The 57,671-nt window shown below is 67.7% G+C and carries 47 protein-coding genes (1 of these 47 running past the window's edge); 21 read left to right on the top strand and 26 right to left on the bottom strand.

Annotated features, from left to right (window positions below; genetic code table 11):
- The 14 genes from rbbA to rpsT form a co-directional block, all read right to left on the bottom strand.
- Window positions 1-1,732, bottom strand: the 5' portion of a protein-coding gene (rbbA, locus tag BUF17_RS04735; protein ID WP_084564030.1) for a ribosome-associated ATPase/putative transporter RbbA. The gene continues 1,037 nt to the left of window position 1, outside the view; the window shows 1,732 of its 2,769 coding nt (coding positions 1-1,732); its start codon is at window positions 1,730-1,732; its stop codon lies off the left edge, out of view.
- Between the two features lie 25 nt (window positions 1,733-1,757).
- Window positions 1,758-2,879 (bottom strand): HlyD family secretion protein, encoded by a 1,122-nt coding sequence (locus tag BUF17_RS04730; RefSeq protein WP_073626173.1) that lies wholly within the window; start codon window positions 2,877-2,879, stop codon window positions 1,758-1,760.
- Window positions 2,876-3,883: a zinc-dependent alcohol dehydrogenase family protein gene (locus tag BUF17_RS04725; RefSeq protein ID WP_073626171.1), complete on the bottom strand. Its 1,008-nt coding sequence runs from the start codon at window positions 3,881-3,883 to the stop codon at window positions 2,876-2,878. Before BUF17_RS04725 ends, BUF17_RS04730 begins: the two co-directional genes overlap by 4 nt.
- A gap of 77 nt (window positions 3,884-3,960) precedes the next feature.
- Entirely contained in the window at window positions 3,961-4,686 is a 726-nt protein-coding gene (locus BUF17_RS04720) for a CBS domain-containing protein (RefSeq protein WP_073626169.1), read from the bottom strand.
- 222 nt (window positions 4,687-4,908) lie between these two features.
- Complete coding sequence (locus BUF17_RS04715) at window positions 4,909-5,985, bottom strand: NAD(P)-dependent alcohol dehydrogenase (protein WP_073626167.1); 1,077 nt, start codon at window positions 5,983-5,985, stop codon at window positions 4,909-4,911.
- A gap of 138 nt (window positions 5,986-6,123) precedes the next feature.
- Complete coding sequence (locus tag BUF17_RS04710; protein ID WP_244530762.1) at window positions 6,124-6,567, bottom strand: hypothetical protein; 444 nt, start codon at window positions 6,565-6,567, stop codon at window positions 6,124-6,126.
- 393 nt (window positions 6,568-6,960) lie between these two features.
- Window positions 6,961-7,686, bottom strand: coding sequence for a helix-turn-helix domain-containing protein (locus BUF17_RS04705; RefSeq protein ID WP_073626165.1), 726 nt, complete (start codon window positions 7,684-7,686; stop codon window positions 6,961-6,963).
- A 194-nt stretch (window positions 7,687-7,880) separates the two neighbouring features.
- Complete coding sequence (gyrB, locus tag BUF17_RS04700; protein ID WP_073626163.1) at window positions 7,881-10,307, bottom strand: DNA topoisomerase (ATP-hydrolyzing) subunit B; 2,427 nt, start codon at window positions 10,305-10,307, stop codon at window positions 7,881-7,883.
- Between the two features lie 272 nt (window positions 10,308-10,579).
- Window positions 10,580-11,203 carry a LysE family translocator gene (locus BUF17_RS04695; RefSeq protein ID WP_073626161.1) on the bottom strand — a complete coding sequence of 208 codons (624 nt, stop codon included), beginning with the start codon at window positions 11,201-11,203 and terminating at the stop codon, window positions 10,580-10,582.
- Between the two features lie 277 nt (window positions 11,204-11,480).
- Window positions 11,481-12,641: a DNA replication/repair protein RecF gene (recF, locus tag BUF17_RS04690; protein ID WP_139282421.1), complete on the bottom strand. Its 1,161-nt coding sequence runs from the start codon at window positions 12,639-12,641 to the stop codon at window positions 11,481-11,483.
- 29 nt (window positions 12,642-12,670) lie between these two features.
- Window positions 12,671-13,789: a DNA polymerase III subunit beta gene (dnaN, locus tag BUF17_RS04685; protein ID WP_073626159.1), complete on the bottom strand. Its 1,119-nt coding sequence runs from the start codon at window positions 13,787-13,789 to the stop codon at window positions 12,671-12,673.
- A 421-nt stretch (window positions 13,790-14,210) separates the two neighbouring features.
- Complete coding sequence (gene dnaA, locus BUF17_RS04680; protein WP_073627089.1) at window positions 14,211-15,836, bottom strand: chromosomal replication initiator protein DnaA; 1,626 nt, start codon at window positions 15,834-15,836, stop codon at window positions 14,211-14,213.
- Between the two features lie 393 nt (window positions 15,837-16,229).
- Complete coding sequence (locus tag BUF17_RS04675; RefSeq protein ID WP_073626157.1) at window positions 16,230-16,676, bottom strand: rhodanese-like domain-containing protein; 447 nt, start codon at window positions 16,674-16,676, stop codon at window positions 16,230-16,232.
- Between the two features lie 988 nt (window positions 16,677-17,664).
- Entirely contained in the window at window positions 17,665-17,931 is a 267-nt protein-coding gene (gene rpsT / locus BUF17_RS04670; protein ID WP_073626155.1) for a 30S ribosomal protein S20, read from the bottom strand.
- Window positions 17,932-18,726: 795 nt separating this feature from the next.
- On the opposite strand from rpsT, the gene rplS reads away from it, so the two are divergent.
- The 4 genes from rplS (at window position 18,727) to BUF17_RS04650 (ending at window position 22,035) form a co-directional block, all read left to right on the top strand.
- The gene (rplS, locus tag BUF17_RS04665; RefSeq protein ID WP_073626153.1) at window positions 18,727-19,119 is read left to right on the top strand and encodes a 50S ribosomal protein L19; all 393 of its coding nucleotides are present in this window, start codon (window positions 18,727-18,729) and stop codon (window positions 19,117-19,119) included.
- 358 nt (window positions 19,120-19,477) lie between these two features.
- The gene (locus tag BUF17_RS04660) at window positions 19,478-20,686 is read left to right on the top strand and encodes a multidrug effflux MFS transporter (RefSeq protein WP_175563612.1); all 1,209 of its coding nucleotides are present in this window, start codon (window positions 19,478-19,480) and stop codon (window positions 20,684-20,686) included.
- A 218-nt stretch (window positions 20,687-20,904) separates the two neighbouring features.
- Window positions 20,905-21,198, top strand: a complete 294-nt coding sequence (gene rpmB, locus BUF17_RS04655) for a 50S ribosomal protein L28 (protein WP_073626149.1) — start codon at window positions 20,905-20,907, stop codon at window positions 21,196-21,198.
- A gap of 237 nt (window positions 21,199-21,435) precedes the next feature.
- Complete coding sequence (locus BUF17_RS04650) at window positions 21,436-22,035, top strand: VUT family protein (RefSeq protein ID WP_073627087.1); 600 nt, start codon at window positions 21,436-21,438, stop codon at window positions 22,033-22,035.
- Here the strand turns inward: BUF17_RS04650 and BUF17_RS04645 are convergent.
- The 4 genes from BUF17_RS04645 to BUF17_RS04630 all read right to left on the bottom strand — a co-directional run bounded on the left by BUF17_RS04645 (window position 21,978) and on the right by BUF17_RS04630 (window position 27,312).
- Window positions 21,978-23,057, bottom strand: a complete 1,080-nt coding sequence (locus BUF17_RS04645; protein ID WP_073626147.1) for an esterase-like activity of phytase family protein — start codon at window positions 23,055-23,057, stop codon at window positions 21,978-21,980. The two genes, BUF17_RS04650 and BUF17_RS04645, sit on opposite strands and share 58 nt — an antisense overlap.
- Before the next feature lie 122 nt (window positions 23,058-23,179).
- Window positions 23,180-25,105, bottom strand: a complete 1,926-nt coding sequence (cobT, locus tag BUF17_RS04640) for a cobaltochelatase subunit CobT (protein ID WP_073626145.1) — start codon at window positions 25,103-25,105, stop codon at window positions 23,180-23,182.
- Window positions 25,106-25,198: 93 nt separating this feature from the next.
- Entirely contained in the window at window positions 25,199-26,221 is a 1,023-nt protein-coding gene (gene cobS, locus BUF17_RS04635) for a cobaltochelatase subunit CobS (RefSeq protein WP_073626142.1), read from the bottom strand.
- A 425-nt stretch (window positions 26,222-26,646) separates the two neighbouring features.
- Window positions 26,647-27,312, bottom strand: coding sequence for a J domain-containing protein (locus BUF17_RS04630; RefSeq protein ID WP_073627085.1), 666 nt, complete (start codon window positions 27,310-27,312; stop codon window positions 26,647-26,649).
- Window positions 27,313-27,697: 385 nt separating this feature from the next.
- On the opposite strand from BUF17_RS04630, the gene leuB reads away from it, so the two are divergent.
- Window positions 27,698-28,807, top strand: coding sequence for a 3-isopropylmalate dehydrogenase (leuB, locus tag BUF17_RS04625; RefSeq protein ID WP_073627083.1), 1,110 nt, complete (start codon window positions 27,698-27,700; stop codon window positions 28,805-28,807).
- 5 nt (window positions 28,808-28,812) lie between these two features.
- On the opposite strand, the gene BUF17_RS04620 is transcribed toward leuB, so the two are convergent.
- From BUF17_RS04620 to rsmI, 4 genes are all read right to left on the bottom strand, one after another.
- Window positions 28,813-29,250 carry a GNAT family N-acetyltransferase gene (locus tag BUF17_RS04620; protein ID WP_073626139.1) on the bottom strand — a complete coding sequence of 146 codons (438 nt, stop codon included), beginning with the start codon at window positions 29,248-29,250 and terminating at the stop codon, window positions 28,813-28,815.
- A 5-nt stretch (window positions 29,251-29,255) separates the two neighbouring features.
- Complete coding sequence (gshB, locus tag BUF17_RS04615; protein ID WP_073626137.1) at window positions 29,256-30,197, bottom strand: glutathione synthase; 942 nt, start codon at window positions 30,195-30,197, stop codon at window positions 29,256-29,258.
- A gap of 155 nt (window positions 30,198-30,352) precedes the next feature.
- Window positions 30,353-30,742, bottom strand: a complete 390-nt coding sequence (locus BUF17_RS04610; protein WP_073626135.1) for a YraN family protein — start codon at window positions 30,740-30,742, stop codon at window positions 30,353-30,355.
- 6 nt (window positions 30,743-30,748) lie between these two features.
- Window positions 30,749-31,681, bottom strand: a complete 933-nt coding sequence (gene rsmI / locus BUF17_RS04605; RefSeq protein WP_073626133.1) for a 16S rRNA (cytidine(1402)-2'-O)-methyltransferase — start codon at window positions 31,679-31,681, stop codon at window positions 30,749-30,751.
- 320 nt (window positions 31,682-32,001) lie between these two features.
- Between rsmI and BUF17_RS04600 the strand changes: the two genes are divergently transcribed.
- The 15 genes from BUF17_RS04600 (at window position 32,002) to BUF17_RS04530 (ending at window position 51,827) form a co-directional block, all read left to right on the top strand.
- Window positions 32,002-33,153, top strand: a complete 1,152-nt coding sequence (locus BUF17_RS04600; protein ID WP_073626131.1) for a penicillin-binding protein activator — start codon at window positions 32,002-32,004, stop codon at window positions 33,151-33,153.
- Between the two features lie 38 nt (window positions 33,154-33,191).
- A complete protein-coding gene (gene coaBC / locus BUF17_RS04595) occupies window positions 33,192-34,427 on the top strand; it encodes a bifunctional phosphopantothenoylcysteine decarboxylase/phosphopantothenate--cysteine ligase CoaBC (protein WP_073626129.1) in 1,236 nt (411 codons plus the stop codon).
- A gap of 83 nt (window positions 34,428-34,510) precedes the next feature.
- Window positions 34,511-34,960: a dUTP diphosphatase gene (dut, locus tag BUF17_RS04590; protein WP_073626127.1), complete on the top strand. Its 450-nt coding sequence runs from the start codon at window positions 34,511-34,513 to the stop codon at window positions 34,958-34,960.
- Between the two features lie 256 nt (window positions 34,961-35,216).
- Window positions 35,217-36,215: a cysteine synthase A gene (cysK, locus tag BUF17_RS04585; RefSeq protein ID WP_073626125.1), complete on the top strand. Its 999-nt coding sequence runs from the start codon at window positions 35,217-35,219 to the stop codon at window positions 36,213-36,215.
- Window positions 36,216-36,241: 26 nt separating this feature from the next.
- Window positions 36,242-37,003 (top strand): HesA/MoeB/ThiF family protein, encoded by a 762-nt coding sequence (locus BUF17_RS04580; RefSeq protein ID WP_073627081.1) that lies wholly within the window; start codon window positions 36,242-36,244, stop codon window positions 37,001-37,003.
- A gap of 86 nt (window positions 37,004-37,089) precedes the next feature.
- Window positions 37,090-38,040, top strand: coding sequence for an alpha/beta fold hydrolase (locus BUF17_RS04575; RefSeq protein WP_244530761.1), 951 nt, complete (start codon window positions 37,090-37,092; stop codon window positions 38,038-38,040).
- A gap of 15 nt (window positions 38,041-38,055) precedes the next feature.
- Entirely contained in the window at window positions 38,056-39,747 is a 1,692-nt protein-coding gene (locus BUF17_RS04570) for an FkbM family methyltransferase (RefSeq protein WP_139282419.1), read from the top strand.
- A gap of 54 nt (window positions 39,748-39,801) precedes the next feature.
- Window positions 39,802-44,805: a glycosyltransferase gene (locus tag BUF17_RS04565; protein ID WP_073626121.1), complete on the top strand. Its 5,004-nt coding sequence runs from the start codon at window positions 39,802-39,804 to the stop codon at window positions 44,803-44,805.
- A gap of 292 nt (window positions 44,806-45,097) precedes the next feature.
- Window positions 45,098-46,159: a CDP-glucose 4,6-dehydratase gene (rfbG, locus tag BUF17_RS04560; RefSeq protein WP_073626119.1), complete on the top strand. Its 1,062-nt coding sequence runs from the start codon at window positions 45,098-45,100 to the stop codon at window positions 46,157-46,159.
- Entirely contained in the window at window positions 46,159-47,094 is a 936-nt protein-coding gene (locus tag BUF17_RS04555; RefSeq protein WP_073626116.1) for an NAD-dependent epimerase/dehydratase family protein, read from the top strand. The genes rfbG and BUF17_RS04555 overlap by 1 nt, the downstream gene beginning before the upstream one ends.
- Complete coding sequence (locus tag BUF17_RS04550; protein ID WP_073626114.1) at window positions 47,091-48,116, top strand: glycosyltransferase family 2 protein; 1,026 nt, start codon at window positions 47,091-47,093, stop codon at window positions 48,114-48,116. The genes BUF17_RS04555 and BUF17_RS04550 overlap by 4 nt, the downstream gene beginning before the upstream one ends.
- Complete coding sequence (rfbF, locus tag BUF17_RS04545; protein ID WP_073626112.1) at window positions 48,113-48,883, top strand: glucose-1-phosphate cytidylyltransferase; 771 nt, start codon at window positions 48,113-48,115, stop codon at window positions 48,881-48,883. Before BUF17_RS04550 ends, rfbF begins: the two co-directional genes overlap by 4 nt.
- 5 nt (window positions 48,884-48,888) lie before the next feature.
- A complete protein-coding gene (locus BUF17_RS04540) occupies window positions 48,889-49,620 on the top strand; it encodes a class I SAM-dependent methyltransferase (protein WP_073626110.1) in 732 nt (243 codons plus the stop codon).
- Complete coding sequence (locus tag BUF17_RS04535; RefSeq protein WP_073626108.1) at window positions 49,617-50,045, top strand: GtrA family protein; 429 nt, start codon at window positions 49,617-49,619, stop codon at window positions 50,043-50,045. The genes BUF17_RS04540 and BUF17_RS04535 overlap by 4 nt, the downstream gene beginning before the upstream one ends.
- 168 nt (window positions 50,046-50,213) lie before the next feature.
- Entirely contained in the window at window positions 50,214-51,827 is a 1,614-nt protein-coding gene (locus BUF17_RS04530) for a hypothetical protein (protein ID WP_073626106.1), read from the top strand.
- 90 nt (window positions 51,828-51,917) lie between these two features.
- On the opposite strand, the gene BUF17_RS04525 is transcribed toward BUF17_RS04530, so the two are convergent.
- The 4 genes from BUF17_RS04525 to gmd form a co-directional block, all read right to left on the bottom strand.
- On the bottom strand, window positions 51,918-53,072 hold the full coding sequence (locus tag BUF17_RS04525) for a glycosyltransferase family 4 protein (RefSeq protein WP_073626104.1): 1,155 nt from the start codon (window positions 53,070-53,072) through the stop codon (window positions 51,918-51,920).
- A 2-nt stretch (window positions 53,073-53,074) separates the two neighbouring features.
- The gene (locus BUF17_RS04520; RefSeq protein ID WP_073626102.1) at window positions 53,075-54,907 is read right to left on the bottom strand and encodes a glycosyltransferase; all 1,833 of its coding nucleotides are present in this window, start codon (window positions 54,905-54,907) and stop codon (window positions 53,075-53,077) included.
- A gap of 132 nt (window positions 54,908-55,039) precedes the next feature.
- Window positions 55,040-56,005, bottom strand: a complete 966-nt coding sequence (gene fcl / locus BUF17_RS04515) for a GDP-L-fucose synthase (protein WP_073626100.1) — start codon at window positions 56,003-56,005, stop codon at window positions 55,040-55,042.
- Between the two features lies 1 nt (window position 56,006).
- The gene (gene gmd / locus BUF17_RS04510) at window positions 56,007-57,089 is read right to left on the bottom strand and encodes a GDP-mannose 4,6-dehydratase (RefSeq protein ID WP_073626098.1); all 1,083 of its coding nucleotides are present in this window, start codon (window positions 57,087-57,089) and stop codon (window positions 56,007-56,009) included.
- 444 nt (window positions 57,090-57,533) lie between these two features.
- Here gmd and BUF17_RS04505 point away from each other — a divergent pair.
- Window positions 57,534-57,671, top strand: a 138-nt coding sequence (locus BUF17_RS04505) for a sugar phosphate nucleotidyltransferase (protein ID WP_139282417.1), incomplete at its 3' end; no start/stop codon positions are given.

The following is a 57,671-nucleotide window of genomic DNA, read 5'->3' as shown; positions in this document are numbered from 1 at the left end:
GGGCGAACGCCATCCGCACGCGGTCGCGGGTCAGTTCCACCGCCTCGCGGCCGGCATAGGCGGCGATCCGAAGCAGCGACAGGTTGGCCGGCGGCGGCGCCTCGGTCGCGGCGGCGGGCGGCGGCGTCGCGGCCGCGGAACGTCCGCCGAGTTCCATGTAGGCGATGAAGGCTTCTTCCAGGCTCGGCGCGTGCTGGGCTTCCTGCAGTTCGGCCGGCGTGCCGGTGGCGATCACCTTGCCGGCATGCATGAACGAGATGCGGTCGCAGCGTGCCGCTTCCGACATGAAGTGGGTGGAGATGAAGATGGTGACGCCGTCGCGCCGCGACAAAAGCTGCAGGTCGTCCCAGAACCGGTCCCGCGCCACCGGGTCGACGCCCGAGGTCGGCTCGTCGAGGATCAGGATCTCCGGCTCGTGCAGGATCGCGACTGCGAGCGAAAGCCGCTGCCGCACGCCGAGCGGCAGGCTGTCGGCCAGCGCATCGATGTCCTCGCCGAGGCCGAAATTCTCCACCAGCAGCTTGATGCGCGCCTCTGCCGCCGCGCCGCGGATGTCGAACAGGCCGGCGTGGAGCTCCAGGTTCTGGCGCACGGTCAGCTCGCCATAGAGCGAGAAGCTCTGCGACATGTAGCCGACACGGCGGCGGGTCTCGATGTCGCCGGCATCGAGCGGGCTGCCGAACAGGAACGCCTCGCCGGAGGTTGCCGGCAGCAGCCCGGTCAGCATCTTCATGGTGGTGGACTTGCCGCAGCCGTTGGAGCCGAGGAAGCCGAAGATCTCGCCCCGCCGGATCGAGAAGCTGACATGGTCGACGGCGACGAAATCCCCGAACCGCCGGGTCAGGCCGCGGGATTCGATCGCCACGGGCGCATCCGCCGGGATGGGCGCGACGGCGGAATCGGTGCGGTCGGGTCCGCGCTTCTCCGCCGGCAGCAGCGAGACGAACGCGCGCTCCAGGCTGTCGCTGCCGGTGCGGGCAAGCAGCTCCGCCGGGGTACCGTCGGCGAGAATGCGGCCTTCGTCCATCATCACGACGCGGGGGAAGCGGATCGCCTCGTCCATGTCGGAGGTCGCGACCACGAGGCCGAGGCCGGGGCGCGCGGCGCGGATGCCGTCGATCAGCTCCCAGAACTGGCGCCGGGACAGCGGGTCCACGCCGGTGGTCGGTTCGTCGAGGATCAGGAGATCGGGGTCGTGCACCAGCGCGCAGCACAGCCCGAGCTTCTGCTTCATGCCGCCGGAAAGCCGGCGCATCAGCCGGTCCGCGAACGGGGTGAGGCCGGTCGCCGCGAGCAGCGGCTCCACCCGCGCGCGGGCGGCCTCGCCCGTCTGGCCGAACAGGCGCGCGAAGAAGGTGATGTTCTCGACGACGCTCAGGTTGGCGTAGAGATTGCGGCCGAGCCCCTGGGGCATGAAGGCGATGCGCGGCTGGACGCGGTTGCGCTCCGCGCGCCGGGCGAGATCGGCGCCGAGCACGGAGACGGTTCCCGTCTGGATGCGCGTCGCCCCCGCGATCAGGCCGAGCAGGGTGGACTTGCCGACGCCGTCCGGCCCGACGATGGCGAGCGAGCCGCCGGCCTCCATCTCCAGCGAGAAGTCGGTGAGGGCGTGCACCGTCTTGTAGGCGTGGGAGACGTTGGCGACCCGGATGCCGCCGCCGTCCGACGGCGGGCCGGCGGGCCGGTCCGCGTCGCGCGCGCTGTCGGGTGGGTCGGCGATTGGCGCTGTCATGGAGGGCCGCTGCGGTCCATGCCGGCTACTGGGCCGGCGCCGGCGCGGGCGCCGGAGCCGGTTCCGAAGCGGGCACCTCCGCCTTCGCGCCGTCCGCGGGCGGCACGGCCAGCACCGCCGGCGGCAGCGTGCGGCTGCCGGGATTGCCCTCCGACGTCGCGGCGGTGTCCTCTGTCAGGTCCGATTGCAGCCAGTCCGGCCACGCCGCCTTCGGATCGAGCCTCACATAGGCGACGCCGGGCACGCCGGTCTTCACCTGTTCGAGGTGCTTCTCGACCAGCGATTGCGGCACGCGGATCTTGACGCGGAACATCATGCGGTTGCGCTCGTCCGCCGTCTCCACCTGCTTCGGCGTGAACTGGGCCTTCGCGCTGACGAACGAGACGTTGCCGGGAATGGCGCGGTCCGGCAGCGGCTCGACCACGATGCGGGCATCGGTGCCGATGGCGAGCGCGCCCGCGGCCGAGGCCGGCAGGAAGATCGTCATGTAGATATTGGAAAGGTCCAGCACCGTCAGCACCTTGCCGCCGGCGCCCACCACCTCGCCGGGCTCGGCGAGGCGGAACAGCACGCGTCCGACCCGGGGGGAGGTCAGAACGCCGTCGGCAAGCTGCTGCTTCAGCTGCGCGACCGTCGCCTCGGCGCTGCGGATCGCGGCCTCGTTGTTGAGCAGCCGGCTTTCGGCGGCGGCGAGCGCCGACTGGGCGGTGTCCCGCACCGATTGCAGGTTGTCGACGCGCTGCTGCGAGACGAAATGCCCGCCGAGCAGCACGAGGTTGCGCTCATATTCGGTCGAGGCGAGCTGCAGCTCGGTTTTGCGCTGGGCGATGACGTGCTCGGTCTCGGCATAGGCCTGCCGCGCCTGCTCGACCTGCGCCTCGGCGGCGGCGAGCTGGGCGGCGAGTTCGCGGGTGTCGAGCTCGGCGAGCACCTGGCCCGGCTGCACCAGATCGCCTTCCTCCACGTTGATGGTGGCGATGCGGGCGGGATATTTCGCCGCGATGTCGATCTCGGTCGCCTCGATGCGGCCGTTGCCGGAGGCGAAGCCCGGCGGCAGCACGCGGCGGTCCATCCAGGTGCGCACGCCGAAGGCGGCCGCGCCCGCGACGATCACCGCCGCCACCAGAATCAGGATGACCTTCTTCATGACTTTGCCGCCTCTGCCGCGCCGGGCACGAGCACGGCGGCGCCCTGGAAGCGGCCGGCGCGCAGGTCGTCGAGGGCGGCGTTCGCCTGTTCCAGCGGATAGATGGTCGTCGTCATCTCGATACCGAACGAAGGCGCCAGCGACAGGAATTCCGTCGCGTCGGCGCGGGTGAGGTTGGCGACGGACACGATCGAGCGCTCCTCCCAGAGGATGCGGTAGGGGAACGACGGGATGTCGCTCATGTGGATGCCGCCGCACACCACGCGGCCGCCCTTGGCGACCGCCTTCAGCGCCAGCGGCACCAGTTCCCCGACCGGGGCGAACAGGATGGCGGCATCGAGCGGCTCCGGCGGCAGGTCCTCCGACGCACCCGCCCACGCCGCGCCGAGCGAGAGCGCGAGCGTCTGCGCTGCGGTGTCCCCGGCGCGGGTGAAGGCATAGACCTCGCGGCCCTGGTGGCGCAGCACCTGGGCCAGGATATGGGCGGCGGCGCCGAAGCCGTAGAGCCCGATCCGCCTGCCGGGGCCGGCGGCCTTCAGCGACCGCCAGCCGATCAGCCCCGCGCACATCAGCGGCGCGGCGGCGACGGGGTCGTCGAAGCCGTCGAGCGGGAAGGAGAACGCCGCGTCGGCGACGACGTGGGTGGCGAAGCCGCCGTCGCGGCCATAGCCGGTGAACACCGGCGTGTCGCACAGGTTTTCGCGGCCGTCGTCGCAATAGGCGCAATGCCCGCAGGTGTGGCCGAGCCAGGGAATGCCGACCCGCCGGCCGGGCGCAAGCCCGTGCACCCCGCGACCGATGGCTTCCACGATGCCGACGATCTCATGGCCGGGAACGAGCGGCAGCGCCGGGTGCGGCAGGTCGCCGTCGACCACGTGCAGGTCGGTCCGGCAGACGGCGCAGGCTTCGACCCGCACGCGGATCTCGCCGTCGCCGGGTTCCGGCACCGGCCGGTGCTCCAGCACGAGCGGCCGGCCCGGGCGTGTCAGGACCATCGCTTCCATCGCCGGGCGTCTCCCTGCTGTTCCGAAAAAGCCGGCCCCGAACCGGGCCGGCTCCGCCGTCGGCCGCGCGCCCGTGCTCAGCGCTCGTAGGGGCTCTTGATGTCCGGCGGCAGCATCACGATGCCCGACATCGGCTCGATCCAGACGAGGTGATCGGTCACCTGGGTCACGCCCGGCACGCCTTCCGCCGCGACGCGCGCCGCGGTGCGGATCCGTTCGTCGAAGATGGTGCCCTGCAGGTCGACCACGCCCTTGGAGACGTTCACCTCGATCACGCCGTCCCGGCCCCAGGGGTGGCTGCCGAGTTCGGCGACCACGGCGGCCTTGATCTCCGCATCGCTGTGGGGGTTCGGCGCCGGCTCGGTGAAGGCGGCGAGCAGGGCGCGCAGCAGGTCGGCGCGGGAGACGATGCCGACGAGCTTGCCGTCTTCCACCACCGGCAGCCGCTTGATGGCGCGGCGGTTCATCACCTCGACCGCGTCGCTCAGCGGCTCGCCCGGCGCGACGGTGTCGACGTCGGTCGTCATCAGGTCGCCGATCTTGATGGCATGGGTGGCGACGTAACGCTCCGCCTCGCGGCCGGGGCCGGCGAGGATGCTGCGCCACCACGGCATCCGCCGCTCGGTGCCGATCTCGGCGCGACGGATCAGGTCGCCTTCGGTGACGATGCCGACGAGCTTGCCGTCGTCCAGCACCGGAAGGCCGCTGATGCGGCTGTCCAGCATCAGCCGCACGGCTTCCGCCACCGTCGTCTCCGGCGTCACCCCGATCACGCCGCGGGTCATGATGTCAGCGACGTTCATCGCCGTTCTCCCTCGTGTCCGCTCGAACGACAACGAGACGCTCAAGCTCTTGGAACTGGTGCGCGGTCTTCCGTCGGAGGGTTCCGCCGCCCGGCCGGAAAACACGCTCGCGTCTTCGTCTCGCCGGAACGCGGGTGGCGACGGTTCGAATCGTCCGCCATCTTCCGCGTTCCCGTCGTCATCATGCGCCAGAACGGCGCCGGTGGCGCGCCGTTCCCCGTCTCACGGCTTGATCGCGACCTTCAGCACGCCGTCGCGCTGGTGCGCGAACAGGTCGTAGGCCGCCTCGATGTCGTCGAGCTTGAACTGGTGGGTGACGAGCGGCTTCAGGTCGACGCGGCCCGATGCCACCACTTCCATCAGCCGCCGCATCCGGTCCTTGCCGCCCGGGCAGAGCGTGGTGACGATGCGGTTGTCGCCGAGGCCGGCGGAGAAGGCGCCGAGCGGAATGGTCAGGTCGGACGAATAGACGCCGAGGCTCGAAAGCGTGCCGCCGGGGCGCAGCACCCTCAAGGCCGCCTCGAACGTCTTCTGGGTGCCGAGCGCCTCGATGGAAACGTCGGCGCCGCGGCCGTCCGTCAGCCGCATGATCTCCTCGACCGGATCGTGGGTCTTGAAATCGACGACGTGGGTGGCGCCGAGCGCGCGGGCGATCTCGATCCGCTTCGGCACGGTGTCGACGCCGATGATGGTGGTCGCCCCCATCAGCTTGGCGCCCGCGACGGCGCAGAGCCCGATCGGGCCGAGCGCGAACACCACCACGGTGTCGCCGATGCGCACGCCGCCCGATTCCGCGCCCGAGAAGCCGGTAGACATGATGTCCGGACACATCAGCACCTGTTCGTCCGTCAGGTGATCCGGCACCGGGCTGAGGTTCACCAGCGCGTCGGGCACCAGCACATATTCCGCCTGGGTGCCGTCGATGGTGTTGCCGAACTTCCAGCCGCCCATGGCCTTGAAGCCGTGGCGGGTGCCGGGGCCGTCCTGCGAGGAGCAGCCGCACAGGCAGGCGAACGAATGGCCGCTCGGGGTGATCGCGCCGGCGATCACGCGCTGGCCTTCCTGGAACCCGGTCACGCCGGAGCCGAGCTTCTCGATGATGCCGACCGGCTCGTGGCCGATGGTCAGGCCCCTCGCGACCGGATACTCGCCCTTCAGGATGTGGACGTCGGTTCCGCAGATCGTGGTGGTGGTGATGCGGATCAGCGCATCCTGCGGCCCGACATCCGGGATCGGCTTCTCGTCGAGCACGATGCGGCCCGGTTCGACGAAGATCGCGGCTTTCATCTTGGCGGTCATGGCAGGCTCCCAGGAATGCGTGTTTTGCGCGGCTCGGCCGCTGTCTCAGGCGCGCCGCGAAACGTCCGCGCGGCGCGGTGGTGCTTCGGTCGGGGCCGGCGTGTTGCCGGCGTCGGTCGGGCGACGTTCGCCCGGCGCTCAGACCGGTTCGACGGCGATCACGCGGAAGGTGTGCATGCCGTCGTGTTCGTGGATCGAGACATATTCCCCGATGAGGAACCGCTCGTCGCCGAAGTGGTAGCCGGCCTCGTCGTCGAGATGCGCGTCGGCGGGGTAGCGGAAGGCCCAGCTTCCCCCCGGCCGGCGAACGAGATGGCCGATGGATTGTTCCCCGTCGCGGTTGCGGACGGCGCGGCATACCTCGCGGTGCGCCGCCCAGAGTTCGGGCGAGATGTGCCCGTTGACGTCGAGCGGCGCGACGAAGGCGTAGGTGTGGGAATTGCTGCCCTCGGGATGGCCCTTCTCCCGGGCGAGATCCAGCCGGATGCGCCGGAACGCCTGCGGCAGCGCCGCCCGCGCGGCGGTGACGCCGTGGGCGGAGGTGGCGGAGATCGGGGAGGGGCTTGCGACGGGTGTGATCATGGCGGCGGCTCCGGGCTGCGGACCTCGGTGGTCCGGAGGGGCGCTGGAGCATCCCGCTCCAGCCTTTGGACCTGGCACCTTCCGAGCGGACGTCCGATCGGAAGAAATCGCTCCAGATTCAAGAGCTTGAGCATATTCCGCGTTCGGATCTTCCCGATCCGAACGGAAACTGCTCCGGCTTCAGGACAGCGGCCCGGAGAGGTGTCCGGCCGCGAACTCCGAACAGACGCAAGGCTGACGAACGCAGGATCGACTGACTTCGAGCACGACACTTGGGGCGCGCCTCGGGGACCTTCCCCCGGGGGATGTCGTGACGCGGGCCGCGAACGCGGGCGCGTCGAGCGGGCCTTCACGCAGAGCGGTGAGAGGCCGAAGCGATGCGGCGGTGGGCTTTCAGCCGTCCAGCCGGCGCAGGGCAGACCGGTTGCGGATCACGATCCGGCGCGGGCTGCGGAAGGCGATGATACCGTTGCCTTCGAGCTGTGTCAGCGTCCGCGAGACCGTCTCGATGGTGAGGCCGAGATAATCGGCCATATCCTGGCGCGACATCGGCAGGTCGACGGCCTCGCCGCTCGCCAGTTCGCCGAGGAAGCTCGCGACGCGCTCCTGGGCGGTCTTGCGCCCGAGCAGCAGCACATGGTCCTGCGAACGCTGCAGGTCGCCCGCGGCCAGCGTCCACAGCGCCTGGGCGATTTCCGGATCGCGGGCGGCCAGCGCCACGACGACGCTGCGCCGCACCAGCCGCAGCGTCACCGGCGTCACGGCCTCGGCGGAGAAGCGGTGGGTGGTGCCGATCTCAAGCCCGAACACGGCACCCGGGCGGTGGAAGGCTTCGATCTGGCGGCGCCCGTCGTCGAGCAGCTTGCACACGCGCACCGTGCCGCTCACGACGAAGTGCACATAATCGGTCGGCTCGCCCTCGCCGTAGATTTCGGAATTCCGCTCGAACGGCACTGTCATCTCCGTGCCGGCGAACAGGTCGAGCAGGGCGGTCGGCAACCCGGCGACGGCGGCGGCCTCTGTTGCAGCCGGCTGCGGGGCGCGGATGGTCGGGAAGGGGGTCAGAACGGCGGTCCGGCGCTGATGGGCAGGGCTGCGCTCGAGGGTGGCGTGCTGCATGGGAATCGCCTCGTTCCGATATGATCGATGTCAAATGGATAGGGCGAAGGCCGGCCGGCCGAAATTCGGTTTGCCTCTTAAGTAAACCTCCTTAGTCCGAAGGGCTGCGGGCGCAAGTCATTGCTTTCAAAAGAAAAAGGGCGGGGAAACCCCCACCCTTCGCGCGTCCGGCCACGTTCGTGTGCGGACGAATTTCAGATATCGAGATTGGCGACCGTCAGCGCGTTGTCCTGGATGAACTCGCGCCGCGGTTCCACCTCGTCGCCCATCAGCTTGGAGAAGATGTCGTCGGCGTCGTCGGCCTCCTTCACCTTCACCTGCAGGAGCGAGCGCACGTTGGGGTCGAGCGTGGTTTCCCAGAGCTGTTCGGCGTTCATCTCGCCGAGGCCTTTGTAGCGCTGCAGGGTGATGCCCTTGCGGCCGGCGGCGAACACCGCGTCGATCAGCGCCACGGGGCCGCGGATCGCCGTCTCGACGTCCTTGCGCTTCAGCGTCGCCGCCTTGCCGTAGACCTCCCGGAGGTGGTCGGCATGGCCGTCGAGCTTGCGAGCGTCGGCGGAGCCGAGCAGGGCGGCGTCGATGGTCGCGACTTCCTTCACCCCGCGCACCACGCGCTCGAACCGCAGCGAGCCGTCGTCTTCGGCGATGCCGGTCCAGCCGCGCTCATATTCCTCCGCCAGGATGTCGAGCCTGCGGGCGATATAGGCCGCCGCCTGCACCGCGCGTTCCCGGTCGTTCAGAAGTTCCGGGCTGAGCGCGCCGGCGATGGCGGCCTGTTCGACCACATCGCGGCGATAGCGCGAATGCAGCCCGTCGAGCAGCAGGCGAATGCGCTGGGCGTGGTCGATCACCGCGCGCAGGTCGACGCCGACGCGGACCTCGCCGTCCGCCAGCGTCAGGCGGGCATCTTCCAGGCCGGTGTCGATGAGGTAGCTCTCGAGGGCCGCCTCGTTCTTCAGGTACTGCTCGGAGCTGCCGCGGCGCACTTTGTAGAGCGGCGGCTGGGCGATGTAGAGGTGGCCGCGTTCCAGCAGTTCCGGCATCTGCCGGTAGAAGAACGTCAGCAGCAGCGTGCGGATGTGGGCGCCGTCGACGTCGGCGTCGGTCATGATGATGATGCGGTGATAGCGCAGCTTGCCGACGTCGAACTCTTCCTTGCCGATGCCGGTGCCGAGCGCGGTGATCAGCGTCCCGATCTGCTCCGACGACAGCATCTTGTCGAAGCGGGCGCGCTCGACGTTCAGGATCTTGCCGCGCAGCGGAAGAATCGCCTGGTTGGCGCGGTTGCGGCCGCCCTTGGCGGAGCCGCCGGCCGAGTCGCCCTCGACGATGAAGAGTTCGGATTTCGCCGGGTCGCGCTCCTGGCAGTCCGCCAGCTTGCCGGGCAGCGAGGCGATGTCGAGCGCGCCCTTGCGGCGGGTCAGCTCGCGCGCCTTGCGGGCCGCCTCGCGGGCGGAGGCCGCCTCCACCACCTTGGCGACGATGGCCTTCGCCTCCTGGGGGTGCTCCTCCAGCCACGCGCCGAGCGTGTCGTTGACGATGCTCTCGACCACCGGCCGGACCTCGGACGACACCAGCTTGTCCTTGGTCTGGGACGAGAATTTCGGGTCCGGCACCTTGACCGACAGCACGCAGGTCAGGCCCTCGCGGCAATCGTCGCCGGTCAGCCCCACCTTCTCCTTCTTGGAGATGCCGGAGCTTTCGGCGTAGCCGGTGATCTGGCGGGTCAGCGCCCCGCGGAAGCCGGCGAGATGGGTGCCGCCGTCACGCTGGGGGATGTTGTTGGTGAAGCAGAGCGTGTTCTCGTGGTAGGAATCGTTCCACTGCAGCGCCACCTCGACTGTGATGCCGTCGCGCTCGCCGCGCATCGTCACCGGGGCCGGGATCAGCGGGTGCTTGGTACGGTCCAGCCAGCGCACGAAGGCTTCGAGGCCACCCTCGTAATGCAGTTCCTCGCGCTTGGGCTCGACCCCGCGCAGGTCCTCCAGGAGGATGCGCACGCCGGAATTCAGGAATGCGAGTTCGCGCAGCCGCCGCTCCAGCGTGGCGAAATCGAATTCGGTCATGGTGAAGGTCTGCGGGCTCGGCAGGAACGTCACCGTCGTGCCGGTGCGCCCTTCCGCGTCGCCGACGACCGCGAGCGGCGCCACGGCGTCGCCGTGGGCGAAGCGCATGGTGTGCGTCTTGCCGCTGCGGTAGATCGTGAGGTCGAGCCAGGTCGACAGCGCGTTCACGACGGAGACGCCGACGCCGTGCAGGCCGCCGGAGACCTTGTAGGAGTTCTGGTCGAACTTTCCGCCGGCATGGAGCTGGGTCATGATGACCTCGGCCGCCGAAACGCCTTCCTCGGGGTGGATGTCGGTCGGGATGCCGCGGCCGTTGTCGGTCACGGTGCACGAGCCGTCGGGATTGAGGGCGACCGTCACGCGGTCGGCATAACCGGCGAGCGCCTCGTCGATGGCGTTGTCCACCACCTCGTAGACCATGTGGTGCAGGCCGGATCCATCGTCGGTATCGCCGATATACATGCCCGGCCGCTTGCGCACGGCGTCGAGCCCCTTCAGCACCTTGATGGATTGTGCGCCGTATTCCTCGGCGCCGGTCGCGGGATTTTCGGTCATTGAGAATCGCTTGTAGGTCGCTCGGAGAGGAACGTCCGCTCCTTATAGGCGGTTGGACGCCGGGTTCAATCTTGCCGCCCAGTCTAGAGCATCGGGCCTGAAAGCGCGACGCGAACACCCGGAAAATCCGATGCCGAAACAAACATTTCGGTGTTTTCGGGCCGCGTCTGGCGAAGGCATGCCGGCAAGCGTGCCGAAGCGCCCTTCATGCGCTGCAAATGCGGTCTTCTCGCGGCATGCCGCCGCGGCGCGGATTCGCGGTTCGCGCGGCGTCAGCGCCACGCGATCGCGGCGGCGGCACCGGCGAGCGCGGTTCCGGCGATGCGGTTGAGCAGCACCCGCGCCCGCGTGTCTGAGAGGGCGGCCCGGGCCTTCAGCGTGAGGGCGATGTAGCCGATGCTGACGAGCGGCAGCACGAGGACGACGACGCCGGTGATCTCGGCGAAGCGCAGCAGATCGAGCTGCGTCAGGTCGATCACGGTGGGCAGGATCGCGAGATAGAACACCATGGTCTTCGGGTTGCCGAGGGTCAGCGCGAGGCCGGAGGCGAACACCCTGAGCGGCCGCTCGCCCGGCCGGGCAGCGACGTCGGCCTCCTCGACGGGGGCGGTCCAGAGCTTCCAGGCGATGAACACCAGATACGCCATGCCGGCATATTTCACCGCCAGGAACAAGAGGTGGAAGGCGTGGGCGAGCGCGCTCAGACCGAACGCCGCGGCGGCGAACCACACGAGATCGCCCGCGAGAATGCCCGCGGTGAACCAGAGCCCCGCCTTCCAGCCGCCGCCGAGCGTGCGGGCGACGAGCGCCGTCATGCCGGGTCCCGGCGAGGCGACGGCGAGGGCGTAGACGAAGGCGAAGCCGGCAAGGGCGGCAAGGCTGAGGCTGGTGTTCATCTCGGGCGTCCTCGATCGGCCGGTGCCGGCCGGCGGCCGTCACTAGGGCCTGGAGCATGGCTCGTCCGGATCGAAGCGATCTTAACGGCATCACCATGCTCAAGCGTCTGCATCCGAAGCGGCACCGCCGATCCGATGATTTCCATCCGACCGAAAGGCTTCGGCGCCGCCTGCCGCGCTTTTCGCATGGCTGCGCGGCGCTGTCACGCGCGGGGAGGGCAGGTCTGGTCACCGCCGGCCGCAACCTTCGCGGGTAACGTCTCCCGGTCGAAGGGGGTTACGCCGGGCGGAGCGGACGGACGCGGCCGTCGTCGACGGCGAAGTGCTGGGCCTCGTCGCCGATCGCCTCGAACAGCGCGGCGTCGGTCCCGGTCATCCAGGCCTGGGTGCCGAGGGCTGCGATGCGGGCGAACAGGCCGGCGCGTCGGCGGGTATCGAGGTGGGCGGCGACCTCGTCCATCAGGAGGAGCGGCGTTCGGCGCGTGAGACGGGCCACGAGGCGCGCATGAGCGAGCACGAGACCGATCAAAAGCGCCTTTTGCTCGCCTGTGGACGCGCGCGAAGCGGGCATTCCCTTCGCGGAATGCACCACCGTGAGGTCGCTGCGGTGGGGGCCGGTGAGCGTCCGCCCGGCCGCCCGGTCGCGGGCGCGCCCCTCGGCGAGGCGGGCGCGGAACGCATCCTCGGCGGCGACCGCGCTCATCTCGCCGACCCAGCCCTCGATCTCGCCCTCGAGCGACAGTTCCGCGGCCGGGAACAGGTCGTCGGCCTCGGGGGCGAGTTCGGCCAGGCAGCCAACGAGTTCGCGGCGCGCGGCCGCGATCGCGGTGCCGAGTTCGGCGATCTGGGTCTCGATGGCGTCGAGCCATCGGCGGTCGGCATTGTAGTCCTCGATGAGGCGGTTTCGCTGGGCGAGCGCCCGCTCATAGGCCGAAACCCGCTGGCCGTGGCCGGCGTCGATCGCCAGCACCAGCCGGTCGAGGAAGCGCCGGCGGTCGCCGGGCGGGCCGGTGAACAGCCCGTCCATCGCCGGGGTGAGCCAGAGAACGCCAAGATGCCGGGCGAGGGCTTCGGAGGAGCGCTCCTCCTCGCCGTCGATCCGGATGCGCCGGCTCCGCGTGGCCGGCCCGCCATCGGCAGGCGCGGGGTCGAGCCCGGTGCCGATTCTTACAGGTCCGTCAGGGCCTTGCACCACGGCCGACACGGTCCAGCCGCCGGTGCCGCCGAGACGGGCGAGCGCTTCGTAGGTCGCCCGCCGCAGGCCGCGCCCGGGAGACAGCAGCGACACGGCCTCGATCAGGTTGGTCTTGCCGGCACCGTTCTCGCCGACGAGCACAACCGGCCGCCGGTCGAGCTTCAGGGAAAGCTGCGCGTAATTGCGGAAGTCGGTCAGCGCGATGGCCGAAAGGAACACCGCCTCGGCGCCGTCGCCGCTCACCTCGGCGCCTTCCGGCCGGGCACCTCGCGTCACACCCGCATCGGCATCAGCACATAGAGCGTGCCGTTGTCGCCGCCGTCCTGGATCAGGGTCGGCGAACCGGGGTCGGCGAAGCGGAACACGGCTTCCCCGGAGGTGATCTGGCTGGCGATGTCGAGCAGGTAGCGGGCGTTGAAGCCGATATCGAGCGGGGTTGCGCTGTACTCGATCACGAGTTCTTCCGTCGCCGAACCGGAATCCGGGTTGTTGACGGCGAGCACCAGCTTCTCCTCGCTGAGGGAGAGCTTCACGGCGCGGCTGCGGTCGCTCGAAATGGTGGAGACGCGGTCGACGGCGGTCGCGAACAGGTCGCGGTCGACCCGCATTTCCTTGTCGTTCGACTGCGGGATGACCCGGCCATAATCGGGGAAGGTGCCGTCGATCAGCTTGGAGGTGAGCACCACCGGGCCGAAGGTCAGGCGGATCTTGGAATCCGACAGCTCGATGGCGACCGTGCTCTCCGGCTCGTCCAGCAGGCGCTGGATCTCGCCGACCGTCTTGCGCGGCACGATGATGCCGGGCATTCCGGCGGCGCCCGCCGGTGCGGCGCGCTCGGCCTGGGCCAGCCGGTGGCCGTCGGTTGCGACCGCGCGCAGCATGGTGCCGTCGCGGCCGTCCACGGTGTGCAGGTAGATGCCGTTCAGATAATAGCGCGTCTCCTCGGTGGAGATCGCGAACTGGGTGCGCTCGATCAGACGCTTGAGGTCCTGCGCCGGCAGGCCGAACGAGTGGGTGAAGCTTCCGGCGGTCAGGTCGGGGAAATCGCCTTCCGGCAGCATCTGCAACGAGAAGCGAGAGCGGCCGGCGCGCACCGCGAGGGTGGAGCCGTCGCCCGAGGTCTCCAGCGAGATTTCCGCGCCGTCGGGCAGCTTGCGCACGATGTCATGCAGGATATGAGCCGGTACGGTGGTGGCGCCGGGCGCCTCCACCATCGCCGGTACGGTCTCGGTGACCTCGAGGTCGAGGTCCGTCGCCTTGAGGCGGAGCTCGCCGCCCTCTGCCCTCAGAAGCACGTTCGACAGGATCGGGATGGTGTTGCGCCGCTCGACCACGCGATGGACGTGGGAGAGCGATTTGAGAAGGTGTGCCCGCTCGAGAGTCGCTCGCATGATCGCAATCCGCTGTCGGTGATGCCGGCCGGACCGGCGGCATAAAGGAAAGGTGTGGCCGGATCGGCCGGCCTGGCTCGGAGGCGCCGGTAGCGGCGAGACCGCCCCGGCGCCGGGGTCCGAAAACTGCCCGCTGGAGCGCGAACTTGCAAGCCCTCGTCGCATGGAACCGGGCGGGAGGACAGGCGCGGGCGGGGTGCGGAGGCAGGAAGGAGAGGGCAGGGCCGCGGGGGCGGCGCGGCCGTCAAAGCAGGTGGAACGGGACGGCCAAGCGCCGATGAAGCGACGCGGGCCGATGAAGCGACGTCAGCCCGAACCGCCACACGGCGAAGCCGGCCTTCATGCAGGAGGCCGGCCCGGCGTGTCCCGCTCCCTCCGGACGGGGCGCAGGCGCTGATCCGGTCCGGCCGCTCTCCCCGGCTCAGTCGTCGAGCAGGCGCTTCAGCGCCTCGATCTCTTCACCGGTGCGCGCGTCGGTGCGAGAGAGTTCCTCGATCTTGCGCACCGCGTGCAGCACGGTGGTGTGGTCGCGTCCGCCGAACTGCCGGCCGATCTCGGGCAGGGAACGCGGCGTCATGGTCTTGGCAAGATACATCGCGATCTGGCGCGGGCGCACGATCGCCTGGGTGCGCCGGGCCGAGATCAGGTCGGCCTTCGACACATTATAGTGCCGCGACACCACACGCTGGATGTCCTCGATGCGCACGCGACGCGCCTCGCGGGCCTTCACGAGATCGCGCAGCGCCGTTTCCGCCATCTCGACGGTGATCGGCGCGCCGGTCAGCTGATTGTGGGCGACGAGGCGGTTCACCGCGCCATCGAGATCGCGACCGTTGGTGACGACGGCGCGGGCGACGAAATCGATGACGGCCTCCGGCACCGAAAGACCGGGATAGGTCTGGGCCTGGATCGCGAAGCGCTGGGCGACGACGGCCCGGCGAAGGTCCGCATCCGGCGAGCCGATCTCGACCGTCAGCCCGCCGCCGAGGCGCGAGCGCACTCGCGGATCGAGCGTGGAGAGCTCGCTCGGCGGGCGGTCGGCCGCGATGACCACCTGCCGGGCGCCGTCGATCAGCACGTTGAGGATATGACAGAATTCCTCCTGAGTGCGGTCACCGTGCAGGAACTGCAGGTCGTCGATCAGGAGCAGGTCGATGCCGCGCAGGTTCTCCTTGAACGCCAGCGCCGCCTGGGCCTGAAGGGCGGCGACGAAGCGGAACACGAAGTGCTCGGCGGTGAGATAGAGCACGCGGCGATGGCCGCCGGCGCCGGCTTCCGCGGCAATGGCCTGGAGCAGGTGGGTCTTGCCGTAGCCGACCGGCGCGTGGATGAACAGCGGATTGAAGGCGGCCACTTCGCCTGCCCGCGCCCCCGCCACCTGGCGGGCGGCGGCGAGCGCGAGAGCGTTCGACCGGCCTTCCACGAAGGTGGCGAGCGTGAAGCGGGGATCGAGCGGCGAGCCGACGAAGCCACCTTCCGCGCCCTCGCTGCTGCGCGGTGCGGTGAACGGGTGGACCTTGGCGGTGGTCTGGCCGCCAGCGGCCGGCGAGGCGGTGCGATGGCTGCGGCTGCGGGCGGAATCGGCCTGCGGGAGCGGCGTCACCGCCGCCGGAGTCGATACGACGCGCGGCGTGGCTGCGGCGTCGCCACGGGCAGCCGGGGCGGCGGCGCGCAGGGCGCTTTCCGGGGCACGGCTGTTGTTGGCGACCGTGGACTGCGCCTCGGGCACCATCCGCACCCGGGCGGCAGACCGCACGGAGATGTCGAGACGGCGCACGTCGGGGCTTTCTTCCTGCCACAGCGCCATCAGCCGGTCGCCGTAATAGGATTGGATCCACTGCTTCAGGAAGCGGGTCGGCACCGACAGGTGGACGATGCCGTTGGCACAGCTCTCGAGGTCGACGCGGGCGAACCACGACGAGAAGACGTCGTCGCCATACTCGGACTTCAGACGGCTGCGCACCCGGCTCCAGCCGGAATCGGTCCGATCTGCGGAGGCGCTGTCGATCCGCGTCGCAACCGAAGCCGTCTGCTGTGCCGTGCTCATCGTCGTCTCCATGTCGTCTCCGTCCGGTCCGAACGGTCTCAATGTCCCGGCGCCGCCCGCGTGATCGGGGCCGCGCCTCTTCAGTGTGCTCGCACGGTGCCGTGGCAGCCTGCCGCCGGACACCGGTCATATCTCGTCCGGCCGGATCACCGGACCGGTCACCGCACCCGAAGGCGCGGCTTGTTGCATTTTTTTGCGCCGCTTTCCAACCCCGGAAGGGGTCGCAGGGCACACACGATCCGCGTCCGGCCGTTTCCGGCCGGTGCTTCACGCTCGAAACACAACGAAAATTCCGTCACCCCGGCGGGGTTAGCAGCGATCGCATTCCGCGCCGCCGTCTCCCGCCACCCGTGTCGCCCGCCAGGCCGGCCGATGCCGGCCCGCCGGCCTCCGTCAACGTTGCGCCCAGGGCAGTCCCTGGGCCTTCCAGCCCGCGACCACGCCGCGGTGGCCGGCGGCATCCGGCGGGCCTTCGAACCCGCCGCTGATATTATAGGCGCGGGTGAAGCCCGCGTGGGTCGCGGCGATGGCCGCGGACTTGCTGCGCACGCCCGAGCGGCACAGGAACAGCACCGGCGCGGTCTTGTCGCTTCCGGATGCCGAGAGCGCCGCCTGCAACGCCTCGATGAAGTCGGCCCGCACGGACATGTCGGGATAGACCTGCCAGTCAAGGAACACCGTCTCCTTGCCGAGCGAGGAGAGGTCGGGCACCCCGACGAAGGACCATTCGGGAAGCGTCCGCACGTCGACGAGCACGGCGCCGCGCTCGGCGCCCAGCATCGTCCATGCGTCGTCCGCACTCAGGTCCCCGGCATAGGTCGCGCCGGCATCAATAGACATCAAAAAACTCCCCGGCCGCGAGAGGCGGTCCGTCAGTTCTTCTTCGCGCTATGGAGTTTACTGCGCCCGCGAAGCCAACGAACGATAGTCGTCAGCGATAAACGTCGTGCGACAGCAACGCATACCCGCAACACACCACCACACCGCTTGCATAGCTCGAGGCAATAAGAACCATTTGCTCACAAGTGGCTGTTGTCATTTCGGGATTTACGCTTGCACAGGTGGGTGACGAGACCCGTCTCATTCGCGGGCAACGTTCCGATGGGCTGAAAATACACAGCCCCCCCGGACGCGGCAACAGGGGCAAAATCGACGTCGCCGCGCCCCCCCGGAAGGAGGGCCGGACGAGGGGCTGAAACGGGTGGCGGCGATGGGGGCAAGGCCTTTCGACTCAACGCATTCTCGCGCTGTTCGGATCTCGTTAAGCGTCGATCTTGAAGCCGGCAAAAAAAGAATCAGGCCACCCCCTTGACTCGGTTCTGCTGGGGATACGCCGGGAAGGCCTGTGGGCACTTGTCGTTAACGTCTTGTTAAGGTTTCGGTTTTCGAGTCACGTCCACAGCCTGATCCTCGGTTGTGATGCCCGGATCCGTTAAGTCTGTGAATGATTGGGGAAAGTCCGAAAACGCAGATTGACCGCCCGCGCACGGGTTGATTCGAGGGGTGCTGACTGGCGGCGATTCAACCGTCGGCTGTTCTTTCGTGCCGGCCTTGGAACCGCGTACGCGGCCTCGATCGGGCGGATCCGGCGCATCGCCCGGGGACGTCCGGAGAGCGCACCCACCCCCGCGTCCGACCGCTTGCGGCCGGGTGCGGCGCAGCCGTTTCCGCCGCCGGCCTCTGCCGTTCTGCTCGGCCCCGGCTGCCGAAACGGCAGCACCAACGCGAATAGCCCGACCTCTCGCGAGGCCGGGCTATTTCGAACTCTAAAGGACGCTGACAACGTCGACGAGGCTCAGCCCGCCGGATGGCCTTTCGGCCTGCCGTCTCAGGCGCCGATCGCCTTCACACGGGAAGACAGACGGGACACCTTGCGCGAGGCGGTGTTGTGGTGCAGCACGCCCTTCGTCACCGCACGCATGATCTCCGGCTCAGCAGCCGAGAGAGCAACGGTGGCGGCCGCCTTGTCTCCGGAGGCGATCGCCTCCTCGACCTTGCGGATGAAGGTGCGGACGCGGCTGCGCCGGGTCTTGTTGATTGCCGTGCGCGCGGCGATCTTGCGGGCCATTTTCTTGGCCGAAGGCGTATTGGCCATGGTGCTTCCGGATCGATGGATCCCGTCCCGAAAGCCTGTAAGGCCCGGCCGAGATCTGGAATGACAACAAAGGACGTGCCGCGGACGCGACGCTACCGGTTCGCCGGCCGCGAGGCCGTCGGAGAGCCGCTCTATAGTCGCCATGCCCTGCCGCGTCAATCGAAACCTCCGCGCCAGCCTGAGGGAGGGCGGCTTCACGCGGGCATGGGGGTGTCATTTCAAGGGCTTGCCGACCGATGCCGCGCGGCGCATGGCCTGCAGCAGGGCCAAGCGTCGGCCGGGCAGCGGGACTGAGGAAGCGCCTGACAAGGACAGGCTGACAAGGACTCGCCGGACGAAGAGAGTCGCGAGCAGGGAGTAGCAGGTCCAGGTGTCGCCGGACTAAGGCGACCGGACAAGCTCTGCCGGACAAGCTCAGCGGGACAAGGCTTGCCCAGCCCGCAGGACCGGGACTTGCCGCCTTGCCGCGCGCGCCGTATGTAAGCGGCGACGGCGAGCGGCGGCGTCTGCGGATTTCCGTGGCGCGCGCGGCATCGACATCGCGTGCACATCGGGCATCGACAAGCGCTCGCCATTCGTATAAAGGCATCAGCCTGTTTTCCCGATGACCCTCCGAGGAGGACCGCGGGCAGCATCCGTCGCAGCGACGTCGATTTCGGGCTTCCGGAGTTCCGGTGGTCTGAATCGCCCTGCGGCGAGGCGGGCCGTTGGTTCGACTGCGTTCCGGGTTCCGGGCGGTGGCCGCGCTGAAGCGGCTGCGGCGCGGCTCGGGACGAGATGTGAAAGACGAGACCCATGAACATCATCGAAGAACTTGATCGCGAGCAGATCGCCGTCATCGAGGCCAAGCGCCAGCTTCCGGCCTTCGCCCCTGGCGACACCGTGAAGGTGAACGTGCGCGTCACCGAAGGCACCCGCACCCGCGTGCAGGCCTATGAAGGCGTGTGCATCGCCCGGTCCGGCGGCGGCATCAACGAGAACTTCACCGTTCGCAAGATCTCGTACGGCGAGGGCGTGGAGCGCGTGTTCCCGGTCTACTCACCGATGATCGAGTCGGTGGACGTGGTCCGCCGCGGCAAGGTGCGTCGCGCGAAGCTCTATTATCTGCGCGGCCTGACCGGCAAGGCGGCCCGCATTGCCGAGAAGAAGGACACCCGTCGCGGCGCCCAGTCCGTCGCCGCCGAGTGATCCTGCCCGGCGCCCCCGCGCGGGGCTGCCGGTAGAAAGACCGATCATCGACACGATCAGCGGGGGCGGCCAGAGCATGGCCGGCCCTGTTGTTTTTTGGCGTGGCGCCACCTGCGCGCTCCGTCATGGAGCCCTCTCGGATCGACTCGATCGGAACGGGACAGCTCCAGCCTTCCATGATTCTCCGGTCAGCCGGCATCGCTGCACGACGTTCGGGCCGGGACGCCCGAGCGGCGGCGGACTGCCGCTTCCACGGCGCGCCCGCGCCGTCGGTCACCTGCGGTCTGCCGGCCCGAATCGTCCTCGTCCCGTCTCCGGCCTGTCGGGGGGCGACCGGTTCATTCCAAGGAGCGGTGCCGTGGTCCGGCCCGGAACTCTCGCCTTTACCGCGATGCTGGCCAGCCTTTCGGCGATGAGCCCGGTCGCGACCGACATCTACCTGCCGTCGCTGCCGGCGATCGTCGCCGCGTTCGGCACCACGCCCGCCGCGGTGCAGGTCACGCTCTCCGTGTTCATGTTCGGCTACGCGGTGGCGATGCCGGTCTACGGACCGCTGTCGGATCGCTTCGGGCGCCGGCCGGTGCTGCTCGTCTCGCTCGGGCTGTTCGTCATCACGAGCCTGATCGCGCCGTTCTCGCCCAGCATCAACGTGCTGATCGCGCTGCGCTTCGTGCAGGCGCTCGGCGCGGCCGGGCCGGTGATCCTGTCGCGCTCCATCGTCCGCGACGTGTTCTCCGGACCGCGCGCGGTGAAGGAACTGTCGCGGATGGGCTCGATCGCCGGACTGGTGCCCTCGCTGGCGCCGACGCTGGGCGGCGTGCTCGGCGGCCTGTTTGGCTGGCAGTCGTCGTTCTACCTGATGGGCGTGGTCTCGGCCGCGATCCTGGCCTTCATCGCGCTGAAGATGCCGGAAACGGTGCCGGAGCGGATGCCGTCGATCTCGTTTCCGGCGGTGTTCCGCTCGTTCGGCGTCTGCCTGCGCTCGGTCGGCTTCCGGGTCTACACCGCGATCTGCTGCCTCTGTTTCGCGGGGCTGTTCGCCTACATCTCCGGCACGTCGTTCGTGCTGCAGGGGCATTACGGCCTGGGACAGGTGGCGTTCGGCATCGCTTTCGCGGCGACGGCGGTCTCGTTCATCGTCGGCACCCTGATCGGGGCGCGGCTCTCGGCGCGGATGGGCATCGTGCGCGGGCTCGGATTCGGCACTGCGCTCAACGCCGCCGGCGGTGTGCTGATTCTGCTCGGCTCGCTGTTCGGGCCGGGCCATCCGCTGGAGATCATCATCCCGATGATGATCTACATGGTCGGCATCGGAATCGGCATGCCCCAGGGCACCGCTGGAGCGATCATGCCGTTCCCGGAGCGGGCGGGCGCCGCCTCGTCGCTGCTGGGCGTGCTGCAGATGGGCTCGGGCGCGCTGTCGGGCATTCTCGTCGGCCATCTCGTCGGCGCCGCGGTCTGGCCGTTCACGGTGGTGATCATGGCCTGCGGCCTTGCGGCGCTCGGGGTCGATCTCGCGACGCGGCGCCGCCGACTTGCGGCCCCGGTTCGGTCCGCCGGGCGGTGATCGGCGTCGTTCGGCTTGACGGGGGGGCGGGGCGACCTTATACGTGCGCGACCTCCGATCAGGAACGATTGTGATCGCGGCTTCAGCCGGGTACGCCGTGTGGCTGCCGTCTAACGAACGATCGCAGTCCCGATCCCTGGATTGCCCATTGATGGCCGTGCCGCCCGTCCCCTGTCAGGGGATGCGGAGACCGGCCGAGAACGAAAGAAGGTGCCACGATGGCTCGTCGTTGCGAATTGACCGGCAAGGCCGTCCTGACCGGCAACACCGTCAGCCACGCCAACAACAAGGCGCGTCGCCGTTTCTTGCCGAATCTGGTGAACGTGACGCTGCTGTCCGAGGCGCTGGAGCAGAAGGTGCGCCTGCGCATCAGCGCCAACGCGCTGCGCTCGGTCGAGCACCGCGGCGGCCTCGATGCGTTCCTCCTGAAGGCCCGCGATGCCGAGCTCGGCGAGCGTGCGCTGATCGTGAAGCGCGAGATCGAGCGCAAGCTCGCCTCCGCCGCGGCCTGATTGCAGCGCTCGCATCGGCCTATCCCGCCGAATCGAGCGTCCGCGACCGACTGAAAATCCCGGATGCCCGGCGTGATGCCGGCTCCGGGCTTTTTGCATGACCACCGGGTGACGGAACAATCCCGCGTTCCCGCCTGACCCGCTGACGGATGCACGACCATGAGCAACAAGCCCTTTGCCGGCGGCCGGACGTCCCGGCGCTTCAGCCTCGCGGATCTGGTGATTCCGACCGTCGCGATGACGCTGGTCGTGGTCGCCTCCAATATCCTCGTGCAGTATCCGGTGGAGGGCCAGATCGGTCGCCTGGTGCTTGCCGATCTTCTGACCTGGGGCGCGTTCACCTATCCGGTCGCGTTCCTCGTGACCGATCTCACCAACCGCTATTACGGCTCGACGGTGGCCCGCCTTGTGGTGGTCGCCGGCTTCGCCGTGGCCGTCGCGCTGTCGGTTGCGCTGTCGACGCCGCGAATCGCGGCCGCATCGGGCACCGCGTTCCTGTGCGGGCAGATTCTCGACGTGACGGTGTTCAACCGGCTGCGGCGGCTCGCGTGGTGGTGGGCGCCGCTGACCGCCTCGCTGGTCGGCTCGGTGCTCGACACCGCGGTTTTCTTCACGCTGGCATTCGCGCCGGCGGCCGTGTTCCTCGGTCCGAACGATGCCTTCGCCATCGAGGCCTCGCCGCTGGTCGGGCTGTTCGCCGCCGAGGCGCCGCGGTTCGTGTCGTGGGCGATCGGCGATCTCAGCGTCAAGATCGCTGCGGCGCTGGTGCTGCTGGTGCCCTACCGCATCGTGCTGTCGATCGTGCTGCCGAGCGCGCTCGCGCGCCCGGCCGCCTGATCCGGCTTCGGCAGGGGCAGGGCGCTCGCCAGCGCGAAGCGCAGGATCAGCGTGCGCTGGAGCATCGAACGGTTGTCGTCCGACACCAGCGTGACGAGTTCCCGGCCGGCGGGATCGCGGTGGAGCCCAAGCCCTTCCATATTGTCGATCTCGTCGCCGAAATCCGCCTCTGCGACGATGAGCCCGTCGAGCGGTGCCGTGCCGGCAAGATCCAGGGCACCGATGCGGCGCAGGCGCATATAGAGCCCGAGCGGCCGGCGATAGAGCCGCTCGAGGACGAGAAGATCGCCGCCCGGCAGGAAGGCCGCGTCCGTGACGGAGAATCCGTCCCGCGCCTTGAGCGCCAGCGCCTTCCACCGCCCCGCCTTCAGAACGCCACCGCGAATCCTTCCATCCCTGTCCGCCGTCTCGGCGAAGGCGACGAGGTCGCTCTCCCCGTTCACGGAGCGTGTGGCGACGGCCTCGATTCCGCGGTTGGACGGGAGCCGCGTCAGCCAGGGCGGCAGCGCGACGGGCTTCATGCGCGCTGCGAACGGCGGATCGCCGTCGAAGCGCACGAGGCCGCGACCCTCCATCGAAACGATGAATCCCGTCCGCCCCGGCAGGGCGGCAATCGCTTCGGCATCGACCAGCCGCTTCGGCAGCGGCGTATTCGGTCGAGGCTTGCCCCCGGCGTCGAGCATCGGGGCCACCAGAACATCGGTGAGGTCCGTCGGACGGCCGTCTTCTGCCGCGACGATGCGGGCGGAAATCCAGAAGCCGAAATCGGACACCGCCAGCATCCGGGTGCCGGTCGAATCGAGCGTCAGGCCTGAGAGGCTCGAAAAGCGCTCGTCCGAGGCGCGCACCACCAGCCCGCCGAGAAAGTCGAGATCGCCGAAGCGCCGCCGCGACGGATCGGACAGGTCGAAATGGGAGAGGGCGCGGGTCTGGACGGGCACCGCCACGGCACCGCCGTGCGGCTCCGCGGCAGCCGCCGGCATGGCCAGCGCCAACGCCACGAGGCCGGGCGCCAGCTGCACGGCCGCCGGTATCGCCGTCCACCCAACATGCGGACGCCGCAGACGCCGCGAAGCGGCGCGCTCCGCGCCGCGTCTGTCGTCGTCGGTCCGGCGGAGCATCAAGGCCGGACGTCGCCGCGACGTTAGGCGCGCCGCCGGGCCGGGGCGCGGCCCGGCACAGCACGGCCGGAACTGCGGCCCGTCCCGGCGCGGCCGGAGCCGCGGCGGTCGCCGGCATCGTCGTCGAACAGCGCGGCGAGCTGGTCGGTCATCGCGCCGGCCAGTTCGTCGGCATCGACGATGGTCACGGCGCGGCGGTAGTACCGGGTCACGTCGTGGCCGATGCCGATGGCGATCAGCTCCACCGGCGACTGGGTCTCGATTTCCTCGATGACGGCCCGAAGGTGCTTTTCGAGATAGTTGCCGGCATTGACCGACAGCGTGGAATCATCGACCGGCGCGCCGTCGGAGATCATCATCAGGATGCGGCGCGATTCCGGCCGCGCCAGGAGCCGGGTGTGCGCCCAGGCCAGTGCCTCGCCGTCGATGTTCTCCTTCAGGAGCCCCTCGCGCATCATCAGGCCGAGATTGCGCCGTGCCCGGCGCCATGGCGCGTCGGCGGCCTTGTAGATGATGTGCCTGAGGTCGTTGAGGCGGCCGGGATTGACCGGCTTGCCGGCCTGCAGCCAGGCCTCACGCGACTGCCCGCCCTTCCAGGCCCGCGTGGTGAAGCCGAGGATCTCGACCTTCACGCCGCAGCGCTCCAGCGTGCGGGCCAGAATGTCGGCGCAGGTCGCCGCGACCGTGATCGGCCGGCCGCGCATCGAGCCGGAATTGTCGAGCAGCAGCGTCACGACGGTATCGCGGAAGGCGGTGTCGAGTTCGTGCTTGAAGGCGAGCGGCTGCATCGGATCGATCACGACGCGGGTCAGGCGCGCGGTATCGAGCCAGCCTTCTTCCTGGTCGAACTGCCAGGAGCGGTTCTGCTTGGCCATCAGCCGGCGCTGCAGCCGGTTGGCGAGACGCGCCACGACGCCCTGGAGATGCGAGATCTGCTTGTCGAGGAAGCCGCGCAGCCGGTCGAGTTCGGCGCTGTCGCACAGGTCCTCGGCCTTCACCGTCTCGTCAAACTTGGTGGTGAAGACCTTGTATTCGACCTCCGGGCGCCGGTTCGAGAACGGATAGTCGTTGCGCGGCGTGTCGCCGGCATCGGTGCTGTCGTCGGCATCCTCCTCCGACAGCTCACGCTCCATCGTCTCGCTCGATTCCGATTCGCCGGCATCCTCCTCGACCGAGCCGGCCTCGGCTTCCTCGGCGGCGGTGGATTCGCTCGTCTCAGCCTCGCCGCCCTGCTGCTCGCTCTCTTCGCCCTCTCCCTCGGAATCCTCCTGGCTCTCGGAGGTCTCCTCGCTCTCCTCCGGCTCGCCCTGGGCTTCCTCCGCCATGTCGAGCGAGACGAGAAGATCCCGGATGCCGGCGGCGAAGCGCTTCTGGTCGTCGATGGACGACAAGAGCCGGTCGAGATCGCCGCCCGCCTTCTCCTCGATCCACGGCCGCCACAGGTCGACGAGGCGGCGCGCCTCGTCGGGAGGCGCGGCGCCGGTCAGCCGCTCGCGCACCAACAGCGCCAGCGCATCCTCGATCGGCGCATCGGCGCGGTCGGTGATGTCGGCATAGTTGCCGCGGTGATAGCGGTCCTTGAGCATCGCCGTGAGGTTCTCGGCGACGCCCGCCATGCGGCGGGAGCCTACGGCCTCGCAGCGCGCCTGCTCGACGGCATCGAACACCGCGCGGGCATCGCGGCCCTCGGGGCTGAGCGAACGGTGCAGCTTGGCGTCATGGCAGGCGATGCGCAGCGCCATGGCGTCGCCGATGCCGCGCGTGATGGCGAGGTCGTGCCGCGTCGGCCGCCGCGGCGGCTCGGGCAGGCGGGCCGTGTGCCCGACGAGCCCCGGCCGCTCGGCGGCGAAGTTCACCTCAAGCTCGGCGTCGCGGGAGATCGCGCGCATCGCGCCGGTGACGGCGCGCTTGAACGGTTCTGTCGGGGCCTGGTCCTTCGACGGGCGCATGGGGGTGGCCGTCCTTCTCTCAACGATCGTGTCAGCCGCCGGATGAGGCCCGAGGATCGGGCCGGCCGTCCGGCGACAGGTTCGGTGCGCGGCTCAGCTCATCACGACGTTGGCGGCGGATTCCGGCAGCTCCGCACCGAAGCAGCGCTGGTAGAATTCCGCCACGAGCGGACGCTCGGTCTCGTCGCACTTGTTGAGGAATGTCAGCCGGAACGCGAAGCCGACATCGCCGAAGATCGACGCATTTTCGGCCCAGGTGATGACCGTGCGCGGGCTCATGACGGTCGACAGATCGCCGTTCATGAAGGCGTTGCGGGTCATGTCGGCGAGGCGGACCATGCGCGACACCGTCTCGCGGCCCTTGTCGTCCTTGCGGAAGGCCGGCGACTTGGCGAGCACGATGTCGGTCTCGCGGTCATGAGGCAGGTAGTTCAGCACGGTCACGATCGACCAGCGGTCCATCTGGCCCTGATTGATCTGCTGGGTGCCATGATAGAGGCCCGAGGTGTCGCCGAGGCCGACCGTGTTCGCCGTGGCGAACAGGCGGAACGCCGGGTGCGGGCGGATCACGCGGTTCTGGTCCAGAAGCGTCAGGCGGCCGGACTGCTCCAGCACGCGCTGGATGACGAACATCACGTCCGGCCGGCCGGCATCGTATTCGTCGAACACGAGCGCGGTGTTGGTCTGGAGCGCCCACGGCAGGATGCCGTCGCGGAACTCCGTGATCTGCTTGCCGTCCTTCAGCACGATCGCGTCCTTGCCGACGAGATCGATACGGCTGATGTGGCTATCGAGATTGACGCGCACGCAAGGCCAGTTGAGCCGGGCCGCGACCTGTTCGATATGGGTCGACTTTCCGGTGCCGTGATAGCCGGTCACCATCACGCGGCGATTGTGGGCGAAGCCGGCGAGAATGGCGAGCGTGGTGGTGCGGTCGAACAGATAGTCCGGATCGAAGTCCGGCACATACTCGTTCGGCTCGGAAAAGGCCGGCACTTCGAGATCGGTGTCGAGGCCGAACACCTCTCGAACGGCGACCGTCTTGTCGGGCAGGCCACTCGGGGCGGCGGATGTCTTGGTCGCCACGGCGGCGGCCTCAAGGGCGGGAGCGGTCATCGGGCCTCCGTGACACCGCCATCATCGGGCAATCGCGGCGTCGGTTCGCTTGGTTTTCAGGGCATGGACCGTTCGCATGGGAACGGCGCCCCTTTCTTGTTGGGACACAAAACGGATCCGCCGGGTGCGCACCCCGGGAAGCCGTCCGGTGCTTCGGTCTTCCTTCGATCTTGCCTTCGGTCTTGGCGGGCGGCGCCCGGGAGGGGGCGCCCGTCCGTCGGAAACGTCCGGCCGCGGCAAACGCTTCGTCGAAGCCCTCGCCGCCGCGCGTTCCGGTTTCCGCCCGGACTATCGTCCGTCCGGGCCGCCGGCTCCAGCAGAATGTTGCCGCATCCAATCATACCGCGTTCGGGCCGGCGGGTTCCAGCCATACGGATGAACGGTCGCGATGGATCGCTCATGCCCTGCCGACAACGGCATCGCGCTCAGCAGAACCCCCCGTTCTTCAGCACGCCATAGGCCTGGATCACGTGCCGCAGGTGCTCTTCCGACGACCGGTCGCCGCCGTTCGCATCCGGGTGGTGGCGTTTTACGAGTTCCTTGTAGCGCGCCTTGATGCGCTCGCGCCCGGCATCCGGTTCGAGGTCGAACAGCTCGAACGCCCGGGTCTCCATCGCCGTGAGGGCCCGGCGCGTCTCCGGCCGCGGCGCAGCGGTGGGCCGCCTGACGCCGAACAGGTCGAACGGATCGTGGGTTTCCGCCGTCCAGCCGGGACCGCTCGTGCCCGCGCCCGAGCGCCGGCCACGGGCGCTCATGCGCGCGGCGGCGGCTTCCGGCGCGCCGGGGCCGGCGGTGAAGGCGTTCACCCCCACGTTCCAGGTCGGGCGGTGCCCTGTCGCGGCATCCTTCTGGTAGGCCGCCACGGCCTCGTCGCTCATGCCGGCAAAGTAGTTGTAGGACTTGTTGTACAATCGTACGTGGTCAAGGCAGAAATGCAGATATTGGCCCTCGCGGTCTCGCCCCATGGGCGCCCGATGAGTGCCGGGTTGATCGCAACCCTCCCAATCGCACCGCGGGAAACGCTCGCTCTCGCGGCGCTTCTCGTTCGGGCGAATGCGGATTCGATCGAAGATCTTCGAGTCTAGGTTCATGGCGCCTTCATTATGGGGATCTCCGCCGGGGCGAACAAGCGGCGGGAGATCGAGAATGGCGTTGCCGCACCGCCGGGGGACGGTCAGGCGGCTGTCGCCCCGGGACGGCAGGACGGCGTTCGGCGCCGTCGCCTTCTCCGGCAAGCCGGGAGGTTCGCCGGCGGAGCGGGACTTTGGCCGGCAAGAGCGGCGGCCGTGCGGCTTGCATCGCGGGCGGCGACGCGATACCGACTGCCGCCGGAACCCGGGCGCGGCGCCTGACCGACGCCGCCGGCCGGGATGGCCGACGGCGGCGATGATGCCCGACGGCGGCGAGGAAGGGCGGCAGGCGCCAGCGCACGGCGATCGCCGGCCGAACAGTGTGCGCAACGAGGATTTCACGCCCATGGCGACCCACAAGATCCTGCTCCTGCCGGGCGACGGCATCGGCACCGAAATCGCGGCGGCGGCCCGCAAGGTGATCGCGTGGTTCGACAGCCGCGCCGGCGGCGTGTTCGAGATCGAGGAAGACGTCGTCGGGGGCGCGGCCTACGACGCCCACGGCGTTGCCATCACCGACGCGGCGATGGACCTGGCGCAGGCCTCCGACGCGGTGCTGTTCGGCGCCGTCGGCGGGCCGAAGTGGGCGAGCGTTCCCTACGAGGTGCGTCCCGAGGCGGGCCTGCTGCGGCTGCGCAAGGATCTCGGCCTGTTCGCCAACTTGCGCCCGGCGATCTGCTATCCCGCGCTCGCCGACGCCTCGTCGCTGAAGCGCGAGGTGGTCGAGGGCCTCGACATCCTGATCGTGCGCGAGCTGACCGGCGGCGTCTATTTCGGCGAGCCGAAGGAAATCCGCGATCTCGGCAACGGCCAGAAGCGCGGCATCGACACCCAGGTCTACGATACCTACGAGATTGAGCGCATCGCCCGCGTCGCCTTCGACCTTGCCCGCACGCGCTCCAACAAGGTGTCGTCGTCGGAAAAGCACAACGTCATGAAGTCCGGCGTCCTCTGGAAGGAAGTCGTGACCGCCGTGCACGCCCGTGAATATGGCGACGTGGCGCTCGACCACATCCTGGCCGACAATTGCGGCATGCAGCTGGTGCGCTGGCCGAAGCAGTTCGACGTCATCGTCTGCGACAACCTGTTCGGCGACATGCTGTCCGACGTGGCGGCGATGCTGACAGGCTCGCTCGGCATGCTGCCGTCGGCCGCCCTCGGCGCGACCGACCCGGCGACCGGCAAGCGCAAGGCGATGTATGAGCCGGTGCACGGCTCCGCCCCCGACATCGCCGGCACGGGCGCCGCCAACCCGATCGCCATGATCGCCTCGTTCGCGATGGCGCTGCGCTATTCGTTCGGCATGGTCGACGAGGCCAACCTGCTCGACAAGGCGATCGCCGCCGCGCTCGACACCGGCGCCCGCACCCGCGACATCGGCGGCGGCGACAACTCGGTCGGCACCGAGGCCATGACGGCGACCATCCTCGCCGCGCTGGACCGCCTGTCGGCCTGATCGGCCTATCCGCCGGGCAGCACCTTCTTCAGGAAGATGTGCGTGCTGCCCGGCGGATGATCCTCGATGGCGCCGAACCGCGTGTAGCCGAGCCGCCCATAGAACGCGGCGTTCGCCTCGCCGAAGGTGTCGACCCACACGCCGATGCAGCCGCGCTCAAGCGCCTCCGCTTCGGCGCGGCCCATGAGGTGCCGGCCGAGACCGGTTCCGCGCGCCTCCTCCGGCACGAACAAGAGCTCGACATAGAGCCAGCCATAGCTGGTGCGCCCCCACAGCCCGCCGGCGACCGTGCCGTCCGTCTGCCGCAGCAGCACCGCGAGCGGCCTTGAGCCGGACGGCCCCATCCGCGCGGTGTTGAAGGCGACGATCCCGCCGACGATGACGTCGCGCGCCGCCGGATCCGGGGCGTCGGTCAGCACGATTTCGAAGGCGCCGCCCGCCATTGCGTTCACCCGCGCAGCGTCTCGATCCTGTCCCACAGGATGGCGGCGCCGTCCGGGCCGCCGAGGCGCTTGATCGCGCGCAGGCCGGTCGGCGCGGTGACATTGATCTCGGTCAGGCGGCCATCGATGACGTCGATGCCGACGAGCAGGAGGCCGCGGCTGGAAAGCTCCGGCCCGATGCGGGCGATGATCTCGCGTTCGCGCTCCGTCAGTTCCGTGGCCTTGGCCGCGCCGCCGCGCACCATGTTGGAGCGCAGATCGTCCGGCGCCGGCACCCGGTTGACCGCGCCGGCGAATTCGCCGTCGATCAGGATGATGCGCTTGTCGCCGTGCTTCACGCCGGGAATGAACTGCTGGATCACCCACGGCTCGCGGAAGGTGACCGCGAACAGGTCATAGAGCGAGCCGTAGTTGAGGTCGTCCTTCGTCAGGCGGAACACCGACGATCCGCCGTGGCCGTAGAGCGGCTTCATGACGATGTCGCCGAACTCGCGGCGGAACGCGTCGATCTCGCCGCGGTCGCGGGTGATGAGCGTCGGCGGCATCAGCTCCGGAAACAGCGTGACGAACAGCTTCTCGGGCGCGTTGCGAACCGAAGCCGGGTCGTTCACCACCAGCGTCTTCGGATGCACGCGCTCGAGCAGGTGCGTCGCGGTGATGTAGGCGAGGTCGAACGGCGGATCCTGGCGCATGAACACGACGTCGAGGTCGGCGACCTTGAGCCGCTCGCGCTCGCCGAGGGTGAAATGATCGCCGGCGACGTCGCGCACCGTCACCGGCTCGGCGTTGACGAACACCTCGCCGTCGCGCATCGCCAGCCGGTCCGGCGTGAAGTGATAGAGCGTGTGGCCGCGGGCCTGGGCCTCCAGCATCAGCGCGAACCCGGAATCCCCCGCGATCTTCAGCGTGGAGATGTGGTCCATCTGGAAGGCGACCTTGAGCGGCATGGGAGTGACTCCGGTGGACGGCAGGCGGGATGGCAGGGGCGGCGAGCGTCGCGGCATCAGGGCAGGTGCCGGGCGTCCGGCCGAGAGAGACGATCCGGCATGATATGGGGTCGCCCCATCGCCCTTGTCCACACTGCGGCGACGGATAACGCCGCCTATTCGCCTTCGGCGAATGCCGAGACGAGATGGTGGGGCAGCCGGCCGGGCGCGAGCGCGATGATGTCGAACCGGAGCGTCAGCGCAGCGTGGGCTGGATGCCGAGCGAGCCAAAGCCGCACGGCCGCTTCCATCCGGCGTCGGGTGCGGGGCGTGACGGCGATCAGCGCCTCATCGAGCGTCGCGCGCCGCTTCACTTCGACGAAGGCGACCGTGCCGCCGCGCCGCGCCACGATATCAACCTCGCCGGAGGGGGTGCGAAACCGCCGGGCGAGAATGCGGTAGCCCTTGAGGCGAAGCCACCACGCCGCGAGCGCCTCGGCCCGCAGCCCGCGCCGGTAGGCAGCGATGCGCTCCGAAGCCGGGGAGGGAGGTTCGCGCGGCGCCATCTTCGGCTAGCCGTCGTCGCCGCCGTCAGGCTCCGAAGCGCCCTTGAGGTCGAGGGCGCGGCGGTAGAGGGCACGGCGATCGGCACCCGTCGCCTTGGCGACTTCCGAAGCGGCGGCGCCGACGGGCAGGCGGGCGAGCGCTTCGGCGAGGAGGCGGTCGACATCGTCCGGGTCGGCGGCGATCTCGCCAGGCGGGCCGACGGCAATCACGATTTCGCCGCGCGGCGGGTCGCCGGCAAACGCGGCGGCGAGTTCGGAGAGCGGGCCGCGAACCACGGTCTCGTGGAGCTTGGTGAGTTCGCGGGCGACGGCGGCCTGCCGGTCCGCTCCCAGCGTCTCGGCCATGTCGGCGAGGCATTCGCCGAGGCGGCGGGGCGATTCGTAGAACACCAGCGTCGCCGGAGTGCGGGCGAGCTCGGCGAGCCGGCGGCGGCGGGCGGCGGATTTCGGCGCGAGGAAGCCGGCAAACAGGAAAGCATCGGTCGGCAGGCCGGCGGTGACCAGCGCCGACAGCAGCGCCGAGGCGCCGGGAATCGGCACGACCCTATGGCCGGCTGCCGCCGCATCGACCACCAGCCGGTAGCCGGGATCTGAAATGAGCGGCGTGCCGGCATCGCTGACGAGGGCGATGGAGCGGCCTTCCGCGAGGTCCTCCAGAAGGCGCGGCCGCATCCGGGCGGCGTTGTGCTCGTGATAGGCGACGAGCTTCGTCCGGATGGCGTAGCGGTCGAGCAGCACGCGCGTCACCCGCGTGTCCTCGCAGGCGACAAGGTCGGCGGCCGACAGAGTTTCGAGCGCACGCACGGTGATGTCGCCGAGATTTCCGATCGGCGTGGCGACGACATAGAGCCCCGGCGCGGCGGCCGGCGCCGACAGAGCCCGGCCCGCAATGGCGAAGCTTCGCGCTGCGCCTTCGGCGCGGGGTTCGGATTCAGGCATCGCAGCGCATCCACAACGGCAACGGCACCCGGATACGGTCGCATCCGGGCGGAAAAACCAGACTTCACTTTGACATGGCCGCTTTCGCGTGGCCTTGTCGAGCCCTACAATCGAATTGGTCGCCCGGTGGGCGGTCATGCCATGTGTTCGGCGTTTGAAACCGGGGCTCGCTGGGGCGGATCCGGGCGCGACAGGCAAGGGAGAGCGTAACGGTGTCCCGCGTTGATGGTGCTGGCGAATTCCGGCCGGAGACGGCCGAGCAGATGACAGGGGCCGCGGGCGTTGCCTCTTCGGCCGCAGGCGCAGCCTCGGACAGGGGGATGACCCGCCGCACGGCTTTCGGCGTCGCCTTCGCCGGCCTCGCCGCAGCCTGCACGACCACCACGAACCAGGCCACGCAGCCCACACCGGCAGCCTCCGCAACGGCCGGCCCCCCGGAGGAAGTGCTCGGCACCGGCACCGTTCCGATCGCCCTGTTGCTGCCGCTCGCAAGCCCGCTCGGCCAGTCGTTCCGCAATGCAGCCGCGCTGGCGGTGGCGGACTTCCCGCAGGGCAACATCCGCATTCTCGTCAAGGACGATGGCGGCTCGGATGCCGGCGCGCGCAATGCCGTGCAGCAGGCCATCGGCCAGGGCGCGCAGCTGATCCTCGGTCCGATCTTCTCTGCCGCCGTGTCCGGCGCGGCCTCCGTCGCGCGTCCGGCCAATGTGCCGATCATCGGCTTCTCCACCGACGTTTCCGTCGCCGGGCCCGGCGTCTATTTGCTGAGCTTCCTGCCGCAGCAGGACGTGGAGCGGATCGTCACCTATGCCGGCAGCCAGGGAAAGCGGTCGATGTCGGCGCTGCTGCCGGATTCGGCCTACGGCCTCGTGGTGGAAGCCGCGCTGCGCGAGATTGCCGGCCGCTCCGGCATCCGGCTTCTCTCGGTCGAACGCTATGCCGCCAACCGGTCCGACCTCGCGCAGAAGGCGCAGTCGATCGCGAGCTTCGGGTCGCAGATCGATTCGCTGTTCGTGCCGGAAGGCGGCGATGCCGCCGCCGCGATCGGCACGGCGCTGTCGCAGAGCGGGCTTTCGGGCGGCCGCGTGCAGCTTCTCGGCAGCGGACAGTGGGACGACCCGCGCGTCAGCTCCAATCCCGCCTTCAACGGCGGCTGGTATCCGGCCCCGGACAAGGCCGGCTTCCAGGCATTCGCGTCGCGCTACAATGCGCGCTATGGCGCGGCGCCGCCGCGCACCGCCTCGCTCGCCTATGACGGCGCCACCCTCGCCGCAGGACTCGTGCGCAGCGCCGGCCCGCAGCCGTTCTCGGAAGCCGTGCTGACCAACCGCGACGGCTTCATCGGCGTCGACGGCCTGTTCCGGTTCGAGCCGAACGGCCAGAACCGGCGCGGCCTCGCCGTCTACGAGATCAGTGGCGGCACCGTCCAGATCCGGGTTCCGGCGCCGCGCAGCTTCGCGGCGGCGTCGTGACCGCGCGCAGCCGCGCCGGCTCGCCGGAGAACTGAGCGATGTCGGCGGAGCAAGCGGCCGCATTCACCGGCCGGCGCGTGCTGCTTATCGTCGGCGGCGGCATCGCCGCCTACAAGTCGCTCGATCTTGTGCGGCGGCTGAAGGAACGCGGCTTTACCGTCCGTGCCATCATGACCGAGGCGGCCAAGGCTTTCGCCACGCCGCTGGCCTTCGGTGCGCTGACGGGCGAGCGGGTGTTCGACGACCTGTTCGACCTGACCGCCGAGCACGATATCGGCCACATCCGGCTGGCGCGCGAGACCGACATCGTCGTGGTCGCGCCGGCGACGGCCGATCTTCTCGCCAAGATGGCGCATGGCCTTGCCGGCGATCTCGCCACCGCCTGCCTGCTGGCGACCGACAAGCCGGTCCTGGTCGCGCCGGCGATGAACCCGAGCATGTGGTCGCACCCCGCGACGCAGCGCAATCTCGCCGTGCTCGCGGCCGACGGCGTGCGCGTGGTCGGACCGAACAGCGGGGCCATGGCGGAGCGGGGCGAATCCGGCGTCGGCCGCATGTCCGAGCCGCTTGAGATCGTCGCCGCGGTCGAAAGCGTGCTGGCACCGCAGCGTGCGGGCCGGCTCGCCGGCCGCAAGGTGCTCGTCACCGCCGGCCCGACCCATGAGCCCATCGATCCTGTGCGCTACATTGCCAACCGCTCGTCCGGGCGGCAGGGCTTCGCCATCGCCGCCGCTGCGGCGGAGGAGGGCGCCGACGTGGTGCTGGTGAGCGGGCCGGTTTCGCTCGCCGATCCGCCCGGTGTGAATGTGGTACGCGTCGAGACCGCCCGCGAGATGATGGCCGCGGTGGAAAGCGCCCTGCCGGTCGACGCCGCAGTGATGACCGCCGCCGTCGCCGACTGGCGGACGGAGGCCGACAGCGGCCACAAGATCAAGAAGGACGGCTCCGGCCGGCCGCCCGCTCTGGTTCTGGTCGAGAACCCGGACATCCTCGCGACCCTCGGCCATCATCCGTCGGCACGTCCGAAGCTTCTCGTCGGATTCGCGGCTGAGACCGACGATCTGATCGCCAATGCCCGCGCCAAGCTCGACCGCAAGGGCTGTGACTGGATCGTCGCCAACGACGTCAATCCGGAGACCGGGAATATGGGAGGCGCGTTCAACACCGTGCGCATCGTCTCCCGCGCCGGCATCGAGGAATGGCCGCGGCTCGCCAAGGAGGATGTGGCCCGCCGCCTGGTCGGACGCATCGCCGATCATTTCGCCGGCGCCTGAAGGCCTCCGGCCCGTCACCTCCCGAACGCGGCCGCCACCGACAGGCCGCCGCCTCACGATCCGCCGAACGAAACGAGGTTTCCATGGTTTCCGTCGCCGTCCTCCGGCTGCCGCACGGCAGCGACCTGCCGCTCCCGGCCGCGGCGACGGCCGGTGCGGCGGGGCTCGACCTGCCAGCGGCGGTGCCTGCGGATGCGCCGGTGGTGATCGCGCCCGGTGCCTATGCCATGGTGCCGACGGGCCTCGCGATCGCCCTACCGGAAGGTTTCGAGGCACAGGTGCGGCCGCGCTCGGGACTCGCGGCCAAGCACGGCGTGACCGTGCTCAACGCGCCCGGAACCGTCGATGCCGACTATCGCGGCGAGCTCAAGGTGATCCTGATCAATCACGGCCGTGAGCCGTTCACGGTTGAACGCGGCCAGCGCATTGCCCAGATGGTGGTGGCGGCGGTCGCCGTGCCGGTTCTCACCGAGGTCTCCGAACTACCGGAGACGGTGCGCGGCGCCGGCGGGTTCGGGTCGACGGGCCGCTAGCGCCCGCCGGCCTGAAATACCCGGTTTACGAGAAATCGCCCCGGCCTTGGGAGCGCGGGCATCTTCCGTGCGGATCGGAACGACCTGCGTTGGCGAACGGCGTTAAGACGATGTCTGTGGGTCTTGAACGGAAGCCCGACGCCGCCGGTGCACCGGGATAACGGCCCTTGCGCTCTGGGGTGTTTGGGGGTCATGTCCCCGAAGATGTCTATCCGGCGAGTGGATTTCGACGCTCGTCCGCTTGGAGGAAACAATCATGGCGAATGCTGGCGAAGCCCGGGGAACCGGCACCGAACCCGCAACCCGGCCCGGCCGCGGCCGCATCTACGGTTCCATCACCGAGACGGTCGGCAACACGCCGCTGGTGCGGATGGACCGGCTGGCGGCGGAACTCGGCGTCGGGGCGACGCTGCTCGCCAAGCTTGAGTTCTTCAACCCGATCTCGAGCGTGAAGGACCGCATCGGCGTCGCCATGATCGACGCGCTGGAGGCCGAGGGCCGCATCACGCGGGGCCAGTCGGTGCTGGTCGAGCCGACGTCGGGCAATACCGGCATCGCGCTTGCCTTCACCGCGGCGGCCCGGGGCTACCGGCTTATCCTGGTGATGCCCGAATCGATGTCGGTCGAGCGCCGCAAGATGCTGAAACTGCTCGGCGCGGAGTTGGAACTGACCGAGGCGGCCAAGGGCATGAAGGGCGCGGTTGCCCGGGCCGAGGAAATCCTGACGGAAATTCCCGGTGCGGTGATGCCGCAGCAGTTCATCAATCCCGCCAACCCGGCGATCCATCGCGCCACCACCGCCGAGGAGATCTGGAACGATACCGACGGCCACGTCGATGCCTTCGTGGCGGGCGTCGGCACCGGCGGCACCATTACCGGCGTCGGACAGGTGCTAAAGGCGCGCAATCCGGACATCCGCATCGTCGCCGTCGAGCCGGCCGACAGCCCGGTTCTGTCCGGCGGAGCGCCGGGACCGCACAAGATCCAGGGCATCGGCGCAGGCTTCGTGCCGGCCGTGCTCGACACCCACATCTATGACGAGGTGATCGGCGTCTCCAACGACGATGCCTTCAAGCACGCCCGTCTCGCCGCGCGGCTGGAGGGCATCCCCGTCGGCATCTCGTCCGGCGCCGCCATCGCGGCGGCGGCGGAGCTCGGACGCCGGCCGGAGTTCGCCGGCAAGTCCATCGTCCTGATCGTTCCGTCCTTCGCAGAGCGCTATCTCTCCACGCTTCTGTTCGAAGGGCTCGATTGAGCCCGGCACGCCAGCGGGTGACCGAGATGGAACAGCAGGGCGAGCCGCAACCGGTGTTCGCGGGTGACGAGATCGCCCGCTATGCCCGCCAGCTTGTGCTGCCGGAGGTGGGTGGCCCCGGCCAACAGAGGCTGAAGGCGGCCCGCGTTCTCGTCGTCGGAGCGGGAGGGCTCGGTTCGCCCCTCGCGCTCTATCTCGCCGCTGCCGGGATCGGGACCGTCGGTGTCGTCGACGACGACACGGTGGCGGTGTCCAATCTCCAGCGTCAGGTCATCCATGGCACCGCCGATATCGGACGGCCTAAGGTGGACAGTGCGGCCGATGCCATCGGCCGGCTCAACCCCCATGTGACGGTCGAGAGGCACGCCCTGCGCCTCGATGCGGACAACGCCGAGGCGCTCGTCGCGGCCTATGACGTCGTCGCGGACGGGTCCGACAATTTCGCCACCCGCTATCTTCTCGCCGATAGCTGCGCCCTGCTGCGGCGCCCGCTGGTGAGTGCCGCGCTCGGCCGCTTCGACGGCACGCTGACGACACTGATGCCGTGGACCACCCGGGACGACGGGACATCGAATCCCACCTATCGCGATCTGTTTCCTTCCCCGCCGGCGGAGGGTACGATTCCGAATTGCGAGGAGGCCGGGGTGCTCGGGACCGTGGCCGGCCTTATGGGCACCCTGCAGGCGACGGAGGTGGTCCGCGTGCTGCTCGGGATCGGCCGTCCGCTGGTCGGGCGCCTGCTGATCGTCGATGCGCTGTCGATGCGCTTCGAGACCATCGAATATTGAGTCTCGCGCTGGTCGGCAGGAACGAAGGCTGGGACAACGAAGGCGCGGATATTGAAGGCTTGGATATTGAAGGCTTGGATGTGGCGATGATGGGCGGAAGCACGAAAGGCCGGTTTCGGCGCGCCCTTGGCCGGCTGGCGATGCCGCTGCGGTGGCTCGCCGTGGCCGTTGCCGTCCTCTTCGCCAACGTCGCCATGGCCGCCGCGCAGGCGCCGCTCGCCCCCTATAAGGACGACCTGTTCAAGTACCCGGCCGTGCTCTCCAGCAGCTATGGCGGCGATTATCTCACCATTCAGTACGTCAAGCAGCGCGATATCTGGCAGCGCGACGAGGTGTGGGAACAGAAGGTCCACGGCGAATACGTGACGCTGCTCGGCTTCGGCAATTCCGAAAGCCACATCACGCTCAATGTCGGCGACCGGCAGGTGAAGTACATCGCCGCCGGCCGGCGGACCGGCGCCCGCCTGATCGTGATCTACCTGCACGGCGTCGGCGGCAACCGCTTCCAGGGCAACAACGACTGGATGTTCGGCGGCAACTTCAACCGCATCAAGAACCTGATGGTGCGCAACGGCGGGCTCTATGTCTCGACGGATTTCTCGAATTTCGAGGCGCGCGGTGCCGAAGACGTGAAGGCGCTGATGACCACACTCGCCGCCGACAATCCCGGCGCGCCGATCTTCGTCGCCTGCGGATCCTATGGCGGCGTGCTGTGCTGGCAGGTGGCGGAAGACCCCGCCACCGCCCGCCTGATGGGCGGTATGCTGCTGCTCGGCTCCGTCGTCGACGACAAGTACCTCTCCGTCATCGCCGCCGAGAAGCCGTCGCGATGGCTGCCGATCTATATCGGCCACGGCAGCGACGATGCCGTCATCCCCTGGATCGGCCAGGAGGCCTTCTTCAAGAAGGTGAAGCAGGCCGAGCCGGACTATCCGATCCGTTTCGTGCTGTTCGATACCGGCTCCCACGGCACGCCGATCCGCATGACGGACTGGCGTCAGGTGCTGAACTGGATGCTCACGGTCAGGGGCGGGTAGGGGGCAAGCATTCGCGTGGCGGCGGAAATCCGTCGTCAGGCGCTCCTTTACGCGGCGACAATACCGCATTTCGACAAGCGAGCCGTCGGGATCGCTGCCGGCCGCTTTCTTCCGTGGTTCGAACGGGTTGTGCCCGGCGGACATGCGGGATTACGGCGCTTTCGCTTCCCCGACCGATGCAGTATCAGTCCCTATCGGCGCGAAGGTCGTTTCGCCACCTCGCTCCGGGACGATTTTCCTGTGATCGACGCGAGGATGGCGCCTGCAATGTCACGGCCGGAACTTGATGGAACCGCTCCCCAGGCTCTGGCCAGCGAGGAAAGTCGCCGGCGCAGTCTCTACACCAGTGTCGACCTCGACATGGCGGCGCTCGAGCGCAGCACCTTTGCCTTGGCGCTGATCCGCCGGCAGCACGGGGCTGCCAGTGCGCTCGGGAATTTCGCCGAGACGCTCATCACCAAGGCCTCGGAGTCCTATGCCCAGATCTTTCAGGATCTGTTCGCTCTCCACATGAGTGGGGGAAAGCGGGGCGGCTTCTTCGTCGAGGTCGGCACGGGCGACGGCATTCTTATCTCGAACACCTATCTCCTGGAGAAGGCGTACGGATGGCAGGGCATCGTCGTCGAGCCCAATCCCGTCTTTCACCAGTCGCTCCTGAAGAACCGCGCCTGCGCGGTGATGACGGACTGCGTACTCGACGTCACGGGCAGGACCGTTTCCTTCGACTGCACGCTGGAGCCCGAATTCTCCGGAATCAATCAGGAACTCGGCGACAGGCCGGTCTCGTCCAGCGATGTCGCGGAGCGGGAGCGCCCGGTGCAGACGATCGAGCTGACGACCGTGTCGCTCAACGACCTGCTGACGCGGGCGAACGCGCCGGCGCAGATTGATTTTCTGTCGCTTGATGTCGAGGGGGCCGAACTGACCATCCTCAGCACGTTCGACTTCGACCGCTGGCAGATCGGATGCCTCACCATCGAGCACAACTTCGACGCGCGGCGCGAGGACATATACAGGCTTCTGGAATCGAAAGGGTACTATCGGGTCTTTCCGGAGATTTCCCAGTGGGACGACTGGTATGTCTCCGCCGATTTGCTGCGTTCACGCCCCGACGCCGCCGGCCTGCTCCCGCCGGAGGCGGTGATGCCGCCCGTCGAGCGCGCCCAGGCCCTAGTCCGCTGGGCGGCCCAAGCAATGGAGCAGGGCGACTTCGACATCGCGCGCACGCTGTGCCATCGGGCGATCCAGATCAGCCCGCAGCTGCCGGATGCCCAGCGCACGCTTGACGAGATCGCCCAACGCGCTGGGCAGGGCGCCGAGCTTCCCCCGCCTGACGCGGTGCCGCCCGCCGAGCGCACTCACGCCTTCGTTCGCTGGGCGATCCGTGCCGTCGGGCAGGGCGACTTCGACGTCGCACGCACGCTGTGCCATCGGGCGGCTGAGATCAGCCCGCAATTGTCGGACCCCTACCGCACGCTGGCCGAGATCGCCCAACGCGAGGGGCAGGCCGTCGTCGCGCTCCATCACTGGCGCCGCGCCGTCGGCCTCGCGCCGAACGACTACTGGGCGCATATCGGGCTGGCCGACCTTCTCATTGCCACCGGCAAACTGGACGAGGCGAAGGCAGTCCTGGAGCGGGCCGTGACCCTCTCGGAACAGCCGACGCGGGCCACGGAGTTGCTGGGTCAGATCGGAAGCAAGCCCTGACGTGGGTCGATATCGCCGACCTTCTGGAATGAAAGTTTGGAGCCGGTTCTTTAGATGATCATCATTGCTCATGGAATGCCGAAGTCGGGCTCCACATTCCTCTACCAGGTTCTTGGCGATCTATCCTATATCCACAACAATGCCGATGCTCGAGAGATCCGGGAGAAATATCTCTCGAAACCCGCCGATCACTATCAGGACTTCTACCTGACGATCGACGACGAGGTCCTGAAGGAGGTCGTCGAGCGGATTCCGGCGGACGTATTCTACGTCATCAAGACCCACGGAATGATCTCGGATTACGCCAAGGAGCAGGCGGCGCGCGGCAACATCAAGATCTTCTACAGCTATCGCGATCCGCGCGATGTCGCACTCTCCATGCTCGACGCCGGCCGCGCCGAGCGCGCGCAGAATCTCGACCGGTTCTTTCATCAGTTCCGCGAGGCCAAGGACGTCTGCGATTCGATCAAGCTCGCGTTCACCTGCGTCGAGCCGCTGATGAACGCGCCGCGGCTGCACGATATTCCCTACTTCGCCATCGCCAACAATCAGACGTGGGTCATCGAGCACGTCTCGGATCTTCTCGGCATGAAGCCGGCCGCGGCCACGCTGGTGGAGAAATACAAGCCGGAGAGCAACACCGATCGGATCGTCGAGTTCAACAAGGGCGTCTACGATCGGTTTCTGGACGAGCTTGAACCGCGCGACATCAAATATCTCTCCGAGGTTCTCGACCACGAGATCAAGCTGGTCGACGACGCCTCTCTCACCTTTGCCGCGAGGGAAGGGTTTTCGGGGCCCTATGCCGAACTCGTCGCGAAGCGCGACAGGGCCCTTGCGCTCTCCTTCGAAGCCGCGACGCTGACACCCGTCCAGCGTCTGTCTCGCCGTGTGGCGAGGTTCTTCGGCAAGCCGGCCGCCGCGCCGACGCCGGTGTCGCCTGCCGCCCCGACGGTCTGCATCGTCACCCCGGTCTTCAACGGGGCAAAGTTCATCGACGCCACGATTGCCTCCGTCGTGAATCAGGTCGGCGACTTTGTGCTGCACTACCACATCCAGGACGGAGGCTCGACGGACGAGACGGCCGCGATCGTCGACAGATGGATCCGCCTCAACAAGTCCGGCCTGTTGCCGAAATTCTGTCGGGAGGTGCACATCACCTTCGCATCGGAGCCCGACAAGGGCATGTACGATGCGATCAACAAGGGCGTCGCGCGCGCATTGCCGCCAGGTCCCGATGTACTGATGGGCTGGATCGGATCCGACGACCTCGTCGCCCCCGGTGCCTTCGCCACGATCTTCGCGATCTGCCGTCTTTATCCCGATGTCAGACTGATCGGGGGGCGTGTCGCGCTGCTCGACGAGGGCGGCAGCATCACCACGCTTGAGCCCGTTGGCGTCTTCTCCCGCCGCTGCATGTCCGCCGGTCTCTACGACGGCCGCGCCATGCCGTTCATCATGCAGGAGGGAACATTCTGGTTCTCCAGCCTGTGGCGCGAACTCGGCGGGCTCGACACGAGTTTCCGCCTGGCGGGGGACTGGGACTTGTGGCGTCGGATGGCGCGGTTGACGCACTACGTGTCCGTCGACAGCGTTCTCGGCTTTCACCGCCGCCGCAAGGGGCAGTTGTCGAGCCAGATGGACCGGTACTATGCCGAGGTCGATCGTGTGCTGGACGAGCCCTACACGGAGCCGTCCAGGGTCTATTCCGGCACGAAGATGCTGTCGGAGCCCGATGATCCGCCGTCTTGCGGGCGGGACGACTACGACCGCATCAAGGTCGAGTTCCAGCGCATGCGCTCGGACATCGCCAGCTTCCCCGAAAGCCCCCACGCCGCCACCGCCATCCGCTACGATTCCAGCGGCCGCACATGGCTCCGCATGGACGCCTATGCCTCCCCGCCGCGGCCGGTGGCGGTGATGAAGGCCAGCGGAACAGTGACCAGGCTTCCCGTCCTGCCGACGACGGGCTTTCTGCCGCCGCAGGGGCCGGTGCGCGACCACTATTATCTCGGCGACGGCTGCCGGTGGATGAATGTCAGCCCGGCCCTCGGCGAGGTCATCGTCCCGCGAACCGGCCGCTACATGGTCACGTTCTCCGGACGGTCCGGGCTTCCCGAACAGCGGCTCGCCCTCAGTGTCGACGGCCGCCGCATCGCCCGCTTCATGCCGACGGGCGTCGGGTTCGACGGCGAGATCGAATGGCGCGCCGAATGCATCCTTCCCGCCGGGCGGAGGGTGTTCTCGATGGAGGCCGTGGACAGTGCCGTCAGCGAGGCCTTCTTCCTCCTCACGGGCTGGTGGATCGAGGAACGGACGTCGGAGAACGTGCGCCGCCACGACACGGTCGATCCGGTTGCGCTGCCGATTTCAGCGCCGCTGGACGGCGCAGGCGTCCGTCAGCATCCGCGCATCTCGGTCGTCGTCTCCGCTTCCGGCGTCCCCGAGGCGCTGGACGACACCATCCGGTCGGTCCTCGGACAGGGCTATCCGGATCTCGAACTGATCGTCGCCGGCGGCGAGGGCGACGAGGTCCGCTTCGTCCTCGACGGCTATGGAAGGGCGGTCACGCATCATCTGCCGAGGCCGGTTGGCGACAGCGGCACGCCTGCGCTCGCCGGGCTGCGCCGGGCGAGCGGCGCCCTTCTGGTCTGGCTGGAAGCCGGCGAGGTGCTGTTCGACGGCGCCCTACACGCTGCCGCGATCGCGGCATCCCTGGGTGACGACCTGATCGCCGGGCTGTGCGAGCTTCACGACGACGCCGGTGATACCGTTCTGCGCCGCCTGCCCTGCCTGCCGGCCGGAACGCTGTCGCCCGGCGACGTGCTCGACGTGGAGGGCGGCTGGCTTGAGGGGCGTGTTTTCGATCGGCCCGCGGTTTTCTTCAGACGGGAGATCTTCGCGCGGGTCGAGGGGCGCCTCGACGAAGGCCTGCGGCATGTGTCCGATTTCGACCTGTGGGCCCGTATGGCCGAAGCGGGAGCACGCATTCGGGTCATCGGCTATCCGATCGCGCGGCGGCATGTCCCACCCATACGCTCGGTGTGCGACAGCGAGGCCCATCTCGCCGAACTCGTGGAGCACGGCGGGAGGCTGAGGGCCGAATTCGGCATGGACCACCCCTCCATGCCGGTCAGGCCCCCGCGCCATCTCAAGGTGGCCGCCCTCAGCGCTTCGGGGCCGGGACGCGAGGCCGCCGCCTTCACGACGACGGCGCGGGCGCTTGCCCTGTTGGGCCATACCGTCAGGTCTTTTCTGACGACAGCGGACGACGACGCGGACGGCCTGCGGTCGGCAACGCGAGCCATCGCGGACGGCGGCTTCGACGCGGTGCTCGTCGATGCATCGGCTCTGGCATCGGGGAAGCCCGGTGGTGGGTTCGGCCTGCCGACCATCACCTGTGTTGACGAGCCCTGGTGGCGCAGCCGGGATGCGCAAGAAGGCGCGGGACGGCTTGCCGCCATCGGATCATCTCTCGTGCTCACGAGCGAGGAGGAGGTGGCCGCTGTTCTGGGCAAAGCCCTCGATGTGCCGGTGCGCAGTCTTGCCGCGTCGGTCGATGCCGGCGTCTTCACGCCGGGCAGCCGCGCGCGGGCGCGTCAGTTGCTGGCCTTGCCTGAAGACCACCTCATCGTGGTGATGGACGGCAGCAATGCCGCGGGCGCGACGGCGCTCCTGCCCGTCCTGTCCGCGGCAGCCGCCGCGCTGCGGTCGACGGCAGCGACGATCGTTGTTGTGGACAGCGATTCTCCGCCGCCGGATGGCTTCGGGCAGCACAATGGTGCCTTGCCGGTCGTGTCGGTCGCAACAGACGCGCGGGAAGAGACGGTCGCGCTCTATTGTCAGGCTGCCGATATCGCCGTGCTGCCAAGTGCGCGTCACCCTGGCCGGATCGCGATCGAGGCGGCCGCCTGTGGAACGCCGGTGATCTCGTTCGCCGAGGACGGCACCGTGCAGGTCTGCCCCGAAGCGAGGCTGGGCATGCGGACCTGCGATGCTGGCGCGTTGACCGAGGCCATCGGCCGCCTCGCGGCGGATGCCGCCTTGCGGTGGGAGGTCGGCGTGCACGGCAGGTTGAATGCCATCAACGGACATTGTCTGGAGATGGGTGCGGTGCGCCTGCTGACACTGCTGGAGAGCGTGGGAGGACTGGGGCTGGGTTTGCCTCCGATCGTGAACCTGACGACCGCGCCTGCATCCCTCTCGATTGCGTCGCAGGTGTTCGCGAGCGGCATCTTCACGGCTTCGGAACCGTGGATACCGGTAGCCGGTATCGCGCGCTGCGCCTCGGTCGTTCCCGCCGGCCAGTCAACGGCCGTCGCTGAGGATTCGGCCGGCGGCTTGTGCTGGCTTGGAAGCAACGGCGTGCTGCTGCTACGGGCCGAAGAGGATGGCGACCACCTCGTCCAGCTCTGCGGATATGCCGGCGGGCAGGGGGAGCAACTCTCCATTGTCGTCAATGGCGGTCCGCCGCAGGTCGCCGGGCGCCGGACGCCCGCATCGGAGGGCCTGGTGGAGTTCCGGCTGCGGGCACGTCTTCGCGCCGGCTTCAACCGGATGGAATTCTCGTTCTCGGCGGCGGCGCCGTTCTCCGATCCCGGGCAGGCGTATGCTCTCGTCGCGCTGCGGGCCTGGCGGGCAAGCGAGAACCTCTCCGGCTACTTCATCGACGGCCAGACCCGCTACGAGCGCGGCTTCGGAGCGGCCGAGGGACCCTTCCCGCAATTCGGGCTTCCCAAGCCATTCTACTGGATGGCCGGCCTGCATGGCGAAGTCTGGCTTCGCAGCGCAGTGCAGGGCTCGCGCGAGATCGAGCTTCAGGTGCGCAACAATAATCCCGGCCAGACCGTCGAGGTCCGTCTAGGAGGCCTGCGTCTCGGCACGTTCAGTCTACAGGAGACGGACATCGGCTCTCTCATCCGTCTTCGCTGCAAGGCTTCGTTCGACATCGGCGATCACCCGTTGGCAATCGAGGCATCGCGGATGTGGCCGGCGGACGCCTCCGGCCGGGAACTTTCCTTCATGATCGAAGATATAGTCTTCGTCGATGAAGAGTAGTTCACTTGCGTCGATATCTTCGCCGGCGAGCGAGGCCTGAATGCCCGTGACAGGGCTGGTCTGGACGCGTGGTTCAATCGCTTGGATATGGATGTTGAAAGATACGTGAACATACGGTCCCTGCGCAGAGGAACGAAAATAATGCTTCATTGTTGTGATGGAGATACGGAGGATTTCCTCACTCCGCGTTGTTGACTGGTATGATTCCCGCTTGTAAGTGTGACGCCGTATCCCTTTTTCCATCCGCCGGATGTGTGACCACAGGTCGGTGAGATCGTGCAGACGATTGCAGATGAGAACCTATAACGGCATCCGTGCGCTCGTGACGGGTCACACCGGCTTCAAGGGAAGCTGGCTGTGCTCGTGGCTGAAGCGCGAGGGGGCGGTTGTCGCGGGGCTTGCGCTCGCGCCACCTGACGGCTCGCCGAGCCTGTTCGATGAGGCGAACGTTGCCGAGGGGATGGAATCCCACATCGGCGACATCCGCGATTTCGCCCTTGTGAGCGGCGTCGTCGAAGCGTTCTCGCCGCAGATCATCTTCCATCTGGCCGCCCAGCCTCTCGTCCGTCATTCCTACCGTGCGCCGATCGAAACCTTCGGCTCAAACGTCATGGGCACGCTGCATGTGCTGGAGGCGGCACGCAGCTGCGCATCGGTCAAGGCGATCGTCTGCGTCACCACGGACAAGGTCTACGAGAGTCGCGAATGGCCCTGGGGCTATCGCGAGACCGACGTGCTCGGCGGCAAGGATCCCTACAGCGCCAGCAAGGCCTGCGCCGAACTCGTGGCCGCGTGCTACCGGCAGACGATGCTGCCGATGGCCGGCGAAATCTGCCTGGCCACGGCACGCGGCGGCAACGTGATCGGTGGCGGCGACTGGTCGGAAGACCGCCTGATTCCAGACATCATGCGTGCGCTTCAGGTGCGGGAGCCGGTCGTCCTGCGCAATCCGGGTGCCGTGCGTCCCTGGCAGCATGTCCTCGAACTCGTCCATGCCTACCTGCATCTCGGAGAGCGTCTTCTCGCCGGGGACAAGCAGTCGACCGGGAACTGGAATTTCGGGCCCGGCCACGAGAACGAAGTGACCGTCGGCGAACTCGTCTCTGCCATTATGGATGCGTGGCAGGACGACGCGGTGCCCGTTTCCATCGAGCCGTCGTCGCTGGTCGAGACCGGCTACCTGCGGCTCGACAATTCGAAGGCCCGCCAGCAGCTGGGTTGGGCGCCGGTGCTGGGCTTCTCCGAGACCATCGCGATGACGGCCCGGTGGTATCGCGCCCGCGAGCTCGGCAGCCCGGTCGCGACCCTTGTCGCGGAGCAGATCGATTCCTATCGCCGCCAAAGGGGTCTCTGATGGCGGGGCGCGCCCTCGTCACAGGCGCGAGCGGCTTCATCGGCCGCGCGCTGACGGCGGAACTGCTGCGGCAGGGATGGAGCGTCGTGGCGGTGGGGCGCGAGGCTGCGGGCCTGCCCCGGGGCGCGGAAGCGATCGGCGTGGCGCGCTATGATGACACGACGCTCTCCGCGGCCCTGCGGGACATCCGGTGTGACGTCGTGTTTCACCTCGCCGCCTACGGGGTCACGCCCAGCGCCCGCGATCCCGGCCTGATGTTTGACGTCAACGTGGCGGGAACGGCCGCGGTCGTCCGGACGGCGGCGCGCCTCGGCGCCCGGGCCGTGGTCTATGCCGGATCGAGCGCCGAATATATCGAAGCGCCCCATGGAACGGCGATCGCGGAAGATTATCCCATCACGACCAGTGCCCTCTACGGCGCCGCCAAGGCTGCTGGTGGGCTCTGGGGCAGGGCGGTCGCCGCGCAGGAGGGCCTCGTCTTCCAGTGGCTGCGGGTGTTCGGCGTATTCGGGCCGGGGGAGGCGCCTCACCGGCTGTTTCCGGCGATCGCTGCGAAGCTCACGCGGGACGAGCCGGTCGACCTTTCCCCCGGCGATCAGATCCGCGATCTGCTTTATGTCGACGATGTCGTGTTGGCGCTGCTGCTCGGGGCAATGGCCGCTCTTGACGGAAAGGCCGGGCCTTTCAATCTCTGCTCAGGGCTGCCCGTGAGCATCAGGGATGTCGCGCTCGCGTTGGCTGATGCGCTCGGCAAGCCGCATGACCTGCTGCGCTTCGGAGCAATATCCTACCGGCCGGACGAGAACCTCTGGCTCCTGGGCAACGCCGCGCGTTTTCGCGAGGCGACCGGCTTCCGGCCGCGTTTCGACATCGCGCAGGCGGCACGGCACTTCGTCCGCCAATACGAATCCCCGCAGGCCGGAGAGCGGACATGACGGACAGCACCGATCCCGCCCGCAAGCTGATCTCGATCTGCGTGCCCGTGTTCAACGAGCAGGACAACATTCTGCCGTTCTACGAGCGGATGCGGCCGCTGATGGACTCGCTTGCGGATCGCTACGCCTTCGAAATCCTGTTCACCGACAATCACAGCAGCGACGACACCTTCGTGCGGCTGGCGGAACTGGCGGCCAGGGACCGCCGGGTCAGGGTGTTGCGTTTCTCCCGGAATTTCGGCTTCCAGCGGTCGATCTTCACCAACTATGTGAACTGCCGCGGCGACGCCGCGATCCAGATCGATGTCGACCTGCAGGATCCGCCGGAGATCCTGCCTGAGTTCCTCGCCCTCTGGGAGCAGGGCTACAAGGTCGTCTACGGCGTGAGGCGCAGCCGACCGAATGAGAACTGGCTGCTGCACCGCGTCCGCAAGCTGTTCTACCGCGGCATCGACCTCCTGAGCGAGGATCCGTTGCCGCATGATGCCGGCGACTTCCGGCTGATCGATCGCTGTATCGTTGAGGAACTCAGGCGCTATTCCGACCAGCAGCCCTACCTGCGGGGATTGATCGCCGCCATGGGCTTCAAGCAGATCGGTATCGTCTACGACCGCTCCGCCCGCGAGCGCGGCAGCAGCAAATTCAATCTCCGCAAGCTCGCCAGTCTCGCGCTCGACGGCATCTTCCATCACTCCGTCATTCCGCTGCGGATCGCGACCTTCACCGGTCTTGCGATGTTCCTCATCGCGGCTGTGGCGTCGCTCTACTATATCTTCGGCAAGCTTCTCGCCCCATCCGATTGGCCACCCGGCATTGCCAGCAATACGATTCTTTTGCTGTTCTCTATCGGCATGAACGGGATCTTCCTGGGGATCATCGGCGAATATATCGGCCGTATCTACAAGAACGTGAAGTCCATGCCGCTGACGATCATCGAGACGGCGGTCGATCACACCGGGGGCGGAGCCGACCCGCGCGAGACGCCCGCGTCGGGCACATTGGTCGAGGGAGGCCTGTCATGAAAGTCGTCATCCTGGCAGGCGGTCTCGGTACCCGCCTTTCCGAAGAAACCGAATTGCGTCCCAAGCCCCTGGTGGAAATCGGGGGGAAGCCGATCCTGTGGCATATCATGAAGATATACGCCTCGGCGGGCTTCAGCGAATTCATCATCTGCTGCGGATACAAGGGGCAGATGATCAAGAATTACTTCGTGAACTATTTCATGGAGAACTACGACATAACTGTCGATCTGGGCGCGAATCAGGTCGATTTTCACGGGAATCCCAGCGAGAGCTGGAAGGTCACGCTGGTCGATACCGGAATCGACAGCATGACCGGCGGTCGCGTCAGGCGCATTGCCCGCTATCTCGACGGTGAGCCGTTCTGCCTGACCTATGGCGACGGCGTCGCCGAGATCGATATCCGGGCGGTGGTCGACTTCCACAAGGCGCATGGGCGCAAGGCGACGATCACCGCCGTACCCTCTCCGGGGCGGTTCGGCATCCTGGAATTCGGCGAAGCGGAGATGGTGCAGCGCTTCCGTGAGAAGCCAAGCCAGGAGATGGGCTGGATCAACGGCGGGTTCTTCGTTCTCGACCCCTCCGTCATCGACTATATTGACGGCGATGAAACGACGTGGGAGCGGGAGCCGCTGGAACGTCTGGCGGCTGCGAACGAACTCGTCGCGTTCCGCCACACCGGATTCTGGCATCCCATGGACACGTTGCGGGACAAGCGCGAACTCGAGCACATGTGGCAGTCCGGCAAGGCACCCTGGAAAGTCTGGTGAACGGGATGGACCCCAAGCAGCGCTCGGTGGCGCAGGAATTCGACACCTACAAGACGAGCTATCGCGATGCGGTGAACGCATCGCTCGGCTTCTCGGGTCTCGACGTCGATTTCTTCACCCGGGTGAAGGCGGACTATCTCCGCGACCTGCTGGCTGCGGCGTTCGGAGACGTCGCGGGCCTCGACGTGATCGATATCGGCTGCGGCGTCGGCAACTATCACAAGCTGCTGCAGCCGAAGGTTGGGACGCTTACCGGTGTCGACGTGGCCGCGGAATGCGTCGAGCAGGCCCGCATCGAGAACCCCGGCGTGCGCTATGAGAGCTACGATGGCACGCGGCTGCCCTATCCCGACGCGAGCTTCGACGCGGCCTTCACCATCTGCGTGATGCACCATGTGCCTCCCGCCGCCTGGGCCAACTTCACGCGGGAGGCGCTCCGGGTGCTTCGCCCGGGCGGACTGTTCGCGGTGTTCGAGCACAATCCCCTGAACCCGCTCACCATGCGGGTCGTCAACCGGTGTCCGTTCGACAAGGACGCGGTGCTCCTGCGCAAGGGCGAGGTCGTCGGGCTTCTCGACAAGGCAGGCTTCGAGGAGGTCACGCCGCGGTTCATCCTGTCGATCCCGGCGGCTAACGCGCCGCTGCGCGCGGTCGACCGGCTGTTTTCCCGCCTTCCATTCGGCGCGCAGTACTATGTGACCGGGAAGCGGCCCGGCGGCGGACAGCCGACCCGATGACGCGCGGAACGGTCGGGTCGCGACGCATCGCCGGTGTCGACCGCGCCCTGCTCGGGCGCCTCGTGCGCTTTGCCATGACCGGAGGAGCCGCCTCGGCCGTTTATGCGGTATGCGCCTTCGTCGGCGTGGACATGCTCGGGCTCAGCGGCCTTGTTTCGAGCATTGTCGCCTATCTCATCGCGATACCAGTTTCCTTCGCCGGGCAGAAATACTGGACCTTTCGCGCGACAGGCGACCTGTCCTACGAACTGCCCCGGTTCTTCGCCGTCCAGATCTCGTGCCTGATCGCGTCCGCGCTCATCATGACGATCCTGGTCGATATTCTGCACCTCAGCCATGTCCTGGGCGTGGCTGCGGTCATCGTCGCCATACCCGCCGCCAGCTACATCCTGATGTCTCGCGGCGTCTTCGGAAAGCGATCCTAGAGCATATCCTTGCCGTTCAGATCGAACCGATCTGAACGGCAAGGATATGCTCTAGGTTTTGAATCTGGAGCGATTTCTTGTCGATCTGATGAGTCCATCAGATCGGAAAGCGCTCCAGTCCGTCGTGAGCGCATGTCGCGCGGGTTGATTCAGTAAGGGAGATTGATCGTGCAGGGGCAATCGAGAGCGGCGCGGCTTTTCCTGGCGGCATTCTGCGCGCTGTTCTTCGCGGTCTCGTTCTCCTACATCATTAGGGCCGGAAGGCTGACGCTCGTTCCGATCTATGACGATGTGTCCTATCTCAACGATGCCATATCGCGCCTGACCTATTTCGATGCTGGCGGCATCCTGGGCTTCCTGAAGAGCTTCACCTTTATGCCGGCCCATTCCCCGGTGCTGGCGGTCATCGGCACGTTGGGCTTCCTGTTCGGCGCAGAGCAATATGCGGCGCCCTACGCCTTCAACGGCGTCTGGCTCGTCGTGATGGCACTGCTCGCCTGGCGCACGCTGGACAGTCTGCCGGACTGGAGCCGCGTCGGCATCATCGTGGCGATGTTCGCCGCCCCGATGTTCGGCTTCCTGATCTCGGAATTCCGCCCGGACATCGGATGGGGCCTGCTCGTCGGGTTCAGCGTGGTCCTGACCGCGTCGGCGGACCTCACCGGCATGCGATATCCGGCCGCGATCCGCCTCGGATTGCTGATCGGCCTCGCCATCCTCACCAAGCCGTCCGGCATGCCGGTCGCCATCGTCGTGATCGGCTCGGGGATCGTGCTGCAGGCAGCGGCGTGCTTCCTGCTCGACCGCCGCACCGGGTTCGCACCGGTCCTGCGCCGGTCCGCGTCGCTGATCGCGACGGCACTGGCACCGATCATCCTCTATCTGTGCTTCAGCTGGGAACACGTCTGGGAGTACGTCTACGCCGCGCTGGTCACCGACAAGGACGTGTGGACGACCCGCGCGTCGCTCTGGGGGCACATCTCGTTCTACCTGAACCATTTCAACGGAACGATCCTGCTCGGCTGGTTCTGGTATGCGTGCCTGCCGATCTGGGCGGCCTGCCTCGTCGTCCTCGCGGCCGGCAGACACTACGCTCTCCTCGTACGGTTCTGCCTGTTGCTTCTGACGGTGTTCGTCGCGTACGCGCTCCCGACGGCCAGCGTGATGAAGACGTTCCATCTCGGCAGCATCTTCTATGGTCCGGTCATCGCCGCTTCCGTCTACGCGCTGGGGCTGATCGCATCGTCGCTGAAGCTGTCGCCCAAGATCGTCCTCGCCATCGGTGCGGCGATCTTCGTCGTCGCCTGGACGCCGAAGACCGGCAATCTCGGACGCGACAATCCGACGATGGTCGTCGTCAACAAGGCCAACGAGGCGATTTTCCCGACGATCATCGAGAAGATGCAGAGCAGGGCGCCCGGGCAGCCGCCGGTGACGCTGTTCTTCTCGGTCCCCGGACCTGCATACGACGCGACGATCGATTTCTGGGCGCGTCAGCAGCGCCAGTTCGGGCGTTATCTGACGGGGTACACCTGGACGGACTGGGCGCAGTATCTCGATGCCATCAAGCAGTCCGACATCGTCGTGGCGGCGGATGAGGGCACCATCGGCCAGCCGGGCAATTTCAGCTTCCCGAGTGTCGGCTTTCAGGGCCGCATCATCGATACGCTGCGGAACGATCCCGCATTCGAGACAAAGCGTGCCTTCGTCGATCCGCAGGGCCGCGCGGTGTGGCTGTTCATCCGCAGGGCGTCGTTCCCGCAGACCCCACCTGCATCGTGAAACGACGCGGGCGGCGGGGCCGCCGGCGATGGTGCTTGACGCCGGTCCGATCGACTGGCGACCAGACCAAACCAAACACGTCCCGCTGCCCTACAGCAGCGGGTCGACCGCTTCCTGGATCAGGCGCACGCGGCGCCACTCGGCGTGGAAGGCCTGGGACTCCGCGGTCTTGCCGTCTTCCAGCGCATTCTGCAGCTGCGTGTGGACGGCGCGAGCGAGCACATCCCAATCGAACGAGGCGACGCGCCTGAAGCCGGCGGCGATCAACCGCTCCCGGGTCGCGGGATCGCGGACGTTCCGCATCGCCTCGCGCAGCTCCCGGACGTCCTTGCCCGAGATCAGCAGGGCGGCGTCGCCGGCGACCTCGCCGAGCGAGCCCAGCTCGGTGGTGATCACCGGGCATCCCGAGGACATCGCCTCGGTCAGCGGCATTCCGAACCCTTCATAGAGCGAAGGAAACACCAGCGCCTCGGCGCCGGCATAGGCGAGGCAAAGCTCGTCGTCGGTCAGGTGCACGTGATGCACCCGCGTTCCCGGCTGCAGGTCCTCGCACCATTCTGCGGGCACCTTGGGCTCTCCGCCGACGCACAGGATATCGGCATCGACGCCGGGCAGGTTCTGCATCGCCTTGAACATCAGCACGGCATTCTTGTAGCCATGGGTCTGTTCACGCGAGCCGACGTGGATGAAATACGGCCTGTCGAGGCCGTATCGCGCCCGGAAGGCCGCGATCTCGGCGGCGTCCCGCACGCGGAAATTCGCCTTGTCGAGGCCGCAATGGGCGATTGCGACCCGCTCCTCGGGAATGTCGGGATAGAACTTGAGAAGATCGCTGCGCGTATTCTCCGACACGCAGATGAACCGGCTCGCGTAGGCGATCGCGATTTCCTTCTCCATCCAGCCGCGACCGCTGAAGTCGAACTTGAAGACTTCCGGGATCATGTCATGGATGATGAGCGCCGACGGGACAGTCAGCGGCGTGGTGTAGTAGGTGGAGACGAACACGTCCGCTCCGGCGTCCTCGCAGAACATCTCGAGGAGGCGGGAGTCCGCGGCGCTGCTGTTCCAGGTGTACCGTGGAAACTCGATCTTGCGGATGCCCGGCAGGGGCGGGCTCTTGCCGCGGTCGAGCAGAACGATCTCGGTGTCCGGCAAGCGCGCCATCAGCGGAAGGATGGAGGCCCACACCCGGTAGATGCCGGTGGAGGCAAGCTGAAAGAAGACGCCGTCGACGACGATTTTCATGGTCAGAATTCCCCGACGCGCCCGACGCCAGAAGCTGCCGGCATTTCATGAAGGGCGGCCATGCGCTTCTTGCCCAGAAGACGCAGGGCGTCGTGAGCGATCGAATAATGCGGAACGCCGACGAGGCCGTCCGGCGAAACGCCGACTTCCTCCGCGAACTTCGTCCGCGACATCGTGAGGTAGGGCGACGTCAGCTTTCGGCAATATTTCTGCATGTTGCGGCGGGATTCGATCATCCCACGGGAATCGGCTCTCGTCGAAAGGCCTTCCGGATTCTGGAAATAGACCACATGCGGCGTGTTGATCTTGTGGAATTCCTTGCCGGCCACCCGGCAGCGCAGCCAGAACTCCGCGTCGCCCGCCGACTTCAGCGTGGTGTCGAACAATCCGAGCTCGTCATGGAGGGTTCGGCGCCAGACCGGGGCGTTGTGGGGCGAATTGTAGGCGATCAGGTTGTTGGTCGTGATGATCGGCAGGTCGCTTCGGAAACCGCAGCGCTCGACGTCCTCGAAAGAGAAGGCGTGGTCGAAGCTGTACAGGAAGTCCTGGTAGGCGATGTCCGCGTAGGCGAACTCGTCAAGGGCGCGCGCCTGCAGCTCGAACGAGTCGTTCCGCCTGAGGTCGTCGAGGTTGGTGTTCGTCAGGTAGCGCCCGCGCGACAGCTCGACGCCGACATTCCAGGCGTCGTAGATGCCGATCCGGTAGTTCATGCGCTTGTAGACGATGTTCGGATAGACCTTCTGGTACTCCGAGATCAGCTCATGCTCTCCCTCAGGAGAATCGGCATCGATGATGATGAGCTCGCTGCGGTCGAAGATGGTCTGGGACGTGATGTTGTCCAGGAACGCTTCGAGGTATTTCCCGCCGCGATAGAGCGAGGCGATGGCCGAGACGACATATTCGCCGGTGTGCTCGAACGAACGCTCCGAGACAGGCGGCAGGCCGGAGCCTGACTGGCGCGGACCGTCGAGCCCGAGTTCCTTGACGCGCTCGTTCCAGTCGTCGCGCGTCAGATAGCGGTCCGTGCCCATGATCCAGCAACGATCGGGGTCGATCTCGATGCTGCTGTCCTCCTGCTGCCGCTCGACGTGCTGGGCGACGAGGCGCTGCACCAGTTCCTTGCGGCGTTCCGAATCCTCGGAAAGAAACGTCTTCAACCCCTCCAGGTCACGCGGCACGATACCGCCGCCGTTGAGGAGCGCGTCGGAGATCGCAAGCACGAACTCGCCGTCGGACAGGTCGTCGAGCCGCGCATCCTCGGCGCGGCGCAGGGCGGCCTCGGTGCTGCCGTCGATCTCCTGAAAAATCTGGCGGATGGGGATGCCCGCCCGGAAGGCGGACGAATAGTTGGCGAGACCGCCGGGATCGGCCGGTCGGTGCAGGCACTTCTCGTAGGCGAAATTGATGAGGAAGGCGACGTCCTGCTCGGAAAGACCGGACGAGGCCACGGGCTCGTCCGCTTCGGCGCCGCCAGCCGACGCATCGGCGGACGCGTCCGTCCTGAGCGCGGCCACATAGGGCGCGATATCGCGCTCACTGCCCTTCCGGCCTGCATGCCGTTCGTAGACGAAGGCAACGATCGACGACGCGTCGTCGAAGCTGAGGCCACGGCAGGATTTCTCCCGGGCCTCGTCGCTTTCGATCATCCCGTTGATGAAATGGATGACGTCGAGCCCGCCGCGCAGCGCCTGATAGTGATAGAGCAGCCCGTGTGCGTCCGGCTTCCGCTTCAGCACCCGGCCATAGACGAAATCGACCACGAAGATGATGTCGGCGTCCGGAACGGCTGGAGAGTTCAGCAGCAGGCGCGTCCCCGGCTCGGAAGGTGCCGACATGCGCAGCATCCTGCTCAAGCGATGACGGTATGACTGAATCATAGCTTCTCCAGTTTCCCGGCCTTCTTCCGATCAATGGGGGAGACGCGCGCCGTCCTGCCGCTGGCGGGCGGACGGCGTGCGTTCAGGCGTTCAGTGTGCCGGTCCGAGGACACGCTCGGCGTAGTTGGCGTTCAGGAACGCCGTGTAGGCATCGCGGATGCCGGCTTCGAGCGCGATGGAGGGCTTCCATCCAAGGCCGCGCAGCTTGTCCGCGCTCATCAGCTTGCGCGGCGTGCCGTCCGGCTTGCTGGTGTCGCAGACGATGTCGCCGGAGAAGCCGACCACCTTGCAGACAAGCTCCGCCAGTTCGCGGATGGTCACGTCCTCGCCGCTGCCGACATTGACGTGAACCGTGTCGGAATAGACCTTCATCAGGTGCACGCAGGCGTCGGCGCAGTCGTCGACGTGCAGGAACTCGCGGCGCGGGGTGCCCGTGCCCCAGATGGTGATCGAGGCGGCGCCGGCGAGCTTCGCCTCGTGCGCCTTGCGGATCAGCGCCGGCATCACATGGCTGGAGTTCAGATCGAAATTGTCGCCCGGCCCGTAGAGGTTGGTCGGCATCGCCGAGATGAAGTCGGCGCCGTGCTGCTTGCGGTAGGCCTGCGCCAGCTTGATGCCGGCGATCTTGGCGATGGCGTACCACTCGTTGGTCGGCTCGAGCGGCCCGGTCAGCAGGGCATCCTCGACGATCGGTTGCGGGGCGAACTTCGGGTAGATGCAGGAGGAGCCGAGGAACAGCAGCTTCTCGACGCCGACGCGGAACGAGGCCTCGATGATGTTGGCCTCGATCATCAGGTTGTCATAGAGGAAATCGGCCGGATAGGTGTCGTTGGCCATGATGCCGCCGACCTTGGCGGCCGCCAGGAACACGGCATCCGGGCGATTGCGCTCGACCCAGGCGGAGGTCTGCGCCTGGTTCTTCAGGTCGGCATCCGCCCGGCTCGCCGTCAGCACCTCGCAGCCTTCACGCGCCAGCCGACGCACCAGCGCGGAGCCGACCATCCCGCGATGCCCGGCGACCCAGACGCGCTTGCCGGCGAGTGAGTAAGCCGCCATCTCAGGCCTCCTTCATGATCGTTGCCGTCTGCATGACGCGGAGATCCTCCTGCACCATCTCGCGGGCGAGCTCGCGCACGGGGGTCTCATGCTTCCAGCCGAGCTTGGTGTGGGCCTTGGTCGGGTCACCGATGAGGAGATCGACCTCGGTCGGACGGAAATAGCGCGGATCGACGGCGACCAGTTCCCGGCCGCTGGCGGCATCGATGCCGCGCTCGTTCACGCCTTCTCCGGTCCACGTCAGCGTGATGCCGACATCGGCGAACGCCCACTCGACGAAGGTGCGAACCGGGGTGGTCTCGCCGGTTGCGAGAACGTAGTCGTCGGCCTCGTCCTGCTGCAGCATCAGCCACATGCCGCGGACATATTCGCGGGCGTGGCCCCAGTCGCGGCGGGCGTCGAGGTTGCCGAGATAGAGCTTGTCCTGGCGGCCGAGCGAGATCGCCGCGGCGGCGCGGGTGATCTTGCGCGTGACGAAGGTCTCGCCGCGCAGCGGGCTCTCATGGTTGAACAGGATGCCGTTGGAGGCGTGGATGCCGTAGGCCTCGCGGTAGTTGACCACGATCCAGTAGGCGTAGAGCTTTGCCGCGGCATAGGGCGAACGCGGGTAGAATGGGGTCTTCTCGCTCTGCGGCACTTCCTGGACGAGGCCGTAGAGCTCGGAAGTCGAGGCCTGGTAGAAGCGGCTCTTCTTCTCGAGGCCGAGGATGCGGATCGCTTCGAGAAGGCGCAGGGCGCCCACCGCGTCGGCGTTGGCGGTGTATTCCGGCGTCTCGAAGGAAACCTGGACGTGGCTCTGGGCCGCGAGATTGTAGATCTCGTCCGGCTGGCACTGCTGCACGATGCGGATCAGGTTGGTCGAATCCGTCATGTCGCCGTAATGCAACACGAAGCGCGGGTTCTGTTCGTGCGGATCCTGGTAGATGTGCTCGATACGACCGGTGTTGAAGGACGAGGATCGACGCTTGATGCCGTGAACGATGTAGCCCTTCGACAGCAGAAGGTCGGCCAGATATGCGCCGTCCTGACCCGTGATGCCCGTAACGAGAGCAACTTTTCCGTTCAGCTTAACGTCGGTTACCATTATAGTCCCAATTCCCGATCAATGTTCTGATTGTTCGCGCGGCCGAACGCAGCTCGATGCGCTCTAAACTCCATCAAATTTCAAGTCGTCTTGGGCATGTCGGAGCGTCATACTCAGATCGCCGTCAAAAGGACCGTCAAAAGAGTGTTCAGCATCTTCGAGCGTATGAGCAGGTAATAGCCTGTGGCGTCGCCGTATTCGTCGCCAAGGGTTACATCCTGTCCGGCGTGCTTCGTCAAGTCGCGTTCGCGCGCGGCAGATGGGGCCGACACGCATTGGAGACCTCGCCGATGCGAGGGATGGCCGCGGTGAGGGGGAAGGCCCTGATGCGAGGGATGCCGGCCGCCAGGCGGGAAGGCGTCGATAGAAGTGTACAGTGCGGTTCGGCCGCTCTATGAGGTGGCGCGAGAGACTTGCCTGTGATGCGTGGAAGGGAATGCTGTGATGTCTGGAGAGGGAAAGCGGCTTTCGGGTGATGCGGCCGGGGCCGTGACGCCGGTGGTGCTGTCGGGCGGCACGGGAACGCGGCTGTGGCCGCTGTCGCGGGAGGCCTATCCGAAGCAGCTCCTGCCGCTGACGAGC

The sequence above is a fragment of the Pseudoxanthobacter soli DSM 19599 genome, from assembly GCF_900148505.1.
GTDB classification, from domain to species: Bacteria; Pseudomonadota; Alphaproteobacteria; order Rhizobiales; family Segnochrobactraceae; genus Pseudoxanthobacter; species Pseudoxanthobacter soli.
Note: the sequence above shows the minus strand (reverse complement) of the source record. Positions and strands in the feature narration are given on the sequence as shown.

Excerpts from the sequence above, each read along its gene's own strand:
- rplS (WP_073626153.1), top strand. The coding sequence starts at position 18,727 with ATGAACATCATCGAAGAACTTGATCGCGAGCAGATCGCCGTCATCGAG.
- leuB (WP_073627083.1), top strand. The coding sequence starts at position 27,698 with ATGGCGACCCACAAGATCCTGCTCCTGCCGGGCGACGGCATCGGCACC.
- BUF17_RS04710 (WP_244530762.1), bottom strand. The coding sequence starts at position 6,567 with ATGATCACACCCGTCGCAAGCCCCTCCCCGATCTCCGCCACCTCCGCC.
- BUF17_RS04705 (WP_073626165.1), bottom strand. The coding sequence starts at position 7,686 with ATGCAGCACGCCACCCTCGAGCGCAGCCCTGCCCATCAGCGCCGGACC.
- rpsT (WP_073626155.1), bottom strand. The coding sequence starts at position 17,931 with ATGGCCAATACGCCTTCGGCCAAGAAAATGGCCCGCAAGATCGCCGCG.
- cobS (WP_073626142.1), bottom strand. The coding sequence starts at position 26,221 with ATGACCGCTCCCGCCCTTGAGGCCGCCGCCGTGGCGACCAAGACATCC.
- BUF17_RS04650 (WP_073627087.1), top strand. The coding sequence starts at position 21,436 with ATGACGCTGGTCGTGGTCGCCTCCAATATCCTCGTGCAGTATCCGGTG.
- dnaA (WP_073627089.1), bottom strand. The coding sequence starts at position 15,836 with ATGAGCACGGCACAGCAGACGGCTTCGGTTGCGACGCGGATCGACAGC.
- cobT (WP_073626145.1), bottom strand. The coding sequence starts at position 25,105 with ATGCGCCCGTCGAAGGACCAGGCCCCGACAGAACCGTTCAAGCGCGCC.
- BUF17_RS04525 (WP_073626104.1), bottom strand. The coding sequence starts at position 53,072 with ATGAAAATCGTCGTCGACGGCGTCTTCTTTCAGCTTGCCTCCACCGGC.
- BUF17_RS04610 (WP_073626135.1), bottom strand. The coding sequence starts at position 30,742 with ATGGCGCCGCGCGAACCTCCCTCCCCGGCTTCGGAGCGCATCGCTGCC.
- BUF17_RS04695 (WP_073626161.1), bottom strand. The coding sequence starts at position 11,203 with ATGAACACCAGCCTCAGCCTTGCCGCCCTTGCCGGCTTCGCCTTCGTC.
- gyrB (WP_073626163.1), bottom strand. The coding sequence starts at position 10,307 with ATGACCGAAAATCCCGCGACCGGCGCCGAGGAATACGGCGCACAATCC.
- BUF17_RS04600 (WP_073626131.1), top strand. The coding sequence starts at position 32,002 with ATGACCCGCCGCACGGCTTTCGGCGTCGCCTTCGCCGGCCTCGCCGCA.
- BUF17_RS04555 (WP_073626116.1), top strand. The coding sequence starts at position 46,159 with ATGGCGGGGCGCGCCCTCGTCACAGGCGCGAGCGGCTTCATCGGCCGC.
- cysK (WP_073626125.1), top strand. The coding sequence starts at position 35,217 with ATGGCGAATGCTGGCGAAGCCCGGGGAACCGGCACCGAACCCGCAACC.
- BUF17_RS04520 (WP_073626102.1), bottom strand. The coding sequence starts at position 54,907 with ATGTCGGCACCTTCCGAGCCGGGGACGCGCCTGCTGCTGAACTCTCCA.
- BUF17_RS04620 (WP_073626139.1), bottom strand. The coding sequence starts at position 29,250 with ATGGCGGGCGGCGCCTTCGAAATCGTGCTGACCGACGCCCCGGATCCG.
- rfbG (WP_073626119.1), top strand. The coding sequence starts at position 45,098 with ATGAGAACCTATAACGGCATCCGTGCGCTCGTGACGGGTCACACCGGC.
- coaBC (WP_073626129.1), top strand. The coding sequence starts at position 33,192 with ATGTCGGCGGAGCAAGCGGCCGCATTCACCGGCCGGCGCGTGCTGCTT.
- rpmB (WP_073626149.1), top strand. The coding sequence starts at position 20,905 with ATGGCTCGTCGTTGCGAATTGACCGGCAAGGCCGTCCTGACCGGCAAC.
- BUF17_RS04565 (WP_073626121.1), top strand. The coding sequence starts at position 39,802 with ATGATCATCATTGCTCATGGAATGCCGAAGTCGGGCTCCACATTCCTC.
- BUF17_RS04535 (WP_073626108.1), top strand. The coding sequence starts at position 49,617 with ATGACGCGCGGAACGGTCGGGTCGCGACGCATCGCCGGTGTCGACCGC.
- BUF17_RS04725 (WP_073626171.1), bottom strand. The coding sequence starts at position 3,883 with ATGGAAGCGATGGTCCTGACACGCCCGGGCCGGCCGCTCGTGCTGGAG.
- BUF17_RS04715 (WP_073626167.1), bottom strand. The coding sequence starts at position 5,985 with ATGACCGCCAAGATGAAAGCCGCGATCTTCGTCGAACCGGGCCGCATC.
- BUF17_RS04675 (WP_073626157.1), bottom strand. The coding sequence starts at position 16,676 with ATGTCTATTGATGCCGGCGCGACCTATGCCGGGGACCTGAGTGCGGAC.
- gshB (WP_073626137.1), bottom strand. The coding sequence starts at position 30,197 with ATGCCGCTCAAGGTCGCCTTCCAGATGGACCACATCTCCACGCTGAAG.
- dnaN (WP_073626159.1), bottom strand. The coding sequence starts at position 13,789 with ATGCGAGCGACTCTCGAGCGGGCACACCTTCTCAAATCGCTCTCCCAC.
- fcl (WP_073626100.1), bottom strand. The coding sequence starts at position 56,005 with ATGGCGGCTTACTCACTCGCCGGCAAGCGCGTCTGGGTCGCCGGGCAT.
- BUF17_RS04580 (WP_073627081.1), top strand. The coding sequence starts at position 36,242 with ATGGAACAGCAGGGCGAGCCGCAACCGGTGTTCGCGGGTGACGAGATC.
- gmd (WP_073626098.1), bottom strand. The coding sequence starts at position 57,089 with ATGGTAACCGACGTTAAGCTGAACGGAAAAGTTGCTCTCGTTACGGGC.
- BUF17_RS04720 (WP_073626169.1), bottom strand. The coding sequence starts at position 4,686 with ATGAACGTCGCTGACATCATGACCCGCGGCGTGATCGGGGTGACGCCG.
- BUF17_RS04540 (WP_073626110.1), top strand. The coding sequence starts at position 48,889 with ATGGACCCCAAGCAGCGCTCGGTGGCGCAGGAATTCGACACCTACAAG.
- dut (WP_073626127.1), top strand. The coding sequence starts at position 34,511 with ATGGTTTCCGTCGCCGTCCTCCGGCTGCCGCACGGCAGCGACCTGCCG.
- rfbF (WP_073626112.1), top strand. The coding sequence starts at position 48,113 with ATGAAAGTCGTCATCCTGGCAGGCGGTCTCGGTACCCGCCTTTCCGAA.
- BUF17_RS04550 (WP_073626114.1), top strand. The coding sequence starts at position 47,091 with ATGACGGACAGCACCGATCCCGCCCGCAAGCTGATCTCGATCTGCGTG.
- BUF17_RS04730 (WP_073626173.1), bottom strand. The coding sequence starts at position 2,879 with ATGAAGAAGGTCATCCTGATTCTGGTGGCGGCGGTGATCGTCGCGGGC.
- BUF17_RS04575 (WP_244530761.1), top strand. The coding sequence starts at position 37,090 with ATGATGGGCGGAAGCACGAAAGGCCGGTTTCGGCGCGCCCTTGGCCGG.
- rsmI (WP_073626133.1), bottom strand. The coding sequence starts at position 31,681 with ATGCCTGAATCCGAACCCCGCGCCGAAGGCGCAGCGCGAAGCTTCGCC.
- BUF17_RS04630 (WP_073627085.1), bottom strand. The coding sequence starts at position 27,312 with ATGAACCTAGACTCGAAGATCTTCGATCGAATCCGCATTCGCCCGAAC.